At 72.3% G+C, this 55137-nt stretch carries 52 protein-coding genes (2 of these 52 only partly in view); 16 read left to right on the top strand and 36 right to left on the bottom strand.

Translation table 11 applies throughout. The features are described 5' to 3' along the window. Positions 1-1266 carry the 5' portion of an alpha-ketoacid dehydrogenase subunit alpha/beta gene (locus tag ABT070_RS15895; RefSeq protein WP_351760238.1) on the bottom strand. The gene continues 732 nt to the left of window position 1, outside the view, so the window shows 1266 of its 1998 coding nt (coding positions 1-1266); it begins with the start codon at positions 1264-1266; its stop codon lies off the left edge, out of view. A gap of 136 nt (positions 1267-1402) precedes the next feature. On the opposite strand from ABT070_RS15895, the gene ABT070_RS15890 reads away from it, so the two are divergent. Further along, the gene (locus ABT070_RS15890) at positions 1403-2110 is read left to right on the top strand and encodes a TetR/AcrR family transcriptional regulator (protein WP_351760236.1); all 708 of its coding nucleotides are present in this window, start codon (positions 1403-1405) and stop codon (positions 2108-2110) included. Positions 2111-2151: 41 nt separating this feature from the next. Here the strand turns inward: ABT070_RS15890 and ABT070_RS15885 are convergent, their stop codons facing one another. The 3 genes from ABT070_RS15885 to ABT070_RS15875 are packed head-to-tail and all read right to left on the bottom strand — an operon-like array spanning position 2152 to position 5222. Further along, complete coding sequence (locus ABT070_RS15885) at positions 2152-3306, bottom strand: acyl-CoA dehydrogenase family protein (RefSeq protein WP_351760234.1); 1155 nt, start codon at positions 3304-3306, stop codon at positions 2152-2154. 1 nt (position 3307) lies between these two features. Continuing rightward, positions 3308-4366: a 2,3-butanediol dehydrogenase gene (locus ABT070_RS15880; protein WP_351760232.1), complete on the bottom strand. Its 1059-nt coding sequence runs from the start codon at positions 4364-4366 to the stop codon at positions 3308-3310. A gap of 40 nt (positions 4367-4406) precedes the next feature. Then, positions 4407-5222, bottom strand: coding sequence for an enoyl-CoA hydratase/isomerase family protein (locus ABT070_RS15875; protein WP_351760229.1), 816 nt, complete (start codon positions 5220-5222; stop codon positions 4407-4409). 142 nt (positions 5223-5364) lie between these two features. Between ABT070_RS15875 and ABT070_RS15870 the strand changes: the two genes are divergently transcribed. Both ABT070_RS15870 and ABT070_RS15865 read left to right on the top strand, forming a co-directional pair. Continuing rightward, positions 5365-6897, top strand: a complete 1533-nt coding sequence (locus ABT070_RS15870) for an acyl-CoA synthetase (protein WP_351760226.1) — start codon at positions 5365-5367, stop codon at positions 6895-6897. Between the two features lie 3 nt (positions 6898-6900). After that, positions 6901-7671: an SDR family NAD(P)-dependent oxidoreductase gene (locus tag ABT070_RS15865; RefSeq protein ID WP_351760224.1), complete on the top strand. Its 771-nt coding sequence runs from the start codon at positions 6901-6903 to the stop codon at positions 7669-7671. An 87-nt stretch (positions 7672-7758) separates the two neighbouring features. Here the strand turns inward: ABT070_RS15865 and ABT070_RS15860 are convergent, their stop codons facing one another. The 4 genes from ABT070_RS15860 to ABT070_RS15845 form a co-directional block, all read right to left on the bottom strand. Continuing rightward, positions 7759-8517 (bottom strand): IclR family transcriptional regulator, encoded by a 759-nt coding sequence (locus tag ABT070_RS15860; RefSeq protein ID WP_351760221.1) that lies wholly within the window; start codon positions 8515-8517, stop codon positions 7759-7761. 287 nt (positions 8518-8804) lie between these two features. Then, a complete protein-coding gene (gene dmpG, locus ABT070_RS15855) occupies positions 8805-9818 on the bottom strand; it encodes a 4-hydroxy-2-oxovalerate aldolase (RefSeq protein ID WP_351760219.1) in 1014 nt (337 codons plus the stop codon). After that, positions 9815-10786 carry an acetaldehyde dehydrogenase (acetylating) gene (locus tag ABT070_RS15850; RefSeq protein ID WP_351760217.1) on the bottom strand — a complete coding sequence of 324 codons (972 nt, stop codon included), beginning with the start codon at positions 10784-10786 and terminating at the stop codon, positions 9815-9817. The genes dmpG and ABT070_RS15850 overlap by 4 nt, the downstream gene beginning before the upstream one ends. Next, a complete protein-coding gene (locus ABT070_RS15845; protein WP_351760215.1) occupies positions 10783-11640 on the bottom strand; it encodes a 2-keto-4-pentenoate hydratase in 858 nt (285 codons plus the stop codon). Before ABT070_RS15845 ends, ABT070_RS15850 begins: the two co-directional genes overlap by 4 nt. A gap of 274 nt (positions 11641-11914) precedes the next feature. On the opposite strand from ABT070_RS15845, the gene ABT070_RS15840 reads away from it, so the two are divergent. Beyond that, positions 11915-13513: an FAD-binding protein gene (locus ABT070_RS15840; protein ID WP_351760212.1), complete on the top strand. Its 1599-nt coding sequence runs from the start codon at positions 11915-11917 to the stop codon at positions 13511-13513. Positions 13514-13649: 136 nt separating this feature from the next. Here the strand turns inward: ABT070_RS15840 and ABT070_RS15835 are convergent, their stop codons facing one another. Both ABT070_RS15835 and ABT070_RS15830 read right to left on the bottom strand, forming a co-directional pair. Next, entirely contained in the window at positions 13650-14219 is a 570-nt protein-coding gene (locus ABT070_RS15835) for a TetR/AcrR family transcriptional regulator (protein WP_351760210.1), read from the bottom strand. A gap of 81 nt (positions 14220-14300) precedes the next feature. Next, positions 14301-15161 carry an alpha/beta fold hydrolase gene (locus ABT070_RS15830; RefSeq protein WP_351760207.1) on the bottom strand — a complete coding sequence of 287 codons (861 nt, stop codon included), beginning with the start codon at positions 15159-15161 and terminating at the stop codon, positions 14301-14303. Positions 15162-15326: 165 nt separating this feature from the next. Here ABT070_RS15830 and ABT070_RS15825 point away from each other — a divergent pair, with 165 nt between their 5' ends. Further along, a complete protein-coding gene (locus ABT070_RS15825; protein WP_351760204.1) occupies positions 15327-16202 on the top strand; it encodes a VOC family protein in 876 nt (291 codons plus the stop codon). A gap of 56 nt (positions 16203-16258) precedes the next feature. Here the strand turns inward: ABT070_RS15825 and ABT070_RS15820 are convergent, their stop codons facing one another. From ABT070_RS15820 to ABT070_RS15805, 4 genes are read right to left on the bottom strand one after another with little or no spacing between them, the layout of a single operon-like run. Next, complete coding sequence (locus tag ABT070_RS15820) at positions 16259-16447, bottom strand: ferredoxin (RefSeq protein WP_351760201.1); 189 nt, start codon at positions 16445-16447, stop codon at positions 16259-16261. A gap of 15 nt (positions 16448-16462) precedes the next feature. Beyond that, positions 16463-17275 (bottom strand): mycofactocin-coupled SDR family oxidoreductase, encoded by an 813-nt coding sequence (locus ABT070_RS15815; protein WP_351760198.1) that lies wholly within the window; start codon positions 17273-17275, stop codon positions 16463-16465. Positions 17276-17282: 7 nt separating this feature from the next. Next, complete coding sequence (locus tag ABT070_RS15810) at positions 17283-17504, bottom strand: hypothetical protein (protein ID WP_351760195.1); 222 nt, start codon at positions 17502-17504, stop codon at positions 17283-17285. Further along, the gene (locus tag ABT070_RS15805; RefSeq protein WP_351760192.1) at positions 17501-18646 is read right to left on the bottom strand and encodes an amidohydrolase family protein; all 1146 of its coding nucleotides are present in this window, start codon (positions 18644-18646) and stop codon (positions 17501-17503) included. Before ABT070_RS15805 ends, ABT070_RS15810 begins: the two co-directional genes overlap by 4 nt. A 176-nt stretch (positions 18647-18822) precedes the next feature. Here ABT070_RS15805 and ABT070_RS15800 point away from each other — a divergent pair, with 176 nt between their 5' ends. Then, positions 18823-19686 (top strand): mycofactocin-coupled SDR family oxidoreductase, encoded by an 864-nt coding sequence (locus tag ABT070_RS15800; protein ID WP_351760189.1) that lies wholly within the window; start codon positions 18823-18825, stop codon positions 19684-19686. 7 nt (positions 19687-19693) lie between these two features. On the opposite strand, the gene ABT070_RS15795 is transcribed toward ABT070_RS15800, so the two are convergent. From ABT070_RS15795 to ABT070_RS15775, 5 genes are all read right to left on the bottom strand, one after another. Then, complete coding sequence (locus tag ABT070_RS15795; protein ID WP_351760187.1) at positions 19694-20677, bottom strand: NADPH:quinone oxidoreductase family protein; 984 nt, start codon at positions 20675-20677, stop codon at positions 19694-19696. After that, positions 20674-21843: an acyl-CoA dehydrogenase family protein gene (locus tag ABT070_RS15790; RefSeq protein WP_351760184.1), complete on the bottom strand. Its 1170-nt coding sequence runs from the start codon at positions 21841-21843 to the stop codon at positions 20674-20676. Before ABT070_RS15790 ends, ABT070_RS15795 begins: the two co-directional genes overlap by 4 nt. 17 nt (positions 21844-21860) lie before the next feature. After that, positions 21861-22628: an SDR family NAD(P)-dependent oxidoreductase gene (locus tag ABT070_RS15785; protein WP_351760181.1), complete on the bottom strand. Its 768-nt coding sequence runs from the start codon at positions 22626-22628 to the stop codon at positions 21861-21863. A 10-nt stretch (positions 22629-22638) separates the two neighbouring features. Beyond that, the gene (locus ABT070_RS15780; RefSeq protein WP_351760178.1) at positions 22639-23787 is read right to left on the bottom strand and encodes an acyl-CoA dehydrogenase family protein; all 1149 of its coding nucleotides are present in this window, start codon (positions 23785-23787) and stop codon (positions 22639-22641) included. A 117-nt stretch (positions 23788-23904) separates the two neighbouring features. Next, on the bottom strand, positions 23905-25377 hold the full coding sequence (locus ABT070_RS15775) for a FadR/GntR family transcriptional regulator (protein WP_351760176.1): 1473 nt from the start codon (positions 25375-25377) through the stop codon (positions 23905-23907). Positions 25378-25632: 255 nt separating this feature from the next. Between ABT070_RS15775 and ABT070_RS15770 the strand changes: the two genes are divergently transcribed. Both ABT070_RS15770 and ABT070_RS15765 read left to right on the top strand, forming a co-directional pair. Then, positions 25633-26841 (top strand): acyl-CoA dehydrogenase family protein, encoded by a 1209-nt coding sequence (locus ABT070_RS15770; protein WP_351760173.1) that lies wholly within the window; start codon positions 25633-25635, stop codon positions 26839-26841. A gap of 56 nt (positions 26842-26897) precedes the next feature. Next, positions 26898-28139 (top strand): cytochrome P450, encoded by a 1242-nt coding sequence (locus tag ABT070_RS15765; protein WP_351760170.1) that lies wholly within the window; start codon positions 26898-26900, stop codon positions 28137-28139. Between the two features lie 137 nt (positions 28140-28276). Here the strand turns inward: ABT070_RS15765 and ABT070_RS15760 are convergent, their stop codons facing one another. From ABT070_RS15760 to ABT070_RS15715, 10 genes are read right to left on the bottom strand one after another with little or no spacing between them, the layout of a single operon-like run. Beyond that, entirely contained in the window at positions 28277-29938 is a 1662-nt protein-coding gene (locus tag ABT070_RS15760) for a thiolase C-terminal domain-containing protein (protein WP_351760167.1), read from the bottom strand. Next, a complete protein-coding gene (locus ABT070_RS15755) occupies positions 29935-31080 on the bottom strand; it encodes a thiolase family protein (RefSeq protein ID WP_351760164.1) in 1146 nt (381 codons plus the stop codon). Before ABT070_RS15755 ends, ABT070_RS15760 begins: the two co-directional genes overlap by 4 nt. Before the next feature lie 15 nt (positions 31081-31095). Continuing rightward, on the bottom strand, positions 31096-32217 hold the full coding sequence (locus tag ABT070_RS15750; RefSeq protein WP_351760161.1) for a CaiB/BaiF CoA transferase family protein: 1122 nt from the start codon (positions 32215-32217) through the stop codon (positions 31096-31098). A 2-nt stretch (positions 32218-32219) separates the two neighbouring features. Further along, positions 32220-32984, bottom strand: coding sequence for a crotonase/enoyl-CoA hydratase family protein (locus ABT070_RS15745; protein ID WP_351760158.1), 765 nt, complete (start codon positions 32982-32984; stop codon positions 32220-32222). A gap of 2 nt (positions 32985-32986) precedes the next feature. Further along, on the bottom strand, positions 32987-34249 hold the full coding sequence (locus ABT070_RS15740) for an FAS1-like dehydratase domain-containing protein (protein ID WP_351760155.1): 1263 nt from the start codon (positions 34247-34249) through the stop codon (positions 32987-32989). Further along, a complete protein-coding gene (locus tag ABT070_RS15735) occupies positions 34246-35757 on the bottom strand; it encodes a class I adenylate-forming enzyme family protein (protein ID WP_351760152.1) in 1512 nt (503 codons plus the stop codon). Before ABT070_RS15735 ends, ABT070_RS15740 begins: the two co-directional genes overlap by 4 nt. A 4-nt stretch (positions 35758-35761) precedes the next feature. After that, a complete protein-coding gene (locus ABT070_RS15730; protein ID WP_351760149.1) occupies positions 35762-37000 on the bottom strand; it encodes an acyl-CoA dehydrogenase family protein in 1239 nt (412 codons plus the stop codon). A gap of 20 nt (positions 37001-37020) precedes the next feature. Then, a complete protein-coding gene (locus ABT070_RS15725) occupies positions 37021-37488 on the bottom strand; it encodes a VOC family protein (protein WP_351760146.1) in 468 nt (155 codons plus the stop codon). A 10-nt stretch (positions 37489-37498) separates the two neighbouring features. Continuing rightward, positions 37499-38698: a cytochrome P450 gene (locus ABT070_RS15720; RefSeq protein WP_351760143.1), complete on the bottom strand. Its 1200-nt coding sequence runs from the start codon at positions 38696-38698 to the stop codon at positions 37499-37501. 34 nt (positions 38699-38732) lie between these two features. After that, positions 38733-39965, bottom strand: a complete 1233-nt coding sequence (locus ABT070_RS15715) for a CaiB/BaiF CoA transferase family protein (RefSeq protein WP_351760141.1) — start codon at positions 39963-39965, stop codon at positions 38733-38735. 103 nt (positions 39966-40068) lie between these two features. Here ABT070_RS15715 and ABT070_RS15710 point away from each other — a divergent pair, with 103 nt between their 5' ends. After that, a complete protein-coding gene (locus ABT070_RS15710) occupies positions 40069-41388 on the top strand; it encodes an acyl-CoA dehydrogenase family protein (RefSeq protein ID WP_351760139.1) in 1320 nt (439 codons plus the stop codon). Continuing rightward, complete coding sequence (locus ABT070_RS15705) at positions 41385-42152, top strand: SDR family NAD(P)-dependent oxidoreductase (protein ID WP_351760136.1); 768 nt, start codon at positions 41385-41387, stop codon at positions 42150-42152. Before ABT070_RS15710 ends, ABT070_RS15705 begins: the two co-directional genes overlap by 4 nt. Positions 42153-42350: 198 nt before the next feature. Here the strand turns inward: ABT070_RS15705 and ABT070_RS15700 are convergent, their stop codons facing one another. The 3 genes from ABT070_RS15700 to ABT070_RS15690 are packed head-to-tail and all read right to left on the bottom strand — an operon-like array spanning position 42351 to position 45254. Next, positions 42351-43385, bottom strand: a complete 1035-nt coding sequence (locus tag ABT070_RS15700) for a phosphotransferase family protein (protein ID WP_351760133.1) — start codon at positions 43383-43385, stop codon at positions 42351-42353. Continuing rightward, entirely contained in the window at positions 43382-44929 is a 1548-nt protein-coding gene (locus ABT070_RS15695; protein WP_351760131.1) for a class I adenylate-forming enzyme family protein, read from the bottom strand. The genes ABT070_RS15700 and ABT070_RS15695 overlap by 4 nt, the downstream gene beginning before the upstream one ends. 16 nt (positions 44930-44945) lie before the next feature. After that, positions 44946-45254: a hypothetical protein gene (locus ABT070_RS15690; RefSeq protein ID WP_351760128.1), complete on the bottom strand. Its 309-nt coding sequence runs from the start codon at positions 45252-45254 to the stop codon at positions 44946-44948. A gap of 101 nt (positions 45255-45355) precedes the next feature. Between ABT070_RS15690 and ABT070_RS15685 the strand changes: the two genes are divergently transcribed. Then, on the top strand, positions 45356-46129 hold the full coding sequence (locus ABT070_RS15685; protein WP_351760125.1) for an enoyl-CoA hydratase/isomerase family protein: 774 nt from the start codon (positions 45356-45358) through the stop codon (positions 46127-46129). Positions 46130-46210: 81 nt separating this feature from the next. After that, positions 46211-47221: an LLM class flavin-dependent oxidoreductase gene (locus ABT070_RS15680; RefSeq protein ID WP_351760122.1), complete on the top strand. Its 1011-nt coding sequence runs from the start codon at positions 46211-46213 to the stop codon at positions 47219-47221. Positions 47222-47293: 72 nt separating this feature from the next. Here the strand turns inward: ABT070_RS15680 and ABT070_RS15675 are convergent, their stop codons facing one another. Continuing rightward, positions 47294-48550: an amidohydrolase family protein gene (locus ABT070_RS15675; RefSeq protein WP_351760120.1), complete on the bottom strand. Its 1257-nt coding sequence runs from the start codon at positions 48548-48550 to the stop codon at positions 47294-47296. A gap of 261 nt (positions 48551-48811) precedes the next feature. On the opposite strand from ABT070_RS15675, the gene ABT070_RS15670 reads away from it, so the two are divergent. From ABT070_RS15670 to ABT070_RS15655, 4 genes are all read left to right on the top strand, one after another. Next, entirely contained in the window at positions 48812-50290 is a 1479-nt protein-coding gene (locus ABT070_RS15670) for an aldehyde dehydrogenase family protein (RefSeq protein WP_351760118.1), read from the top strand. Between the two features lie 115 nt (positions 50291-50405). Further along, positions 50406-51530, top strand: coding sequence for an acyl-CoA dehydrogenase family protein (locus ABT070_RS15665; RefSeq protein WP_351760115.1), 1125 nt, complete (start codon positions 50406-50408; stop codon positions 51528-51530). Positions 51531-51553: 23 nt separating this feature from the next. After that, complete coding sequence (locus tag ABT070_RS15660) at positions 51554-52324, top strand: SDR family NAD(P)-dependent oxidoreductase (RefSeq protein WP_351760112.1); 771 nt, start codon at positions 51554-51556, stop codon at positions 52322-52324. A gap of 7 nt (positions 52325-52331) precedes the next feature. Then, positions 52332-53111 (top strand): SDR family NAD(P)-dependent oxidoreductase, encoded by a 780-nt coding sequence (locus ABT070_RS15655; protein ID WP_351760109.1) that lies wholly within the window; start codon positions 52332-52334, stop codon positions 53109-53111. Between the two features lie 71 nt (positions 53112-53182). On the opposite strand, the gene ABT070_RS15650 is transcribed toward ABT070_RS15655, so the two are convergent. The 3 genes in view from ABT070_RS15650 to ABT070_RS15640 are tightly spaced (at most 37 nt apart) and all read right to left on the bottom strand, a layout consistent with a single transcriptional unit that may run on beyond the window. Further along, on the bottom strand, positions 53183-53923 hold the full coding sequence (locus tag ABT070_RS15650; protein ID WP_351760107.1) for a hypothetical protein: 741 nt from the start codon (positions 53921-53923) through the stop codon (positions 53183-53185). A 24-nt stretch (positions 53924-53947) separates the two neighbouring features. After that, entirely contained in the window at positions 53948-54514 is a 567-nt protein-coding gene (locus ABT070_RS15645) for a flavin reductase family protein (protein ID WP_351760105.1), read from the bottom strand. 37 nt (positions 54515-54551) lie between these two features. Beyond that, positions 54552-55137, bottom strand: the 3' portion of a protein-coding gene (locus tag ABT070_RS15640; protein WP_351760103.1) for an acyl-CoA dehydrogenase family protein. 596 nt of this gene lie beyond the right edge of the window; only the last 586 of its 1182 coding nucleotides appear in the window; its start codon lies off the right edge, out of view — the gene reads right to left on this strand; the stop codon is at positions 54552-54554.

Here is a 55137-nt window from a genome sequence, read left to right as displayed (position 1 = left end):
CATGATCTCGACGACCGGTTTCATGCCGGCCATGGCCGCCCCCACCGCCGTCCCGAGAATGGCGCTCTCGCTGATCGGCGTGTCACGGACCCGGCCGGGGAACGCCTCGGCCAGCCCCCGGGTCAGCCCGAAGACGTTCCCGCCCGCGCCGACGTCGATACCGGCGACGAACACGGTCGGATCGGCCGTGAGTTCGTGCTCCAGGGCGAGCCGTACGGCGTCCATCGAGCGGAAGATCTCACCCGTGGCCGGGGCGGGCTCGGGCCGGGCGGGACGCGGGGCCGAGACGAAGTCGTGGAGCGACTCGGGGGCCGGCTCGGGCAGGCCCCTGGCCCACTCGACCGCCGCCTCGATCTCCTTGTCGATCTCCTCGTCGACCGCGTCGGCCGCCGCGGCGGGCACTCCCGCCGACGCCAGGTGCCGGCGCGCCACCAGCAGCGGGTCGCGCTCCTTGGCGGCGGCGACCTCCTGCGCGCTGCGGTAGCGCTCGGGGTCGCCCTCGTAGTGGCCGTGCCAGCGGTAGGTCTCGGCCTCCACCAGGACCGGACCGCCGCCGGCCCGCAGCCGTTCCACGACGTCGCCCATCATCCCGGCCACCGCGAGGACGTCGTTGCCGTCGACGTGCGCGTATCCGATGCCGTATCCCGCCGCCCGGGCGGAGAGCGGGGCCCGGTGCTGCTCGGCGGCGGGCGAGAACTCGGAGTAGTGGTTGTTCTCGCAGAGGAAAACGACCGGCAGGTCCCACACGGCGGCCAGGTTCACCGCCTCGTGGAACATGCCCTGCGCGACCGCGCCGTCCCCGAAGAAGGCCACCACCACGTCACCCGCGGCACGCAGCTTGGCCGCGGTCGCCACGCCCGTGGCGATCGGGAGTCCGGCGCCGACGATGCCGTTGGCGCCGTAGATGCCGAGGCCGGGGTCGGCGATGTGCATCGAGCCGCCACGGCCGTGGCACGTGCCCGCCTCCTTGCCCATCAGCTCGGCCATCATGGACGCCGAATCCAGCCCCTTGGCCAGGACATGCCCGTGGCCTCGGTGGGTGGAGGTGATCCCGTCCCGGGGGCCGAGCGGCCAGCAGGCGCCCACGGCGCTGGCCTCCTGACCGATCGAAAGATGCAGAAAGCCGGGGATCTCCGTCGCTTTGTACAGCTCGGACGCCCGTTCCTCGAATCGCCGGATTCGGCGCATCCTGCGATACATCTCCAGGAGTTGATCCGCGTGCGCGGATCCCGATCCGGTCTGCCGCGGTGCCTCGGTCGTCGTCATGCGCGTCCTCGCAATGCTCGCCCGGGCGGCACAAGGCCGCACCGCCTGAGTCCTTCTTTTAATGTACCGTCTGGTCTAGCAAACTACTGGGAGCACAACAGAAAAGATGTCCGCACAGCAGGCGGGGAGTGGAGCAATGCCCAGACCACCGGGCCACGGACCGGGTTTCGAGGTCAGACGCCAGAAGATCATCGACACGGCCGCCGAGCTGTTCGCCCGCCAGGGCTACGCGGCGACCTCCGTCAACGACCTGGGCCGGGCGGTCGGGCTCGCCAAGGGAGCGCTGTACTACTACATCGACTCCAAGGAGAACCTGCTGATCGAGATCCAGTCCCGGGTGATGACCCCGCTGCTCTCCCGGGCCCAGGACATCGCGGCGCTCGACGCGGATCCGCTGGTGCGGCTGCGCCTGCTCTCGGAGTCGCTGCTCACGATCATCTTCCGCAGGCTCGACCACATCTGGGTCTACGAGCACGACTACCGCAGCCTCACCGGCGACTACCTCCAGACCCTGCTCGGCCAGCGCGCCGAGTTCGAGCTCCTGGTCCGGGGGCTGCTCACGAAAGCCATGGAGCGGGGCGCCTTCCGCGCGGTCGACCCGCACGTGGCCACCCTCCAGTTCCTCAACCTGCACAACCACACCTACCAGTGGGTGAAGCCGGACGGCCACTGGGACGCCGCGTACCTGTCCCGCGCGTACTGCGACACCCTGCTGCGCGGGTTCGGCGCGCCCGGTGCCGCCCTGCCGGACGTGGAGGAGGCGGCGGCGGCCTTCAAGCGCGACCGTCCCGATCTGCCCCTCAACCCCGAAGCCGAATGGCGGTCCGCCTCGGTGGCGAGCTGACCGCGGGGGCCCGCGGCACGCGCCGCGGGCCCCCGCGCCGCTCACACCCGCTTCACCAGCGCCCTGGCGATGACATCGCGCTGGATCTCGTTCGTGCCCTCGCCGATCTCGAGGATCTTGGCGTCGGCGTAGAACCGCGAGATCTCCGACTCCCGCACATAGCCGTAACCGCCGTGGATCTGCACCGCCTGGGAGGCGGCCCGGTTGGCGACCTCGGAGGCGTACAGCTTCGCCATGGCGGCCTCGGTGCCGTACGGGCGCCCCTGGTCGGCGAGCCAGGCGGCGCGGTAGACCATCCACCGGGCGGCCTCGAACTCCGTGCCCATATCGGCGATCTTGTGGGCGACGGCCTGGAACGCCGACAGCGGACGGCCGAACTGGTGCCGTTCCGTGGCGTGTTTGAGGGCGAGCGCGAGGGCCGCCCTGGCCAGCGACAGCCCGAGGGCGGCGACGCTGATCCGGCCCTTGTCCAGCACGGAGAGGAACTGACGCAGCCCGCCCCCCTCCTCGCCGATGAGATGGCCGTCGGGGACGAAGCAGTCGCTGAAGACCAGTTCGCGGGTGTCCATGGCGTGCCAGCCGAGCTTTCTCAGCTTGGCCCCGCACGTGTAACCGGGGGTGCCGGTCGGCACGTAGAAGGTGGCGAAGCGCTTCCGCCCGTCCTCGTCGCGGCCGGTGGTGGCCAGCAGGGTGACGCCCTGGCTGATGTCGGTGCCGGCGTTGGTGATGAACATCTTGGTGCCGTTGATCACCCAACCGCCGTCCGCCCGGCGGGCGGTGGTGGTGATGCCGGCCGCGTCGGAACCGGCGCCCGGTTCGGTCAGGCCGAACGCGCCGAGGGCCTCGCCCCGGGCCAGCGGAGCCAGCCAGCGGTGCTTCTGCTCCTCGGTGCCGTAGGCCAGCAGCGGCAGGGTGGCGATGGTGGAGTGCGCGTTCCAGGAGGAGGCCACCGACTGGTCGGCGGCGCCGAGTTCCTCCATGACGGCGACATAGGAGACCATGTCGGACCCCGCGCCCCCGTACTCCTCGGGGACCAGCATGCCCATCAGGCCGAGTTCGCCGAGCTTGGTGAAGACAGGGGTGGGGAACTCCTCGTCCTCCGACCACCGGGCCGCGTTCGGGGCGATCTCCTTGGCCGCGAACTCACGGACCATGTCCTGCAGGTCCCGGGTCTCCTCCGGCAGGTCGAAATCCATGTCACAGTCCCTTCGGGGTCAGCAGAACCTTGAGGTGGCGGGCCCGGTCAGCGGCCAGGTCCGCGAAGACCCCGGCTCCTTCCGAGAGCGGGAAACGTCCGGTGATCAGGGCGGACGCGTCCAGGCGTCCGGTGCTCATCAGGTCGATCACCCGGGGGATGTCGAACTGGTAGCCGAGCGTGCCGACCACCGAACGCTCGTAGAAGACGAGTTGGCCCATGTCGAACTCGACGCTGCCGTGACCGACGCCGGCGAGCACGACCCGGCCGCCGCGCCGGACGGTGGAGACGGCCTGCCCCGCGAGCGCGGGGACGCCGGTCGCGTCGATGACGACGTCCGGGCCGATCCGGCCGGTCCTCAGGAACACCTCGCGGCGGACATCGGTCTCGCGCGGGTCGAACGCCTCGGTGACGCCGAGCCGCAGGAGCGACTCGCGGCGCCCGGCGAGGGGTTCGCTCACATAGAGCCCGGCGGCGCCGGCGATCCGGGCGGCCAGGACGACCGCGACGCCGATCGGGCCGCCGCCGACGACCAGGACGTTGTCGCCCGGCCGGACGCCGGCCCGGGTGACGGCGTGCAGGCCGACCGCGAGGGGTTCGGCGGCGGCCGCCATCTCGTCGCTCACGTTGTCGGGGAGCCGCGTGAGCCCCGCGATCGGCACGGTGACGCGATCGGCGAAGGCGCCGGGCGAGGCCAGGCCCACCGAGCCGCTCCGGGGACAGATGTGGTACTCGCCGCGCGCGCACCAGAAGCAGACGCCGCACCGCCAGACGGGATCGGCGGCGACCCGGTCGCCGACCGCGATCCCGGGCACGTCCGCGCCCAACGCCAGTACGGTGCCGCTCAGTTCGTGCCCGAGGGCGAGCGGCGGACTGGCTCCGGTCAGCGGGTGCGGACCGGAGCGGATCATGTGCGGCCCCTCGAGGAACTCGTGCAGGTCGGTGCCGCACACCCCGCACCAGGAGACCTCGACCACGGCCTCGTGCGGCCCCGGCTCGGGCGGGTCGGGTACCTCCTCCAGCCGCAGGTCGAGCGCGCCGTGCCAGCGCAGTGCCTTCATCTTCTCCACCCCTTTCGTGTCGTACGGTCCCGGCGCGCGGCTAGTCGTCGTCCGCCGGGCCCCCGAAGCGCGCCTTGCCGGGGCCGTGTTCGAGGAACGACCGGATCCCGGTGGCGGCGTCGTCCGTCCCGAAGACCCCCGTGAACAGGGACCGTTCGAGCGCGAGCCCGGCGGACAGGCCGGAGTCGGCGCCGTGGTCCACCGCCTCCTTGATCGCCTCCAGGGCGGCGGCCGGCCCCTCGGCGAGCCGCCGGGCATAGCCCAGCGCCGTGCCGTACACCTCGCCCGCCGGCACGACCTCGTCCACCAGCCCGAGCCGCAGCGCCTCGTCGGCGCCCACCCGGCGGCCGGTCATCAGCAGGTTCTTGGCCCGCGACGGCCCGATCAGCCGGGTCAGCCGCTGGGTGCCGCCCGAGCCCGGCATGATCCCCAACTGCACCTCGGGCTGGCCGAGGACCGCGTCGTCGGCGGCCACCCGGTAGTCGGCGGCGAGGGCCAGTTCGAGGCCGCCGCCGAGCGCGTACCCGGTGATCGCGGCGACGACCGGCACCGGCAGCCGGGCCACCTCGTCGAAGGTCCGCTGCAACGCCCGGTTCCAGCCCCGTACGTCCTGCGGGCTCATCGCGGCCAGGGCCCCGACGTCCGCCCCGGCGGCGAACAGCCGCTCCCCTCCGTACAGCACCACGGCCCGCACCGCGCGGCTGTCGGCGAGTTCGCGCACCCCGGCGGCCAGCTCGCTGCGCTGAGCGGTGTCGAAGGCGTTCATCGGCGGGTGGTCGAGCCGGACCGTGACGACGGGTCCGTCGGTGTCGAGGCGGATGCGTGGCACGGGGGCCTCCTCCGTGGGAAGCGACATCACGCCCGCCTGGATGGTTGTCGACCGGTGCGCTCCGTCGTAAAGTGCGGCAAGAGTTTTATAGACCAAGAGGTACACTAAATCTTGGGAGCGGGCAACCGACCGGTCGGGACAATCCCGGCCGCAGAGCCGGAGAGTCGCCGTGCACAATTTCTCGAGCATCCTCGATCACCATGTGGCCCAGCGGCCGGACGCCGTGGCCGTGACGCAGGAGGACCGCCGCCTGACGGTCCGCGCCCTCCATGAACGGGTCAACCGGCTGGCCGCCGGTCTGACGGAACTGGGCGTCGGGCGCGGCGACGTCGTGGGCCTGCTGCTCTACAACAGGCCGGAGTTCCTGGAGCTGGTGTACGCCGTCAACCGCGTCGGAGCCGTCTTCCTGCCGCTGAACTACCGTCTGTCCGAGGACGAGTGGGCGTACATCCTCGACCACTCCCGGGCGAAGGCGGTCGTCACCGAGCCGGAGTTCCTGCGGGCCGTGGACCGCATCGCCGCAGAACCGAGCGGGCTGGAGCGGCGGATCCTGGTGGACGGCGACGCCCCCTCGGACCGGTGGACCGGTTACGAGGCCCTGCTGGAGCGGCACCCGGGCGCGCGGGTGGAGCCGGTGGACGTCGAGCCGGACGACCTCCAGCGTCTGATGTACACCTCCGGCACCACCTCGCGGCCCAAGGGCGTGCGGATCACGTACGGGAACCTGCACGCCAAGAACGTGGCGCAGATCGTGCAGTTCGGCCTGACCTCGGCGGACACCACTCTGGTGGCGGGGCCGCTGTACCACGTCGGCGGTCTCGACATGCCCGCCCTGCCGGTGCTCTACGCGGGCGGGGGCGTCGTCCTGCAGCGCAGGTTCGACGCCGCCGGCGTGCTGCGGGCCATCCAGGAGCACCGGGTCACCAACGCCTGGCTGGCGCCGGTCATGGTCAACGCGGTGCTGGAGGTCCCGGACCGGGAGTCGTACGACACCACCTCGATGCGGTTCATCGTGGGCGGCGGCGAGAAGACCCCCGAGCCGGTCCTGCGGCGGATCATGAACGCCTTCCCCAACGCCTGGTTCGCCGACGCCTACGGACTGACAGAGACGGTCTCCGGCGACACCTTCCTCGACCGGGAGCACGCGCTGTCCAAGCTCGGTTCGGTCGGGCGTCCCGTGCCGCACACCCGGGTCAGGATCGTCGACGACATGGACCAGGAGGTCCCGGCCGGGGAACTGGGCGAGATCACGCTGCGCGGCCCGAAGGTCTTCGCGGGCTACTGGCGCGACGAGAAGGCCACGGCCGCCGCGCTCAGGAACGGCTGGTTCCACACCGGGGACATCGGGCACGTCGACGAGGACGGCTTCCTCTTCATCGACGACCGGAAGAAGGACATGATCGTCTCCGGCGGGGAGAACATCGCCACACCCGAGGTCGAACGGGTCCTCTACGAGCACCCGGCCGTTCTGGAGGCCGCCGTGGTCGGCCTGACCCACCCCCGCTGGGGCGAGGTCCCCCGGGCCTTCGTGGTGTTCCGCCCGGGCGCGAGCGCCGGGGCGGACGAGCTGCGGGAGTTCTGCCGGGAGCGCCTGGCCAAGTTCAAGGTGCCGGCCCGCATCGACCTCGTCGGCGAACTCCCCCGCACCCCTTCGGGCAAGGTCCTCAAGCGGACCCTGCGCGACATCCCCGTGGAGGGCTGAACAGTGGCCGACGTCAACACCGATCTGCGCCTCGACGGCAGGACCGCCTGGGTGACCGGCGCGGGCAAGGGTCTCGGCCGGGCGGTCGCGGTCGCCCTGTCCCAGGCCGGGGCGGACGTGGCGGTGACCGCCCGGACGGCCGCCGACCTGGAGAGCCTGGAGGCCGAACTCGCCGGGCACGGTGGCAAGGTGCTGGTGCTGCCCGGTTCCGTCGCCGACCCGGAGGCGGTCCGCACGGCGGTCGGGCGGATCACCGGGGCGACCGGACGACTGGACGTCCTCGTCAACTGCGCGGGCATCAGCCCGCACTTCACCCGCAGCGAGTTCGTCACCGACGAGGACTGGCGGCGGGTGCTCGACGTCAACCTCCAGGGCACCTTCACCTGCTGTCGCGAGGCCGGCAAGGTCATGCTGGAACAGGGCTCCGGTTCGATCGTCAACGTGTCGTCGGTGCACGCGAGCACGGGCTTCGAGCGGATCGCCGCGTACGCCGCGAGCAAGGGCGGCGTGGAGGCCCTCACCAGGGCGCTCGCCGTCGAGTGGGCGGACCGCGGGGTGCGCGTCAACGCCCTCGCGCCCGGCTACTTCCGTACGGACCTCAGCTCGGGGCTGCTGGAGAGCCGCTGGGGTGAGCGGATCGTCCGGGGCACTCCGCTCGGCCGGGTGGGCGAGGCCGGGGAACTGGGCGGCGCGGCGGTGTTCCTCGCCTCGGACGCCTCCCGGTTCGTCACGGGTACGACCGTCACCGTGGACGGCGGCTGGACGGCGTGGTGAGCGACGTGGTGAGCGGCGCACGGGCGGCCGGCTGACGCGGCCGGCACCGAGGAGGGCCGCCCCGGGACTCGCCGGGGCGGCCGCGCGCTATCCGAGGACGTCCGACGCGTCCCGCCGGTACGACTCCGGCATGCCGAAGAGCTCCTCGGAGACGGCCCGCACCGCGCCGACCACCAGCGGGGCCACGAGCTCCAGCGAGGAGCGGCCGTCGCCGACCACCGATATCGCCCCGACCGGACCGGCGGGACCGCGCAGCGCGAGGCCGACGCAGCCGAGCTCCGGGAAACACTCGCCCCGGTCGATCGCCAGTCCGCCCCGCCGGCGCACCAGGCCCAGTTCGCGGTGCAGTTGGCCGAGATGGCCGATGCTGTGCGGGGTACGGCGCTCGATCAGCTGCGCGTACCGCGTGTCGATCTCCTCCGGGCTCAGCCAGGCGAGCATGGCCTTGCCGAGCCCGGTGCAGTGAGCGATGGCGCGGCCGCCGACCTTCGACGGGATGTCCACCGCGGCCCGGCCCCCGACCTTGTCGAGGTAGTAGATCTCCGGCCCGTCGAGCACGGCGAGGTGGACGACCATCCTGGTCCGCACGGCCAGGTCCAGGAGGTGGGGTGCGGCGGCGGCCCGCAGCGCGCTGTGCCCGATCTCCCGGCCTCCCAGGCCGAGCGCGCGGGTTCCCAGCGTGTATCCGGCCACCGTGTGGCGCAGCCAGTCCAGCCGGACCAGCTGGTCGAGTATCCGATGCGTGGTCGAGCGGGGCAGATGGGTCCGCCGTGAGACCGATTCGAGCGTCAGATGCGTCTGTGGACGGTCGAACAGGTCCATGATCAGCGTCACACGCTCCATCATCGACGGAGGCGACGCGGACCCGTCGACCTCGGAGGATCGCGAGTTCAGGCGAAGGGCAGACGTCATCGTCGGTGCCTCTCTGATCAAACTGAAATCAATTCTAGTTCGGCGCCGGCGTCAAGGTATCAATGCCCCGGGACGCAGAGAAAGAGTCGTGCACCAATTTATTGGGACGATCGGTCCATTTATTTCGGACGCAAAAACGTACCGCTCCCCGGGAGATCCTTTCCGGGAAGCGGTACGTCCGATGAGCGGTACGTCCGGCGAGCCGTGCGTCCCTGCCGACGTCAGCCGTGGGTGAGGTCGAGGGCGATGTCCACGATCATGTCCTCCTGCCCTCCGACGAGGCCGCGCCTGCCGACCTCCTCCAGGATGGTGCGGGCGTCCAGGCCGTACTGCTGCGCCGCGGCCTCGGCGTGACGCAGAAAGCTGGAGTAGGCGCCGGCGTAGCCCAGCGTGAGGGTCTCCCGGTCGACGCGCACCGGCCGGTCCTGGAGGGGACGGACCAGGTCCTCGGCGGCGTCCTGAAGGGCGTACAGATCGCAGTCGTGCTTCCAGCCCTGGAGGTTGGCGACGGCGACGAACGGTTCGATCGGGCAGTTCCCGGCGCCCGCGCCCTGTCCCGCGAGCGAGGCGTCGACCCGGGTCACCCCCTCCTCGACGGCCACCACGGAGTTCGCCACCGACAGGGAGAGGTTCTCGTGCGCGTGGATGCCGATCTGGGTGTCCGGGTCGAGCACGTCCCGGTAGGCGCGGATGCGGTCGCGTACTCCGTCCATGGTCAGCCGGCCGCCGGAGTCGGTGACGTACACGCAGTGCGCGCCGTAGGACTCCATCAGCCGGGCCTGCCCCGCGAGTTCCTCCGGTGCCGCCATGTGGCTCATCATCAGGAAGCCCGAGACGTCCATGCCGAGCTCCCGGGCGGTGGCGATGTGCTGGGCCGCCACGTCCGCCTCCGTGCAGTGGGTGGCGACGCGCACCGAGCGGACCCCGAGGGCGTGGGCCCGCTTCAGTTCGGCGATGGTGCCGATGCCGGGCAGGAGCAGGGTGGTGAGGACCGCGCGGTCGACGGCGTCCGCCGCCGCCTCGATCCACTCCCAGTCGGTGTTGCTGCCCGGCCCGTAGTTGAGGCTGCCGCCGGCCAGTCCGTCGCCGTGGGCGACCTCGATCGCGTCCACCCCCGCCCGGTCCAGGGCCGCGGAGATCCGGGACACGAACTCGGGCGTGATCCGGTGCCGGACGGCGTGCATCCCGTCCCTGAGGGTGACGTCCTGCACGTAGAGCCTGCGGGTGGCGGTCACTCGGTCACCTCGGTGGTCGCTCGCCGGGCGATGCGCTCGGCGACGCGCAGGGCCGCCGAGGTCATGATGTCGAGATTGCCCGCGTAGCCGGGCAGGTAGTGGGCGGCGCCCTCCACCTCGAGGAACACGGAGACCTTCGTGGTCGCCGCGGAGCGGTCGCCGTCGGGCAGCAGGGTGTGCACCGGGTCCCCGGCGGGCACCGGCGTGAACTGGACCCGCTGCTTGAGCCGGTAGCCCGGCACGTACTCGGCGACCTCGGCCACCATCTCCTCGACGGAGGCCCGGACCGCGTCGTGGTCCGCCTCGCCGATCAGGCAGTACACCGTGTCCCGCATGATCAGCGGCGGCTCCGCCGGGTTCAGGACGATGATCGCCTTGCCCCGGCGGGCGCCGCCCACCTTCTCGATGGCACCGGCCGTGGTCTCGGTGAACTCGTCGATGTTGGCCCGGGTGCCGGGCCCGGCCGACCTGGAGGCGATCGAGGCGACGATCTCGGCGTAGGGCACCGGTGTGACCCGGCTGACCGCGTGGACGATCGGGATGGTCGCCTGGCCGCCGCAGGTGACCATGTTGACGTTGTCGACCGTGGCGCCGGACCGCGCGGCGCCTTCCAGGTGTTCGTCGAGGTTCACCGGTGGCACCACGTACGGGCCGATCGCGGCGGGGGTGAGGTCGACGAGCCGCTTGCCGTACGGGGCGAGCTTCTCGGCGTTCTCGGCATGCGCCTTCGCCGACGTGGCGTCGAAGACGATCTCGATGTCCTCGAAGCCGTCCATACGGATCAGGCCGTCCACTCCCTCGTGCGTGACGGGGACCTTCAGGCGCGCGGCGCGCGCCAGGCCGTCCGAGTCCGGGTCGATGCCGACCATCGCGGCCATCTCCAGGGTGTCGGACAGGCGCAGCACCTTGATCATCAGATCGGTGCCGATGTTGCCGGAGCCGATAACGGCCACCTTGGTCTTCGTCATCCGTGTTCCTCGAGTTCCTCGGGGGCCTTGGCGGCGTCGGGCGTGAAGGTCGCCGTCACCGGACCCAGGCCCGACAGCTCGGCCCGTACGGTGGTGCCCGGCGGGGTGGGGACGAGCGGGCCCAGGGCGCCCGAGAGCACGATCTGTCCGGCGCGCAGCGGGTCGCCGAACTCCCTGGCCGTGCGCGCCAGCCACAGCAGCGCGGCGAGCGGATCGCCCAGACAGGCCGCGCCGTCGCCCTCGGAGGCGAGCTCTCCGTCGGCGTACAGCCGCATGGTCACGTCCCGGGGGGTGAACTCCCCGAGACCGACCCGCTGCCGGCCGAGCACGAACAGGCCGCTGGACGCGTTGTCGGCGACCGTGTCGGTGATCGCGATGTCCCAGTCGGCCACCCGGCTGTCCACGATCTCCAGCGCGGCCACGGCGTGTCCGACCGCCGACCGGACCCGGTCGACGTCGAGGTCGTCGGCGTCCAGGTCGGCGGCGAGCACGAACGCGATCTCCGCCTCGACCCTGGGCTGGAGCAGCCGGTGGCTGGGGACGGCCGGCAGGGCGGTGACGTCCATGTCGTCCAGGAGGACGCCGAAGTCGGGCCGGTCGACCCCTACTTGGCGCTGCACCGACTCGGACGTCAGCCCGATCTTGCGGCCGACGACCCGGGCTCCGGCGGCGATCCGGTCGCCGATGACGCGTTGCTGGACGGCGTAGGCGAGGCCGATGTCGGTCGCGCCGAGCAGTTCCCGTACCGGCGCGCAGGGCTTGTGGTCATGGGCTGCGCGGGTGAGTCGTGCGGCCGCCTCGGTCACCGCGGTCTCACGGTGCCCGACGGCCGTCGGTTCCCGAACGTCTGTCATCGCCATCCTCACCTCGTGCCGGCCTCCAGCCTGGGCCGCCGTGCCGGACGGCGGCCCGGGGCGTTCCGCTCACCGGGACTCGCTCATCGGGCCCCGGGCGTCGGCGACCGGGACCGGGCGGGTCTCGCTGAGCGAGATGGCCTGACGGCGGGCCCGCGCCGCCTCGTTACCGTCGCCGTGGCCTCCCGGGAGTGCGCCCTGCCGACTCCACTAACGCGGCACGCGCCGGGACCCACCCCCCACCAAGAACGTCGGCACTCATGAGGAGGTTCGGATGAGCATCAACGAGGATGCCTACGACGTGATCGTCGTCGGGTCGGGCGGAGGTCTGGTCGGGGCGTACGTGGCGGCTTCGCGCGGCCTGCGCACGCTCGTCGTCGAGAAGACCGACCGGGTCGGCGGCACGGTGGCGTACTCCGGCGCGGGTCTGTGGTTCCCGGGGTCCGCGCCGCTCGGCCGGGCCGGGCTCGGGGACGACGTCGAGGAGGCGCGGACGTATCTGCGCGATGTCGTCGACGACCCGTCCCGGGAGGCGCTCCAGGACGCGTACCTGGCGGCCGGGGTCCGGCTGATCGACGAGCTCGAGCAGAACCCCTGGTTCCGTTCCTTCGTCCACGGGCCGGTTCCGGACTACTACGCGTCGAGCCCGGGGGCGTCGCCCACGGGACACACCGTGTTCCCGCCGCCGCTCGACGTCAGCGAGCTCGGCGGGCGCAGGGCGCTGGTCCGCGACTGCCTTCCCACCGAACGGTTCGGCTTCGACGAGGGCCCGGTCCTGGTCGGCGGCCGGGCGCTGATCGGCCGGGCGCTGTCGGCGTTCCTGGAGACGGGAAACGGCGAACTGCGGCTGAACACCGCGCTGGAGAGCCTGGTCGTGGAGGACGGCCGGGTCACCGGTGTCGAGGTCGTCAGCGACGGCGAACGGGTCCGGATCCGGGCCGGACGGGGCGTGCTGCTCGCGGCCGGCGGCTTCGAGCGCGACCGTGAGCTCCGCGAGAAGCACCAGTCGCCGCTCACCGGAGAGTGGTCCGAGGGCGCACCGGCCAACACGGGGGACGCCCTGCGGGCGGGCATCGCGGTGGGTGCGGACACCGACCTGCTGGACGAGGCCTGGTTCGTGCCGGGGCTCGTCCACCCGGACGGGCTGCCGCTCTTCCACACGGGCACCCGGGGCGGGATCTGGGTCAATGGCGCGGGCGAGCGCTTCGTCAACGAGACACGGCCGTACGACCAGGCCGGGCACGAGATCGTCCGGCTGCACGCCACCACCGGCGTCCGGCACATCCCGGCCCACTGGGTGTTCGACCAGCGGCAGCTGGACCGGGACGGCATCGGCTTCCCGCCCGCCACCCCGGGACCCGAACAGTGGCTGGCGTCGGGCGCGCTGAAGAAGGCCGACACCCTGGAGGAGCTGGCGCGTCTGATCGACGTGCCGTTCGAGGGGCTGAAGCGGACGGTCGAGGAGTTCAACGGGTACGCGCGGACCGGCGTCGACGAAAGGTTCCGGCGCGGGGAGACGCCGTGGGACCGGATGTTCCACCACATCGTCCCCTTCCCGGCCGACCCCCGGCAGAACATCCCCGCGAAGCCGGCGCCGGAGTGGCCGAACCCGCTGCTCCTGCCCCTGGACACGGCGCCGTTCTACGCGGCGACCATCGTGCCGTCCGACATCGGCACGAAGGGCGGCCTGAAGACCGACGCCCACGCGCGGGTGCTGCGGCCCGACGGCCGGCCGGTCGACGGCCTGTACGCCACCGGGAACACCGCGGCCGCGATGTCGGGGCGCGTGTACCCGGGTGCGGGCACCCCGATCGGCTCGAGCCTGGCGTTCGGATACCTGGCGGTACTGGACATGGCCGGGACGACGGACTGACGGAACGGGTGCGCCCGGGAAACGGTGACCGTCCCGGGCGCTCCGCCGTGCGCTCTGTCCTGTGTTCGGCCCTGTGCTCCGCCGCGTGCTCGGTCCTGTGCTCCGCCGTGTGCTCGGTCCTGTGCTCCGTCGCGCGCTACGCCGCGGCGATCAGCCGCGCGGCGAGCCGCAGGTCGTTCTCCCCCTGCTCGGTGGAGATCTCCTCGGTCAGCACGGCCACGAACAGCCCCCACCAGCTGTAGACGAGCAGCCGCACCCTGCCGCGCTCGGTCTCCGCGTCCGCCCCGCCCCCGAGCAGTCGCAGGAGCCGCTGTCCCAGCGCCCTCTCCACGATGTCGATCCGGGCCGGGACGGCGCTCGCGTACTCGGTGAACGACGACAGCGCCACGGCCGAGGCCAGCAGGCGGCTGTCCAGCAGTTTCCCGGTCAGCGCGATGAGCGTCTCCGCCACCTCCGTCGCGGGGTCCGCCGGCTCGTCGGCCGCCGGACCGCCGTCGCGGCCTCCGAGGAACTGTTCGATGTGCCATTCGAGGACCGCGAGGAACAGGTAGGGCTTGGACGGGAAGTAGCGGTACAGCGTGGCGATGGCGACGCCGGATTCCTTGGCCACGTCGTGCATCTGCACCCGGGAGAGCCCCTCGCGCGCCCCGAGTGCGGAGGCGGCGCTCAGGATACGGACCCGCCGGGCGGCCTGGCGGCTCGACATCGGGTCGGCGGGTCGCCGAGCCCGCGCGGGTCGTGGCACGTGGTCGTCCCCCCTGTCGTCGGCTGCTCCCGCCGTCGGCACTCAGCCGGTCTCCGGGCGGGTCAGGAAGGCCACCACCGCGCTCTCCCAGGCCGCTTTCTGCTCGATCATCGCCCAGTGCCCGCAGTCCGGCAGCACGTGCAGTTCGGCCTTGGGGATGGTGCGCAGCGGCAGCAGCGCGTTCTCCAGCGGTGTCACCCGGTCGTCCCGGCCCCAGGTCAGCAGAGTGGGCGCGGTGACCTTGTGGAGCGCGGCCCAGACAGGCTGGTCCGACTGGGCCTGGGCGGCCAGGACGGCGGCCATGGCCTGCCGGCCGTAGATCCGGCGGGACGCCTCCAGGGTCGCCGGATCGGTGGCGCTCGCCCACCGTTCCTCGATCAGTTCCCCGGTGAGCAGGGCCGGGTCGTGGACCATCGCCCGCAGCCACTGCACGAGGTTCTCCCGGGTGGGGTTCTCGGCGAACTCCACCAGCAGGTTCAGCCCTTCGCTGGGCGCCGGCGAGAGGAGGTTGCGGCCCACTCCGCCGATGGTGACGATCCGGCGGAACAGATCCTTGTGGGCGACCGCGAGCCCCACGGCGACGAAACCGCCCATGGAGTTCCCGATGACGTCCACGCGGTCGAGACCGAGGCCGTCGAGGAAGCGCAGGACGGCCTTCGGACCGGCCGCCATCGGGTTCTCGGCGGTCGGGTCGCTGACCCCGAAGCCGGGGAACTCCAGCGCGAGGCAGCGGAAGTGGCGGGCGAGCACGGGAAGGTTGTCCCGGTAGTTGCGCCAGCCGGTGACTCCCGGCCCGGACCCGTGCAGCAGGAGCAGCGGCGGTCCGTCGCCCGCCTCGTGGTAGCGCAGGATGCCGTCGTCGGTGCGCAGTTCGCGCAGGGTGTCCTCGTGGCTGAGTGTCATGGCGGTCACCGTCGCACCCGGGGACGGCCCTTCGCCGTGCGTCTCCCGATCAGTGGGACGCCCGCGGCCACGTCGGCCCAGGGCTGTCTACCGTCGCGGACATACCGATACCGGGGGTGCCCGACGGGCCGCCCGGGACCTGACCACATGTGAGGGGAGGACCTGATGGGTGTTCGCTCACTCGGGTACCTGCGTCTGGAATCCGACGACCTGGGCAGGTGGAAGGCGTTCGGAGCCGACTTCCTCGGCCTGATGCCCGTCGAGGGCGGTGACTCCGCGTCGCTGTCCTTCAGGATGGACGACCACCCGGCCCGGATCGTGGTCTCCGCGGGGGAACAGCCCCGGATGACGGCCCTGGGCTTCGAGGTCCTCGACGAACGGGAGCTGGCGCGTCTGGTCGTGGGCGTCGAGAAGGCCGGGATCCAGGTGACGGCCGGCACCGAGGCCGAGGCCGCGGAGCGGAAGGTCACGGGCTTCGTCAGGTTCGACGACCCGGGCGGCAATCCGGTCGAGCTGTTCTACGGCACGACCCTCGACCATGTGCCGGTCCAGACCCCGCTCGTCTCGAAGTTCGTCACCGGTGACATGGGCTTCGGGCACGCGATCATCTCGGCCCAGGACGCGCGGACCACGTTCGACTTCTATGTCGAGGTCCTCGGCTTCATCGAGCGCAACACCATGCGCTCTCCGGGCGGCACGACCTGGTTCATGGGCTGCAACGCCCGTCACCACACGCTCGGTGTCACGCCGATGCCGGGTCCCGGGCGGCTGCTGCACTTCATGGTCGAGGGCGCGGCCCTGGACGACGTCGGGCGCGCCCTCGACCGGGCCGCCGCGTACAAGGTGCCGATGATGCACTCGCTCGGCAAGCACACCAACGACCACATGGTGTCGTTCTACGTGTGGTCGCCGGAGAACTACGCCGTCGAGTTCGGCTGGAACGGCCTGAAGGTGCCGGAGCCCGTCCCCGTGTACGAGATCACGGACGGCGCGTTCTGGGGCCACCACTTCACGCCGCCGCCGCCGCAGCCGGCCGGCTGAGCGGCGGGCGCCCACGGCCGAGCCCCACGGTCCGAGGACCGTGGGGCTCGGCCGTGTCACTCGACGGTGATCGCCCGTTCCGGGCAGGCCCGTTCTCCGTCACGGGCCGCCTCTTCGAGGGCCCCCGGAACCTCCCGGTCGACGGGCAGCGCGTAGCCGTCGTCGTCGAGCCGGAAGAGCTGCGGCGCCGCCGCCGCGCACCGGGCGTGCCCGGAGCACGAGGACGTGTCGATCGTGATCTTCATGCGACCCACCCCGTTCTACGGCTTGTTGGTCGACCCCGCGTCGACGGTGAACTGCAGGCCCGTGACGTATCGCGCCTCGTCGGAGGCGAGGAAGAGGACCGCGTTCGACACGTCCCGCGGCTCCACGTACGGGGCGAGGGGGTTCATCGCGGCGAGGGCGAACAGCGGCTCCCGCGCGGCGAGTTCCTCCACGGGGACGCCGACGGTGATGCCCGTGTCGCTGACGCCGGTGGGGTGGACGGTGTTCACCCGGACGCGGTGCGGGGCGAGTTCGTTGGACAGCGCCTTCATCAGACCGACCACGCCGTGCTTGGCGGCCACGTAGTGGGCGTACGGCACATGCCCGCGGATACCGGCGGCTGAGCTGATCATGATGATGGAGCCGCCCTGCCCGGCCTCGATCATCCAGGGGATCGCGGCCCGCGCCGTGTTCCAGGCGCCCTTGAGATTGACGTCGACGACGACGTCCCAGACCTCCTCGGACAGCTCCCAGGCGGAGCCCGAACTCATCACGCCGGCGTTGGCGACGACCACGTCGAGCCGCCCGAACCGAGCCCGCGCCGCGTCGACGGCCGCCCGCACCTCGGCGATCGAGCGGACGTCGGCCTGTACGGCGACGCACCGTCGGCCCGTCGCCCTGACCAGCTCCGCCGTCTCCTGGAGCTGTTCCTTCGACGCGAGCGGGTACGGCAGTTCGTCGCTGATGTCGTGGCAGACGTCGGTGACGACGACGTCCGCGCCCTCCTCGGCCAGTCGCACGGCATGGGAGCGGCCCTGCCCCCGCGCCGCTCCCGTGACGAGCGCGACCTTTCCCTCCACACGCCCCATGGCGGCCTCAGTCCTTCTTCGCGTGGTCGGTGAGTTCCCCGGCGGCCTCGCGCAGGGCGCGCAGCCGGGTCCGCAGGAGTGCGCGCTCCGCCTCGTCGGAGTCGCCGAGTCCGGCGAGGCGTACGTCCGTCTCGGCGATCTCGGCGAGCAGCCGGCCGTGCGCCTCCTCGACGGTGAGCAGGTCCAGGTCCGTCCAGTCGGAGCGCTCGGACTCCGGGCGCCGGCTCATGCGGGGAGGTTGTAGAGGCGGCGGGTGTTGAGCTCCACGATCTGGTGCACCTCGTCGTCCGGGACGTCGGCCAGCACCTCCGCCGCGTAGGCGCGGGACTTGGGCCAGTAGGAGTCGGAGTGCGGGTAGTCGCACTCCCAGGTGATCTTGTCGATGCCGACGTGGTGCCGTACCTCGACGCCGAACCGGTCGTCGATGAAGCAGCCGTGGAAGTGCTTGTGGAACAGCTCCGACGGCCGCACGCTCTGGTTGACGTTCTGGTAGAAGCGGTGCCTCTCCCAGGTGCCGTCGCTGCGTTCCAGCAGGTACGGGATCCAGCCGATGCCGCCCTCGGACAGACCGATCTTCAGCTTGGGGTGCTTGTGCAGCACCGGGGAGAACAGCAGGTCGGCGGTGGCGAACATGGCGTTGCAGCCGAACAGGGCGATCGTCACGGCGAACGGGGCCTCCTCGGCCGTCTTCGGCGGCCTGCCGGAGGTGCCGAAGTGCAGGCACAGCGGCATGTCGGTCTCCTCGGCCGCCGAGAACATGGGGTCCCAGTGGTCGGTGTGGAAGGAGGGCAGACCGCGCGGGGCCGGGTTCTCCGGGAAGGAGATCGCCTTCGCCCCCTTGGCCGCGGTCCGGTGGATCTCCGCGACGCAGGCCTGCACGTCCCACATCGGCATGATGACCAGGGGGATGAGCCGCCCCGGCGCGGTGGCGCACCACTCGTCGAGGACGAAGTCGTTCCACGCCTGCACGCACAGCAGCGCCAGTTCACGGTCCTTGCCGTCCAGGAAGACATGGCCGGAGAACCCCGGGAACGACGGGAAGCACAGGGCGCCCCACACCCCGTCCAGATCCATGTCGCGGATCCTGGCCCCGGGGTCGTAACAGCCCGGGATCATCTCGTCGTAGCGGGTCGGTTCGAGGCCGAACTCCTCCGGTTTCTTCCCCGCGACGGCGTTGAGGCCGATGTAGGGGTGGATCCGGTCCTCGTACACCCACACCTCGGCGGGCGCCTGCCCCGCTCCCCGCGGCTGCTCCACGATGCGTGGCCCCGCCTCCCGGAACCTCGCGGGCAGACGGTCCGACCACAGTCGTGGGGGCTCGATCAGATGGTCGTCGGTCGACAGCAACTTCATCCATGGCTGCAACGGCATCCTTGTGCTCCCTCGGTCTCGGGGACTCTCTAGCACTCGGCGGATTGTGTGCACTGAACACGTCCCGCTCAGCGGAAACGATCGACAACAGCGCGTGGATTTCCGAGATCATCAAGAACTGCCCGGCTTCCCGCGCCGGTATTCAGGCTACTCTTTTTTCGAGGGAAGGAGACCCCATGGGTCGAGTGCAGGACAAGGCCGTCTTCATCACGGGGGCCGCGCGCGGCCAGGGCCGGGCGCAGGCGGTCCGGCTCGCCGCGGAGGGAGCCGACATCATCGCCGTGGACCTCTGTGCGGACATCGCCACCAACGGCTATCCGCTGGCCACCGAGGAGGACCTGGACGAGACGGTGCGCAAGGTCGAGAAGCTCGGCCGGCGCATCGTCGCCCGCAAGGCCGACGTACGTGATCCGGCGGCGCTGAAGGCGGCCGTGGCCGACGGGGTGGCCGAGCTGGGGCGGCTCGACGCCGTGGTCGCCCAGGCCGGGATCTGCCCGCTGGGCCCCGGGCAGAGCGCGCAGGCCTTCCTCGACGCCGTCACCGTCGACTTCAACGGGGTCGTGCACGCCGTCGACGCGGCCCTGCCCCATCTGCCCGACGGCGCCTCGATCGTCGCGACCGGATCGATCGCCGGGCTGATCCCCGCGACCACCGACAATCCGGCCAACGGGCCCGGCGGGCTGGGCTATTCGTTCGCCAAGCGCCAGGTGGCCGCGTTCGTGCACGACCTGGCGACCGTGCTCGCGCCGCGGCGGATCCGGGTCAACGCGCTGCATCCCACCAACGTCAACACCGACATGCTCAACAGCGACCTCATGTACCGCTCGTTCCGGCCCGACCTGGAGAACCCCGGCCGCGAGGACGCGCTGCCCTCGTTCCCCGCGACGACCGGCTTCGGCATCCCCTACGTCGAGCCGGAGGACATCGCCGACACCGTCCTCTTCCTCGTCTCCGACGAGTCCCGCTACGTCACCGGCATGCAGATGCGCGTCGACGCCGCCGGCTACGTCCGGCGGCGTCCGCAACTGCCCACGTTCTGAAGGCCCTTCACGGCGGCCCGGTCAGGTCGATGACCACCTTGCCGGTGGTGCGCCGCCGCGCCACGTCGGTCAGGGCGGACGCCACCTCGGCGAGGGGGTGGACACGGGAGACGAGCGGGCGCATCCCATCCCCGACCAGCCGGGCGAGCTCCCGGTCCCCGGCGGCCACCGCGTCGGGGGCGTACCGGCGCAGCATGCGGATCTCGAAGCCCCGTACCACCGCGTCCTTGAGCAGCACCAGGTTCAGCGGGATCCGGGGGATCCTCCCGTCGGCGTAGCCCACGGTCACGAACCGGCCGCCCCGCCGCAGCGCGCGCAGGGCGGCCTCGGCGTGGTCGCCGCCCACCGGGTCGACGACGAGGTGGACGCCGTCGCCGCCGGTCAGCTCACGGATCCGCGTCTTGAGGTCCTCGCGGACGTAGTCGACACCGGCCTGCGCGCCGAGCTTGCGGGCGACCTCCAGCCGCTCCCGGCTCGATGCCGCCGCGACGACGCGGATCCCGAGGCGGGTCGCGATGTCGACGGCCGCGGTGCCGACCCCGCCCGCCGCCCCGAGCACCGCCGCCCACTCCCCCGCCGTGCCCCGGCCGACCGTGACCAGGGAGTGGTAGGCGGTCGCGTACGTCACGTGGAAGGCGGCGGCGTGGACCATGTCGAGCCCGTCGGGGACGGGGCGCAGACCCGCGACGGGCACCACGACCTGCTCGGCGAACGCGCCCGTCAGCACCGCTCCGGCCACCGGCGAGCCCACCGGGGGGCCGGACACCCCCGGCCCCAGCGCCGCCACCACACCGGCGAACTCGCTGCCCGGCGTGAACGGCGTCGGCGCGGACACCTGGTAGCGGTTCGCCACGAGCAGGACGTCCGGGTAGTTGACCGCGGCGGCCTGCACCCGGACCAGCACCTCGCCCGGGCCGGGTTCCGGGTCGTCCAGTTCCACGACCTCGAGACCGCCGGGGGGCCCGTGGTGCGTACAGCGTGCGGCTCTCATCGTGTCCTTCCGGTGGTCGGCGTCGCCGGGTCCCTGGGCAGGCCCAGCACCTGTTCGGCGATGGTGTTGCGCTGGATCTCGGCGGTGCCCGCCCCGATCGTCGAGGCCCGGGTGCGCAGGAAGCCCCACACCCAGCGTCCGCGCTGGACGGCGTGCGGGTCGTGGCGGCCGAGGATCCCGTACGGGCCCAGCAACTCCAGCGCGAACTCGTGCAGTTCCTGCTCGAAGGTCGCGATGAACAGCCGTGACGTCGAGGAGGCCGGTCCCGGCTCGCCCCTGGCCATGATGTCGGCGATGGTCCGCATCCCGGTGAGCCGCATGATCGTCACCCGGATCTCGAAGTCCGCGAGCCGGTCGCGCACCAGGGGGTCGGCGGTCGCCCCGCGTTCGTGCGCGAGCTCGATCAGCTCGTCGAGCACACGCCGGTACAGGGCCGCCTGGTTCATCGCTCCGGCGGCGCGTTCGTGGCCGAGGCTCGTGCGGACCAGCGGCCAGCCGCCGTTCTCGGGGCCGATCCGGTCGGCGACGGGGACGCGTACGTCGTCGAAGAAGATCTCGCAGAAGTGCGCGTCCCCGGTCAGGTCCCGCAGCGGACGCACCTGGACGCCCGGCGCGTGGGCGTCGATCAGCAGGTAGCTGACGCCGTCCTGACGGGAGCCGGGGGGGCCGGTGCGGACGAGCGTGAAGAGGACGTCGGCGATGTCCGCCGCGCTGTTCCACACCTTCTGTCCGTTGACGACGTACTCGTCGCCCTCCCGGCGGGCCGTCGTGCGCAGTGCCGGGAGGTCGGAGCCCGCCTCCGGTTCCGAGTAGCCCTGGGCCCATACGGCGTCCCCGCGCAGCATGGGGCGCAGAAAGCGCTCCTTCTGCTCGGGTGTGCCGTACGTGATCAGGGTGGGGGCCGCGATGCCGAGCCCGGTGCCGAGCGGCCCCGGCACCCGGGCTCGCGCGTACTCCTCCTGGTAGATCACCTGGCGGGCGAAGTCCAGGTCCATCCCGCCGTACTCGCGCGGCCAGCTCGGGCCCGCGTACCCGGCGTCGAACAGCGTGGCCAGCCAGGCCTTCCGCCAGGCCAGCCGGTCGACTGGGTCCTTCGGGCGGCGGCCGGGGTGGTGGTCGGTCAGGAAGGCGCGCAGACCGGCGCGGAAGCCGTCGGCCGAACTCATCGCAGTCTCCCGCCCGTTCAGCGCGGAGCCATGCGCAGGGCGCCGTCGAGCCGGACCGTCTGGCCGTTGAGGTAGGGGTTCTCCAGCATCTCCACGGCGAGGCGGGCGAAGTCGTCGGGGTCGCCGAGGCGCCCGGGGTGCGGCACGGTCGCGGCGAGTCCGTCGCGGATGTCGGCACGCAGCCGGCCGAGCATGGGGGTGTCCATGATGCCCGGCGCGACGGTGTTGACGCGGATCTGCCAGCTCGCCAGGTCACGGGCGGCGACGAGGGTCAGGCCGTGCACGCCCGCCTTGGCGGCGGTGTAGGAGGTCTGGCCGATCTGGCCGTCGAAGGCGGCGACGGAGGCGGTCAGGACGACGGCTCCCCGGTCGCCGTCCACGACGTCGTTGCCGGCGAGGCGGGCGGCGGCCAGACGCAGCACGTTGTAGGTGCCGATCAGGTTGACCCGTACGACCTCGGCGAACGTGGCGAGATCGCCCGGGGTGCGGTCGCGGTCGATGATCCGGGTGCGGTCGCCGCCGCGTCCGGCGCAGTGCACGACGCAGCGCAGCGGGCCGAGGCGCCCGGCGGCGTCGAGGGCGGCGGTGACCGCGTCCTCGTCGGTGACGTCGGCGTGGACGAAGCGGGCGGCGTCGCCGAGGTCGGCGGCCGCCTTGAGGCCCTGCTCCTCGGAGAGGTCGGCCAGGACGACCCGGCCGCCCCGGTCGATGACGCGGCGCGCGGTGGCCAGTCCGAGGCCGGAGGCGCCCCCGGTGACCAGAACCGCTGAACCGTCGATGTTCACTTGGATCTCCTCACAGGCCCAGGGACTTGCTGATGATGGTCTTCAGGACCTCGCTGGTCCCGCCGTAGATGCGGGACACCCGGGCGTCGGCGTACAGCCGGGCGATCGGGGACTCGAGGATGTAGCCGTAGCCGCCGTGCAGTTGCAGACAGCGGTCGACGACGCGGCCCTGTGTCTCGGTGCAGAACAGCTTGGTACGGGCCGCGTCGGCCGGGGCGAGCTCGCCGGCCACCAGCGCCGTGACCGCCGCGTCCAGCAGGGTCTGGGCGGCCTCCAGCTCGGTGGACATGGCGGCGAGTTCGAACTTCGTGTTCTGGAAGTGGGCGACCGGTCTGCCGAACACCGTCCGGTCGCGGACGTGGGCGAGGGTCAGGTCGACCGCGGCGCGGGTCTGCGCGACGGCGCCGACCGCGATGGCCAGCCGCTCCTGGGCCAGGTTGCGGCCGAGGTGGGTGAAGGCGGCGCCCTCCTCGCCCAGCAGGTTGGCGGCGGGGACCCGGACGTCGTCGAAGAACAGCTCCACGGTGTCCTGGACCGGCAGGCCGATCTTCTCCAGCCTGCGCCCGACCGTGAACCCGGGCGTGCCCTTCTCCACCACGAGGAGGGACAGACCGGCGCGCCGGTCGTCCGGGTCGCCTGCGGTGCGGGCCACGACGATCACCAGGTCGGCGTGGTGGCCGCCGGTGATGAAGGTCTTGGCGCCGGTCAGGGTGTAGTGGTCGCCGTCGCGCACCGCCCGGGTCGTGATGCCGGCGAGGTCGGACCCCGCGCCCGGTTCGCTCATCGCGATCGCGGTGTACAGCTCTCCCGAGGCCAGCCCCGGGAACCAGCGGGCCCGCTGCCCGGCGTCGGCGAGGCCCGTGAAGTACGGGACGACCACGTCGAGATGGGTGCGCAGGCCGCCCGGTGTGACGCCGGCGCGTGCGCACTCCTCCTGGATGACGACGTTGAAGCGGTAGTCGTCCCGGCCGCCCCCGCCGTACTCCTCGGGGATGGCCGTGCCGAGGATGCCGAGCTCGCCCATCGAGGTGAACAGCCCACGGGGGACGAGTGCGGCGCGCCGCCAGTCCTCGTACACCGGGAGCACTTCGCGGGCGAGGTAGTCACGGACCAGGAGACGGAAGTCCTCGTGGTCCTGTTCGAACAGGGTCCGGCGCATCGGATCTCCTTCGACCGTCGACCCTATTCAGTATACGTAATTAGCTGTCGCCGGGACAGCAGTACGCCCCATGACCCGAGAAGGGGGCATGGGGCGCAGGTAATAAGTGTCACTAAATCAGTGCCACCAGGGGATCAACGCGTCCAGGTGACGGCGCATCCGGTGACGGGCGACCCCCGCGTCGCCCTGGACGATCGCGTCGAGGATGCGCTGGTGGACGTGCTGGACCTCGTCGGCCGCGGTGTCTCCGGGCAGCGGCCGGTCATGACCCGAGGCATGCCGGCGGAACAGCTCGGTGATGATGGCGAGGAAGAGGGAGAGCACCGGATTGTCGGCCAGGGCCGCCAGTTCGGAGTGGAACAGGTCGGCCTTGCGCGGATCGCCGGCCGGGCCCTCGGTCGCCCACCGGACCGCCTTCGCGAGGCGCTCGGCGACCTCCGGGTCCCCCTCGGCGTGCCGGGCGGTCACCCTTGCCACGATGCCGAGCTCGACGGCGTTGCGGACGATCCGCAGGTCGTCGGCCGTGACGCCCTGGTACTCGAGGAAGAGCGCCATCGTGTCGATGCTGGCCTGCGGCTCGGGCGCGGTCACGACCAGTCCACCGCCGGGCCCGCGGCGCATCCGGGCGACCTGGTGGTACTCCAGCAGCCGCACCGCCTCCCGCAGGACGGCCCGGCTGATCTCGTAGCGGGCCAGCAGGTCCGCCTCCGAGCCGAGGACCATGCCGATCTGCCAGCCCCGCGCGGCGATGTCGTCGTGGATCCGGGCGGCCACCACTTCGGCGAGCTTGGCCCGCGGACCCTCGACCAGTTCGGGCTCGACCACGTTGCCCGAGATCCGCTGCCCGCGCCGTACCCGGTGCTTCTCGATCCAGGCGGCCACCGACTCCAGATGCGCGGTGAGTTCGGTCTGCGCGCGGGCGCCGTCGTCGGCGACGACCGCGTCGACGACGGCGCGGTGCTCACGGTGCGAGGTCTCCTTCGCCGCGTGCATCTCCGCCCTGGAGATCCGCCGGGAGGTGTGCGCGTACCGGGCGGTGAGACGGGTGAGCACGTCGATGAACAGGTGCAGCACCGGGTTTCCCGAGAGCCGGCCGAGCACCGGGTGCAGCGGGTCCTGCGAATGGACCGACGGGTCGTCCCAGTGGCCGCGTTCGGAGTCGAGCGTGGCCCGGAGCGTGGCGATGCCCTCTTCCGTGATGCGGTCGGCGGCGAGCCCGGCGGCGATCGGTTCGAGGAGCTGGCGGGCCCGGAGCAGGTCCGTGACGCTGGTGCCGACGTACTCCAGGTAGATCACCATGGCCCGGGTCGCCGGTCCCGCGTCCGGCGCGCAGACGATCAGGCCGCCGCCCGGGCCGCGCCGCATCCGGGCGACCTGGTGGTGCTCGACCAGCCGCACCGCCTCGCGCAGCACCGCGCGGCTGACCCCGAGCCGCTCCCGCAGGTCCACCTCGGAGCCCAGCGACTCGCCCACGGGCCAGCCCTGGCGGATCACGGTCGCCTCGATGCGCTGCGCGGTCTGCGCGGCCAGCTTGCCGACCGGGATGCCGGCCTCGCCGTCGGCGGGCTCGCGGTCGACGGCAGTCGCCATGGGCCAACTCCTCTGAGGGGACGATTGCGGATCCCCAGTCTATTGGCCACCAGGGCGGAAGACGTGCCGGTCGGACGCTCAGCACCGAGATCGGGGTACTGATTCAGCCGCCCGACCCTGGCAACCGACCCGATGACCCGGTTAGAGTACCCTCATTTCGAGATCGCTTGCATGAGGACCCATGAGTACCCATGAATGCCCATGAGGACCGACGAGGATCCATGGGGATCGACGAGGACCGAGGAGTCGGCGGCGATGCGACTGGAACCCACACCCGAACTCGAGGCGTTCCGCGGGAAGGTGCGCGCCTTCGTGGCGGAGCACGCGCCCGGCGCCAAGCCGCACTCCGGGGTGCGCGCCCCCGAGCCGGCCCTGATGCCGGCGATCCGGGAGTGGACCGCCAAGCTGTACGAGGCGGGCCTCCTCGGCATCGACTGGCCCGCCGAGTACGGCGGCCGGCCCGACGCCCACCCGCTCGAACCGTCCGTCGTCGCCGAGGAGATCGCCCGCGCCCGCACCTGGCCGCCCGTCGGCGCGTCCTCGCTCGCCTCGGCGGCCCTCCTCGACTTCGGCACCGACGCCCAGCGGGCGCGCCTCCTGCCCCGCATCCGCAACTGCGAGGACGTGTGGTGCCAGCTGTTCAGCGAGCCGGAGGCGGGCAGCGACCTGGCGGCGCTGCGCACCCGCGCCCGCCGCGCGGGCGAGGGCGACGACGCGGTGTTCGTCGTCGACGGCCAGAAGGTGTGGACGACCAACGGCCAGTACGCGGACATGGGTTACCTGCTCGCGCGCACCGACGCCGACGCCCCGAAGCACCGGGGCATCACGGCGTTCGCGCTGGACATGCGCAGCCCCGGCGTCGAGGTGCGGCCGTTGCGCGAGATCACCGGGACCACCGACTTCAACGAGGTCTTCCTCGACGGCGTCCGGATCCCGGCCGCCCAGGTGATCGGCCGGGTGAACGACGGCTGGCGGGTGGCGATGAGCAGTCTGGGCCGTGAGCGGTCCGGCGTGGCCGCGCGCGGCGCCGAGCTCTCCGCCGTGCTGGACGACCTGGTGCGGCTGGCACAGGCGACCCGGGCCGGCGGCCGGCCCGCGCTCGACGACCGCGCCACCCGGCAGGCGATCGGGGAGCTCGCCGCGCGGGTGCGGGTGAACGCGGCGATGACCGGCCTCGCGCAGTCGAGGGCGCTGCACGGCACGGAGCGGCCCGAGGACGCCCCGCTGGGCAAGATCTTCTTCAGCGAGCTCCATCACGACCTGGCCGACTTCGGGCTGCGCCTGCAGGGCACGGACGGGCTGCTCACCGGGGACGACCCGGAGGCGGTGGCGGACGGCTGGTGGCAGGACGCGCACCTGTACTCGCGTGCGTACACGATCGCGGGCGGGGCGAACGAGGTGCTGCGCGACCAGGTCGCCGAGCGGGGGCTGGGGCTGCCGCGGGAACCTCGACCCGAGGGTTGATTGTACCGACCGGTCGACATAAAGTCGCGTCCAGTCGACGAGAGGGCGAGACAACCATGACCGACAGCGTGGCCGGCAAGGACGTCGCCGAGGAACTTCCGGAGTTCCCGTCACCCCGGTCGAGCCGGTGCCCGTTCGCACCGCCGCCGGGACTGCTCGAACTGCACGACACGGGGAAGGCCGTCGTCCGCGCCAGGACGTGGGACGGCACCACCCCCTGGGTCGTCACGACCCACGCGGCCCAGCGCCGGCTGATGACCGACCCGCGGCTCAGCGCCGACATCGGCGCGCCCGGATATCCGCACACGACCGAGGCGATGAAGGCGCACGCGGCCGAGATCCGCCCGTCGATCAACAACACCGACGGCGCCGAACACACCCGGTGGCGCCGGATGCTGACGAACTCGTTCACCCGTCACCGGATGGAGAGGATCCGCCCGGAGATCCAGCGGATCACCGACGACCTCATCGACAGGATGCTGGACGGTCCCCGCCCGGTCGACCTGAACGAGGCCCTCTCCCTGCCGCTGCCGTCACTGATGATCTGCGCGCTCCTCGGAGTGCCCTACGAGGACCACGCGTTCTTCCAGGAGCACGCCGGAGTCACCAACGCGCGGTTCAAGACCGCACAGGAGGCGGCCCGGTCCACGGCGGACCTGCGCCGCTACATCTCCGGGCTGATCGAGGCCAAGATCGACGATCCCGGCGAGGACGTCCTCTCCGACCTCGGCGCACGCGTCAAGGAGGGGGCTCTGTCCATGGAGGACGCCGCCCCGCTCGGGCACATCCTGCTCGTCGCCGGCCACGACACCAGCGCCAACATGATCACGCTGGGCACCGCGCTGCTGCTGGAGCACCCGGACCGGCTGGCGGCTCTGCGCGAGCACGCGGACGATCCGAAGTACGTGGCCGGCGCCGTCGAGGAACTGCTGCGCTATCTCACCATCCCGCATCTGCTGGCCCGGCGGGCGGTGGTGGAGGACATCGAGATCGACGGGGAGACCCTCCGCGCGGGCGAGGGCGTCATCGCCTCGCTGCCGGCGGCCAACTGGGATCCGCAGGCGTTCCCCGAGCCGGCGGAACTGGACCTCACCCGCACCGCCGCGCATCACCACGCGTTCGGCTGGGGTCCCCACCAGTGCGTCGGACAGCAGCTGGCCCGTATCGAACTGCACGTCGTGTTCAGCACCCTGTTCCGCCGGGTGCCGACCCTGCGGCTCGCCGTCGACGTCTCGGAACTGAGGTTCAAGGAGGACTCGCAGGCGTACGGCATCTACGAACTGCCCGTCACCTGGTGACCGGCGCCCCGCGCGACCTGGTGCTCCGGCGCCCGCGGCAGGAGTGAGCCCCAAGGCCTCAGAACCCCAGAACCCCAGAACCTCAGGGCCTCAGGGCCTCAGGGCCTCAGGGCCTCAGGGCCTCAGGGCCTCAGGGCCTACTCCGCCTTCCTCAGCAGCATCGCCCCCGACGGCACTCCCCCGCCCGCCGTGACCACCGCCACCCGGGCGCCGTCGACCTGGCGTCCGTGCGCGTCGCCGCGCAGTTGCAGCACGGCCTCGCGGACGAAGCCGTAGCCGTGCAGCCGGCCCGCCGAGAGCTGGCCGCCGTGCGGGTTGAGCGGGAGGTCGCCGCCGGGGGCGATGGTGCTGCCCCCGGCGATGAAGTCCGTCGCCTCGCCCGGCCCGCAGAAGCCGAGGCTCTCGATCCAGGACAGGGCGTTGAAGGTGAACCCGTCGTAGAGCAGGGCGACGTCGACGTCGGCCGGGGTGAGGCCGGTGCGGGTCCACAGATGGGCGGAGGGACCGCCCGACTGCGGCAGGTGCGTCAGGGTGTCCTGGTCCCAGCTGAGCCGCTCCAGCACGGCCGTGCCGACCGACTCGACCAGGACGGGCGGCCGGGGGCGGTCGTACGCCGTCTCGATCGCCGACACGACGACGGCCACCGCGCCGTCACAGGGGACGTCGCAGTCGTAGAGGCCGAACGGGGTCGTGATCATGCGGGCGCCGTAGTAGTCGTCGAGCGTCATCGGCTCGCGGTGCAGCGCCTCCGGATTGCGGGTCGCGTTCGCCCGCGCGGTGACGGCGATGGCGCCGAGGGCCTCGCGGCCGACGCCGTAACGGTGCATGTAGTGCGAGGCGTTGCACCCGATCCACTGGGCCGCGGACATGGCCCCGAACGGCGCCCGGAACTCGAACATGCCCGTGGCGCGGCCGCCGGCGGACCGCCACCGCCCGGACCGCAGCAGCGCGCCGTGCGAGGACTCCCACACCGTGCGGAAGCAGAGCACGTGCCGGCACAGCCCGGCGGCGACGGCCAGCATGCCGGCGGTGATCGAGCCGATCTGGCCCGGCACCTCCCGGGCGCCGTTGACCCAGGTGGGGCGCAGTTGCAGGGCCTCGGTCAGCGCGGTGACGCCACCCTCGCTCATGCCGTCGGGGCTCGGTCCCGGGTAGGTGGAGAGCCCGTCGACGTCCTCGAGGTCCAGGCCCGCGTCGGCGACCGCGGCCAGACACGCGTCGACCGTCAGGGACAGCGGGTCGACCATGAGGCGCCGGCCCACGCGTGACTGTCCCACGCCGGTCAGCGCCACCCGGTCCTCGTACTTCCGGGCCGAGGCCATCGGGCGTACGCGGGCGCGGACGTCGCGGGGCTCGGGCAGCGGACCGGGGCCCTCGGCGGCCTCGGTCCGCGGGTCCGGCTCGAACAGGGGGGCGTACACGTCCTCCTCGAGCCGCTCGAAGCGCACCCGGACCCGCATGCCGACCCGGACCTCGTCCGGGTCGCAGCCCACGATGCCGGTGGTCAGGCGCGCCCGGTCGTCCTCGGCGAGGGCGACCACGGCGACGACGTACGGCGGCGGGAACCCCGGCAGCCAGGTCTGGTGGTTGACGCTGAACCCCACCACCACGGCCCGGCCCGAGACCGGGGCGAGCCCCACGTCACGGCCGCGACAGGACGGGCAGACCGGCAGCGGCGGATGGAAGTACCGTGCGCACGCCCCGCAGTGGGAGACGCGCAGCACCCCGTCGGCTCCCGAACGCCAGAACCCGGCACTGGCGAGGGTGGGCTGGGGCAGCGGCCGTTCGACGGCTGTCATCGCAGCAGCTCGATGACCGTGGCGTTGGCGGTTCCGCCGCCCTCGCACATGGTCTGGAGCCCGTAGCGCAGGTTCTCGTGCCGCATCCGGGCCAGCAGCCGGGTCATCAGGATGGCGCCGGAGCCGCCCAGCGGATGCCCGACCCCGATCGCCCCGCCCAGCGGGTTGAGCCGCCCGGGGTCGGCGCCGGTCTCGGCCAGCCAGGCCAACGGCACCGGTGCGAACGCCTCGTTGACCTCGTACACGCCGATGTCGGCGAGGGACAGTCCGGAGCGGCGCAGCACCTTCTCGGTGGCGGGGATCGGGCCGAGCAGCATGGTGATCGGGTCCGCGCCGCTGACCGCTCCGCTGTGGTAGCGGGCGATGGGGACGAGACCGAGCTCGCGGGCCCGTTCCGCGGTGGTCACGAGCAGGGCGGCCGCGCCGTCGGAGATCTGGGAGGCGTTGCCCGCGTGGATCACGCCGTCCTCCTTGAAGGCCGGCTCTAGCCTCGCCAGCGTCTCGACCGACGTCCCCCGCCGCAGCCCCTCGTCGACGGTGAACTTCGCGCCGTCGACCTCGACCGGCACGATGTGGTCGTCGAAGACGCCCGCGTCGATCGCCGCGGCGGCCTTCGCGTGCGACCCGGCGGCGAACTCGTCGAGCCGGGTGCGGGGCAGACCCCAGCGTTCGGCGATCAGTTCGGCGCCGATGCCCTGGTTGAACTCGACCCCGTCGTAGCGGGCGAGGACGCCGGGCCCGTACGGCTGTCCCGTGGTGCGGTGCGAGCCGAGCGGCACCCGGCTCATCGTCTCCACACCGCCCGCGACCACGAGGTCGTACTGGCCGGACATGACGGCGTGGGCGGCCTGGTCGACCGCCTGCTGGCCGGAGCCGCAGGCCCGGTTGACCGTGACGGCCGGGACGTGTTCGGGCCAGCCGGCGGCGAGCACCGCGGACCGGCCGACGTTGCTGGACTGGTCGCCGATCTGGGTCACACAGCCCCAGACCACGTCGTCCACCGTGCCGGGGTCCACACCGGTGCGCTCGACGAGCGCGTTCAGCACCCGGGCCGACAGATCCGCCGCGTGGACCGGGGCGAGCGAGCCGTTGCGCTTGCCGATCGGGGTGCGTACGGCGTCGACGATGACGGCGTCTCGCATGAGAGCTCCTTCAGGTCAGTCGGAGAACTGCACGGCGGGGTCGACTCCCCAGTCCCGGAACACGGCCCCGGTGTCGGCGCCGACCGCCGGTGCCGCCCGGCCCGCGCTCGACGGGGTCGCCGAGAACCGGGGCGCGGCGGCGGGCTGGACCACGCCGTCGCGGGCGAAGAGGCTGCCCCGCGCGGCGAGATGAGGGTGGGCGGCCGCTTCGGTGAGGCTCAGGACGGGTGCCACGCAGGCGTCGGTGCCCTCGAACAGCTCCGCCCACTCGTCCCGGGTGCGCTCAGCGAAGCGTCGCGTCAGCAGCCGGCGCAGCCGCGGCCAGGTCGACCGGTCGTGCTGCCGGTCCGGGTCCACACCCAGGTCGAGCAGTTCGACCAGGGTTCGGTAGAACTTGCGCTCCAGCGCCCCGACGGCGATGTGGCGGCCGTCCTTCGTCGCGTACACGGCGTAGAAGGGCCAGCCGCCGTCGAACCGGTTGACGCCCCGTTCGTCGCTCCACTCGTCGCGCCCGAGCTTGCCGAAGGTGCTGGCGAGGAGGTGTGCGGTGCCGTCGACGACGGCCGCGTCGACGACCTGGCCGCGGCCGGTGCGGGCGGCTGCGTGCAGGGCGGCCAGTACGCCGATCACGAGGTAGCAGCCGCCGCCCCCGAAGTCGCCGACGAGGTTCAGCGGGATCCGCGGCGGGCCGCCCGCCTCCCCGATGGCGCCGAGCGCGCCGGTCAGCGCGATGTAGGTGATGTCGTGTCCGGCCGACGCGGCGAGCGGTCCTTCCTGCCCCCAGCCGGTCATCCGGCCGTAGACGAGGCGGGGGTTGCGGGCCAGGCAGTCGTGCGGTCCGACGCCCAGGCGTTCCGTGACGCCGGGCCGGAACCCCTCGATCAGCACGTCGGCCCGTTCGACGAGCCGCAGGAGCGCGGCGGTCGCGGCCGGGTCCTTCAGGTCGAGGACGACCGACCGCTTGCCCCGGCCCAGCACGTCCGCCGGGCCGCCCCCGTCCGGTTCGTCCGCCCGCCGGGGCCGGTCCACGCGGACGACCTCCGCCCCGAGGTCGGCGAGGAGCATGCCGGCGAACGGGGCCGGCCCGATGGCGCCGAGTTCGACGACCCGGCAGCCGGCGAGCGGTCCTGCCGTCATGGTCAGCGTCCCTTCCAGACCGGTGCCCGCTTCTCCGCGAACGCCGCCGCCCCTTCGCGGGCGTCCTGCGACCGGAACACCGGCTCGGCGATGTCGAACTGCCTGCCCCAGGCCTCGTCCAGCGTCCAGTCGGCGGTGGAGCGGGCGATCCGCTTGGTCGCCGCGACCGCCAGCGGTCCGTTCGCGGCGATGGCCGCGGCGAGTCGGAGAGCGCCGTCGAGCGCGCCGCCCTCGTCGGTGAGCCGGTTGACGAGGCCGTGCGCGGCGGCTCGTTCGGCGTCGATCGGCGCACCCGTGAGCAGCAGTTCCAGGGCGATCGCGTACGGGATCCGGCGGGGCAGATGGAGAGCGGCGCCCGCCCGCGCGACCAGCGACCGGGTCACCTCGGGCACGCCGAGCCGGGCGGTGCGCGAGGCGACCACCAGGTCGCAGGCCAGCAGCAGTTCGAAGCCGCCGGCCAGGGCCCAGCCCTCCACCGCGGCGATCAGCGGCTTGCGCGGCGGTGTCATGCTGATCCCGCACAGGCCGCGGCCCTCGATCGCGGGCGTCTCGCCCCGCAGCCACGCCTTGAGGTCCATCCCGGCCGAGAACGTGCCGCCCGCCCCCGTGAGCACGCCGACCCGCAGCTCGTCCGACTCGTCGAGTTCGTCCACCGCGGCCGCGACCCCTGCGGCCACCCCGGCGTCCAGCGCGTTCTTCACCGCCGGGCGGTTGATCGTGATGACCTGGACCGCGCCACGGCGCTCCACCAGCACCTCGTCCGACACGTCTACCTCCTCGAATCGTGCAATGGATCGCCGGTGACGGCGAATTCGGCCAGTTCATGGGCGACCATGCCGTCCAGGTCGTCGGCGGGCGGCGCCGGCAGTTCGACGGCGCGGTCGCGGGTCGGCAGCAGGACGACGGCCGTGCCGGGAGTGGTGACCTCGCCCCGCTGGTTCTCGCAGCGCACCTCGATGTGCACCTCGGCCCGGCCGGCCGCCCGCCGCTTGTCGACGACCGTGCCCCGCACCCACGTGGTGTCGCCGAGGTAGTTGAACCTGCGGTGCTCGCAGCGCAGTCTCCACAGCCAGCCGTCGTCGCCGATCCAGTCGGTGAGCAGATGGCACAGCCAGGTCTCGCGCATACCGCCGTAGTCGTAGGAACCCGGCAGCCCCAGCTCCCGCGCCCGCTCCGGCTCCCAGTGCAGGCGCTGCACGGTGTCGGGGACGTTCAGCGGGTTCGGCGGATAGAGGCCGGGCGCCTTGCGCCGGACCTTCGCGGCGATCCCGAACGCCCCGGGCGGGGTGAGCTGCATGCCCCAGCCCAGGTGCCAGACGACCACGTCGGTGGTGGTGAGCGGACCCTTCACCCGGGGCTGGAGCTCCTCGCCGATCTCGACGTCCTCCCAGTGGCGGGGACGGGCGCCGCGCCGGCTCTCGGCCGCGTACGCCGCGTCGATCTCGGCGAGTTGTGCGGCGGTGTAGGGCTCCTGGACGAGCCTCTCCTTGGCCTTCGTCCTCGAGGTGTGCCGTTCGGCGTTGATCCAGGTGCCCCGCCGCAGGGCGTGCATCTCACCGTGCCCGTTGGTGTAGAGGTAGTCGCGGACCACATGTGCGGTGCGCCCGCCGAAGCTGCTGGGCTTGATACGCACGCCCACCTGGGTCTGCAGCACCCGGCACCGGTCGCCGAGCCGGAGGGGACGCCACCATTCGAACTCCATCACCGCCTGGTAGGAGCCGAGTCCGGCGAACGGGTCGCCCTTGAGCAGCGCCCGGGTCCCGGCGTCCGGCGCCGGGGCGGCGTCCTCCCCCATCGTGTACAGGAAGGCGGGCGGTGCGACGAGCGTGCCCCAGCGGGTCGTGGCCGCGTACTCCGGGTCGCCGTAGAGGGGGTTGTCGTCACCGTAGCCGTACGCGAAGTGGCGTACGCCGTCCCGGGTCACCTCGTAGTTGTGCGGGGGGTTGCGCTGGGGCTGGGGAACGCCGAGGCGGCGGCGGGAGCGCTCGACCGCTTCGTCGGTCAGTACGCCGAACTGCTCGGTGGTGGTCATTTCCGGTCCTCCTCGGGGCGGCTGTGCCGGGCCGGCCGACCGCGCACGAGCTCCAGCAGCTCCACGCGGCTGACCTTGCTCGACGGGGTGCGGGGCAGTGCGTCGAGGACGACTATGTGGGCCGGCACCTCGTACGGGGTGAGCAGGCCGCGGCAGTGGGCGACGAGTTCGGCGGCGTCCGGCGCGGGCCGGTCCGGCTCGACCTCGACGGCCGCGACCGGCACCTCGCCCAGTCGCGGGTCCGGCAGCCCGGCCACGGCCGCCTCCCGTACGGCCGGGTGCGACTCCAGTACGCGTCGGACCGTCTCGGGCCGCACCTTGAAGCCGCCGCGGATGATGGCGTCGTCCGCGCGTCCCTCGATCCAGACGAACCGGTCCGCGTCGATCCGGGCGAGATCGCTGGTACGGACCCAGGTCCGGCCGCCCCGGGTGCTCTGCTCGGTCCTGACCTCCAGGCGTCCCGTCCCGCCGGGCGGGAGTTCGGCTCCGTCCTCGCCGGTCACCCGCAGCTCGACCCCGGCCAGGGCGCGCCCCGAGCTGCCCGCCTTGCGCCGCCACCACCGCTGGTGCAGCGGCAGCGTCCAGCCGGCCACCGCTCCGGCGAACTCGGTCGCCCCGTAGGTCATCAGGACGGGGATGCCGTAGGTGCGGAAGAACGCGTCGGCGAGCTCGGCCGGGCAGGGCGCCGTGCCCGAGGTGACGACCTGGAGGCTCGCCAGCCGTTCCTTCGGCACCTGCGCGTCGAGTACCGCGCGCAGGGCGGCCGGCACCAGGCTCGCCGCCCTCAGCGCGTGCCGTTCCACGGCGCTCACCCAGGGTTCGACGGCGAACCTGGGCAGCAGCAGCATGCGGCGCCCGGTCGCGAGAGCGGCGAGCGCCCGCCACAGCCCGCCGATGTGCACGAGCGGGGTGGCCACGAGCGACGCCGACCTCGACAGCAGTCTCTCGGGCTTCGGGGTCTGCCCGCCGGAGACCAGCGCCTGGTCCAGCTGGCCGATGCGCAGCGGGACGCGTTTGGGGGGCCCGGTGGTGCCGGAGGTGAGCATCTCCACGGCGACACCGGGGTGGGCGGGCGCATCGGCGGGCGCCGTACCGCCCACCGGCCGCAGGGTGCCGTCCGTGCCCAGCTCCAGGGCCGCGCCCCGGGCGGTCACCGCCGCCAGGACGCCCTCGCGGGCGAGGGGTTCGGCGCCGGAGACGACCACGGGCAGCTCACAGCGGGCGATGTCGGCGGCGAGCCGCGCGGCGGGCTGGAGCGGGCTCAGCATCACCAGACAGCGCCCGGAGGCGATCACCGCGGCGACCACGGCGACGTGCTCGGGCCGGTTCTCCAGGACGACGCCGACGCGGGCGCCGTCCTGCGCGCCCACCGCGTCGAGTTCCTCGACGAGCCGGCGCGCGGTGCCCTGGACCTGCCCCCAGGTCCACCACAGCCCGTCGTACTCGATCGCCTCGGCGTCGGCGGCGGCCTCGGCCAGCAGCCGGGACAGGCGGTCGCGAATTCCCACGTGATCAGCCTTTCGTCGCCGTGGCCACGGAGATCCCGACCAGGTCCGCCAGCCGAGCGCGGTGCGTCGCCGGGCTTCCGAAGAGCTGCTCGGACGACTTCGCGCGCCTCAGCTGGAGGTGCGCGTCGTGCTCCCACGTGCAGCCGATGCCGCCGTGGATCTGGATGTTCTCCTTGGCCACGTGGGTGAAGGCGTCGGCGCAGTACGCGGCGGCGAGGGCGGCGCAGACGGGCAGTCCGTCCGTGCTCCCCTCCACCGCGGGCGCCGGCGGCCCGCCCGGCGCCCCGGTCGCCACGGCCGCCACGGACATCGCGTGGTACGCCGCCGACCGCGCGGCCTCGACCTTCAGCAGCATGTCGGCGCACTTGTGCTTGACGGCCTGGAACGACCCGATGGGGCGGCCGAACTGCACCCGCGTCCCGGCGTACTCCACCGCCGCGTCCAGACACGCCCGCGCCCCGCCGACCTGCTCGGCGGCCAGTGCCACGGCCGCGAGGTCGAGCACCCGGCGCAGATATCCGGTGGCGTCGCCCGGCGGGCCGACCCGCAGCGCCGGGGCGCCGTCGAGGTCGATGCGCGCGAGCCGCCGGGTCGGGTCGAGCGTCTCCAGCCGGGTGCGGGTCACTCCGGGCGCGGCACCGTCGACGGCGAACAGCGCGGGACCCGTGTCGGCGCGGGCCACGACGAGGACCAGGTCGGCGCTGTGGCCGTCCACGACGAACATCTTCGTGCCGAAGACCCGCCAGGCGCCGTCGCCGTGCACGGCCTCGGCCGTCACGTCCGCGAGGTGCCACGATCCGCTCTCCTCGGCCAGCGCCAGCGTGCCGGTCAGCGAGCCGTCGGCGATCGCGGGCAGCCAGCGCGCCTTCGCCGTGTCGTCGCCGGACGCGGCGAGGGCCTGTCCGGCGAGGGCCACGGTGGCGAAGTACGGCGAGGGCAGCAGGACCCGGCCGAGTTCCTCCAGGACGATCCCCAACTCGACCGGTCCGCCGCCGAAGCCGCCGTGTTCCGGTGGCAACGCGATGGCGTGCAGGCCGAGTTGGCCGGCCATCTGGCGCCAGAGCGCCGGGTCGTGGCCCTGCTCGGACTCCATCGCCCGGCGTACCGCCCCGCTCGGCGCCTTGTCCGCGAGGAAGCGGCGCAGGGTCGAGCGGAGCTCTTCGTGCTCGTCGGTGAAGGTGGAGACGGGGGTCGAGAAGGGGGTGGAGGTGGAGACGGGGGTGGAGGTGAAGGTCGGTGCCACGTCTTTCGCGTCCTCGGTGGTCACTCGGGCGTCTTCGACCGCAGGTAGGCGGAGAAGTCGGGCATCCGGGCACGGTCCACGATCTCGATCCGGAGCCCGGAGGGGGCCAGGTGGTAGGCGAAGACCGACGGTGTCCCGTCGATCACCGCGCAGGCCTCCAGGGCGAAGCCGGACTCCGCCAGCCGGTGCGACGTCGTCGCGAGGTCGTCGCAGAAGTAGCCCAGGTGGTGCGTCGCGGTGTGCGCGGACGCGGTCCACGGCGTCCCGGGGATCTCCTGCACGAGTTCGAGGTGCGGGGCGTCCAGCGAGTACGCGTAGCGGAGGTTCAGCACCCGGTCGCCGTCGGCGAGCCGGACCGGCAGCTCGGCGGACATGGTCCGGGTCCACCGGTAGCCGGCGACCTCGCCCATCCGGGCCTTCCAGGCGTCGATGTCCGGGACGACGATGCCGGTGTGGTAGAGATCCGCCGTGCGGAGGGGATGCGTCATGGCCGGCCCCTCACCACTGCAGCCGCAGCGACGTGATGCCGTACATGTTGCCGTGCTGCCGGAGCTCCTGGCCGGGTGCGACCCGGTAGTCGGGGATGCGCCGGTGCCATTCCTCGACCGCGACGTTGAGTTCGAGGCGGGCGAGATGCGAGCCCAGACAGCGGTGCGGGCCCGAGCCGAACGCGATGTGGTTGGTGGCCCTGCGGTGCAGGTCCACCTCCAGCGGGTGGTCGTACCGCCCGGGATCGCGGTTGGTGACCGCCAGCGGGAGCATCACCATCTCGCCGGCCCTGACCGGACACCCGCCGATCTCGACGTCCCTCGTCGCCTTGCGTGCCGGGACGACGAACGAGTAGACGCGGAGGATCTCCTCCACGGCGGTGGGAACGAGCGAGGGGTCGGCGAGGATCTCGGCCCGCTGCTCCGGATGGGTGGCGAAGTGGTAGAGCGCCCAGCCGATGGAGATCGGGACCGTGTCGAAGCCCGCCTGGAACATCAGGACGCAGAAGGCGTGCATGTCCCGGTCGCCGATCGGATCGCCGTCGATCGTCCAGGTCATGGCGTGGGACAGCAGGTCGTCGCGCGGCGTCCTGCGGCGCAGGGCGATCTGTTCCTCGAAGTACGCGGACACCTCCCGCATGGCGGCCAGTTGCCGTGCGCCGTCCGGGTCCTCGGCGTGGGACAGGTGCAGCAGCGCGTGGGTCCACGCGAGGAAGACGGGCAGGTCCTCCTCCGGCAGGCCCATCAGGCGCATGAAGATCACGGTGGGGAAGCGGCGTGCGAACGCGTCGAGCACGTCGTCGCCGTCGCGTCCCGCCAGGGCGTCGATCATCTCCGCCGCGACCCGGCGGACCTCCGGTTCCCGGGCGGCGACGGCACTCGGGGAGAAGTAGCGGCCGAGCAGGCGCCGCCACACGCTGTGCACGGGCGGGTCCAGCATCTCGGGGATCCACAGGAACTTCGGGTCCGCCTCGAGCGCGGTCACCGACTTGTTGGAGAAGGTCCGCCAGTCCTGGAGTGCCTGCTGCACCTGCGGGCCGTCCGTGACGACCCAGTAGCCGCGGGCGACGGTGCTGCGGAACCCGGAGTGGGCGCCGGCCATCTCGTCCCAGCGCTCCTGATGGCTGAGGACCGGGCCGCCGAGCCGGTTGTCGAAGTGATAGGCGGGCAGACCGTCGTGGGTTCCGTCCGGTTCGGGTGTCGTACGCATCACGGCTCCTTCCGTCGTACCTCGGGTCCGTCCGTCACGTCGCCGCACCGTCGATCTTGAGCGCGATCAGCTCGTCCTCGGTGAGGCCCAGCGAGCGCAGGACCTCGTCGGTGTGCTCGGCGAACTGGGGTGCCCGGGTGAGGCCGGCCGGCGTCTCGTCGAACTGGACCGGGTTCGCGACCAGTTCACGGTCGACTCCGTCGGCGTCCACGACGGGGGCGATCAGTCCGTTGGCGCGCAGGGCGGGATCCTGGCCGACCTCCCAGGCGTTCTGCACGGCCGCCCACTGGCCCTCCCCCCGGGAGAGGATCTCGACCCACTCCGCGAAGGGGCGGGCCGCGACGAGGCCGGCCACGATCCCGGCGGCCTCGGCCGCGTTGGCCATCAGCTTCTCGGTGCTGTCGAAGCGTTCGTCGCCGCACAGTTCCTCGCGTCCGGCCAGCTTGCAGAACTCCGCCCAGTACCGGCCGGGTTGCAGCATCGACAGTTCGATCCAGCGGCCGTCCGCGGTGCGATAGGCCCCGATGAGCGGATTGGTGGCCGAGCCGTGCCGGGGCGGGGTGTTCACCGGGAGCGGGCCGCCGGTCATCAGCGCGAGGTTGACCGTGAACTGCGTCGCCCAGGCGCCGACGCCGACCAACGACACGTCCACCACGGACGGTTCACCGGTCGTGGCACGGGAGTAGAGGGCGGCGGCGATGCCTCCGGCGAGCGCCATGCCGCCCATCGAGTCGCCGTAGGCGCCCGCGGGCATCCGCGTCATCCGGTCCGCGCCGGGCGGGGTGACGCCGGCGGCGCTGCCGCCGCGCGCCCAGAAGGCGGTGCTGTCGTAGCCGCCCTTGCCGGCCTCGTCCCCGCGGGCGCCGAAGCCGCTGCCGCGGACGTAGACGATGTCGGGGTTGACCGCCCGTACGTCCTCCACGTCGATCCGGAGCTTCGCCCGCGCCTCCGGCAGGAAGTTCGTGAGGAACACGTCGCTGGTCCGGATCAGCTCCTCCAGCACGCGGCGCGCGGACGGCTTCTCCAGGGCGAGGCCGACGCTGCGTTTCCCGCGGTTGGGCCCCTCCATGATCGGGAAGAACGACGAACCCTCGCTGGCGGCCTCGTAGCCGAGCACCCGGACCAGCCCGCGCTGTGCGTCGCCGCGTTCGGCGTGCTCGATCTTGATCACGTCGGCGCCCCAGTCCGCGAGCACGGCACCCGCCGCCGGGACGAAGGTGAACTGGGCGACTTCGAGCACCCGCACGCCCTCCATCGGCCTCTGCATCGGACCAACTCCTCTGCGGCTCATCGCTATTGCGCATACCCAATGCGCCAACTCTGCCCCAGAGTATGGACCGAGAGGGGCCAAAAAGTATACTGTTTTCGCCATGCTGGATTTCACGATCGACCCTGAGTTCCAGGCCGGGCTGGACTGGGCCGCGGCCTTCGTACGCGAGGAGGTCGAGCCGCTGGACCTGCTGTTCCCGCACGGCGGCGACCCGTACGACACCCGCAACGAGAAGGCCCGCGCGATTCTGCGGCCGCTGCAGCAGCAGGTCCGGGAGCAGGGGCTGTGGGCCTGTCACCTCGGCCCCGAACTGGACGGCCCCGGCTACGGCCAGGTGAAACTCGCCCTCCTCAACGAGATCCTCGGCCGCTCCTACTGGGCCCCGACGGTGTTCGGCACCGCCGCCCCGGACACCGGCAACGCCGAGATCCTCGCCATGTTCGGCACCGCGGAGCAGAAGGCCCGCTATCTGCGGCCGCTGCTCGACGGCGAGATCGTCTCCACCTTCTCGATGACCGAACCGCAGGCCGGAGCCGACCCCAAGGAGTTCGTCTGCCGCGCCCGGCGGGACGGCGAGGAGTGGGTGATCGACGGGGAGAAGTGGTTCTCCTCCAACGCCCGTTACGCGGCCTTCCTCATCGTCATGGCCGTCACCGACCCGGACGCGCCGCCACACGCCCGCATGTCGATGTTCATCGTGCCGGCCGAGACGCCCGGCATCGAGATCAAGCGCAACGTCGGCACGATGGACGAGCGCGGCTCCCTCGACGAGGGCATCCACGCCTACCTCCGCTACCACCAGGTCCGCGTCCCCCTCGACGCCATGCTCGGCGGCCCGGGCAAGGGCTTCGAGGTCGCCCAGGCCCGCCTCGGCGGCGGCCGTGTGCACCACGCGATGCGCACGGTGGGCAAGTGCACGCGCGCCTTCGACATGATGTGCGAGCGGGCGCTGTCCCGCCGCACCCAGGGGACCCTGCTCGCCGAGAAACAGGCGGTGCAGCAGTTCATCGCGGACTCCTGGGTGGAGCTCCAGCAGTTCCGGCTGCTCGTCCTGCACACCGCCTGGCTCATCGACACCCGGCCGCACGGCGCCGCACGCACCCAGGTCGCCATGTGCAAGGTCCAGACGGCCAAGGTGCTGCACGACATCGTCCAGCGGGCGGTGCACCTGCACGGGTCGCTCGGCACCACCGATGAACTCCCGCTCGCGAAGTGGTGGATGGCCGCGCCGAACCTCGCCCTCGCCGACGGCCCGACCGAGGTGCACCGCACCACCATCGCCAAGCAGCTGCTGAAGAACCACCGGCCGGCCGAGGGGCTGTTCCCCAGCGAGCACATCCCGCCGAAGCGGGAGGCCGCCCGCAAGCGGTACGCGCACATCATCGGCGACGACGCTCTCAGCGGCCGGGTGGACGGATGAACGACGTGGACTCCCCCGGCCCGGCCGGCCTGTTCGACCTGTCCGGCAAGGTCGCGCTCGTCACCGGGGGCAGCCGGGGCCTGGGGCGGGAGATGGTGCGGGCCTTCGCCGCCGCGGGCGCCGACGTGGTGATCGCCAGCCGCAAGCTCGACGCGTGCGAGACGGTCGCGGCCGAGGTCCGCGGCCTCGGCCGGCGCGCGTTGCCGGTCGCCGCGCACGTGGGTCACTGGGACGACCTCGGCCGGCTGGCCGACACCGCGTACGAGGAGTTCGGGAGGGTCGACGTCCTCGTGAACAACGCCGGCATGTCACCGCTGGCGCCCTCCTCGCAGGAGACCGGCGAGGAGCTGTTCGACAAGGTCGTCGGCGTCAACTTCAAGGGCCCGTTCCGGCTCGCCTCGCTGGTCGGGCGGCGGATGTCCGAGGGAGACGGCGGCTCGATCATCAACATCTCCTCCTCGGGAGCGCTGTTCCCCCAGCCGCGGTTCGGCCCCTATGCCGGCGCGAAGGCCGCGCTCAACGCGCTGACCACCGTCTTCGCCCTGGAGTACGGCCCGAAGGTGCGCGTCAACACCATCTCGGCCGGTCCGTTCCTGACCGACATCGCCCAGGCCTGGTCCGAGGAGAAGCGCCGGAGCACACGCAGCGCGGTCGGCCGGCCCGGCAGGCCGGAGGAGATCATCGGCACGGCGCTGTACCTGGCGAGCGACGCCTCCAGCTACACCACGGGGTCACTGATCCGGGTGGACGGCGGGCTGTACTGAGGCTCCGCCGGCTCCGCGGTTAATCGGCCGCGGGCCGGTTGGCTCGTTCGCCGCGGGTCGGTTGGTTCGTCGGCCGCGGGCAGGTGGGGGCCAGTCGCGCCCGCGCGGCGGAGCCGCACTTTTCAGAGGTCCGCGCCCGTCGGAGCCCCGCGTCCCTCGGAGCGCGGCGCCCCTCGGAGCGCGGCGTCCCGGGGCGGCTCAGACCGCTCGGCCGAGCAACCGCGTCGCCTCGGCCAGGAGCACCGGAAGCGCCGGGAGCATGCGCCGGTGCATGTCGGTCAACTGCCCCGCCTTACGGCCGCGCTTGATCAGCAGGGCGGTCGCGGCGGACTCCTTGTACTTGGTCAGCGCCTCGAACCAGGACAGGTGCGGCAACGCCTCGCCCCGCGTCTCCTGATAGGCGTCGATCAGTTCCGCCTTCCCCGGCATCCCGGTCGGCTCCCCCGACGGGGACGCCGGGTGGCGGGCCTCGTCGGTGAAGAAGGTCAGCCAGGTGATGTCGACCCGGGGATCGCCGAGCGCCCAGATCTCCCAGTCGATGACGGCGTTGACCGAGTCCGCGTCGCAGAGCGTGTTGCCGAGCCGGTAGTCGCCGTGGGTGACGACCGGCATCATCGCGGCGGGCATCGTGGCGCGCAGCCTTTCCCCGACGGCCTCGTACCCGGTGCGCAGGTCCTCGGGCACGGTCGTGAACGCCCGGGTCCAGCGGTCGATCTCGGCGCCGAGGGTGACGACGGGTTCCACGGCCAGGGCGGTCCGCTTGGGGTCCACCCGGTGCAGGTGCGCGAGCATCCGGGCCGCGTCGAGGGCGCGGGCCCGTACCTGGCCGGCGGGGACGGTTCCCCGCGGCACGAGCACCGGTTCCACGCACTGACCGGCCACGAGCTCCATCGCCACGAAGGGCTGCCGAGCCGTCGGCGCACCCTGGTCGGAGAACAGCACCTCCGGCACCCGCACCCCCGGCACACCCGCCAGCAGTCGCATCAGCCGGGCCTGGCGCAGTACGTCCCGGTTGCGGACCGGTTCCAGACCGGGCGGGGCCACTTTGAGGACGACGCGCTCGTGTCCGGCGGGGACACCCGACAGCACGGCCACGTAGGTGAGGCTGGACGTGCCGCCGGTGAGCGGCTCGACCGACTCCACGGCGGCCCCGGGAGCCCAGCCGCGGACCGCGACCGCTGTCCGTCGCGTCAACTCCGCCGTCCGGTCGGCACTGTCCGCGACGACGCTCATGTCCTCGTCCCTGTCGGTCCCCGCCGGTCCCCGGCCCGACGGCCGCCGGCGGTCAGCGCCTCGACGATGTCGCGGCGCACGAGCTTGCCGGTCGGGGTACGGGGCAGTTCGGGCCAGCGGGTGATGCGGTCCGGTGTCTTGGAGCCGCGGAGCGTGCCGCGCACCCGCGCGCGCAGGGCGTCCGGGTCGATCGCCACACCGTCGCGCAGGACGACCACCGCCTCGATCCGCTGGCCCCATTCCTCGTCCGGGACGCCGACGACGACCGCGTCGAGCACGTCCGGGTGGCCCAGCAGGATGTCCTCGATCTCGGCGGGCGCGATGTTCTCGGCACCGCGGATGATCGTGTCGTCGGCCCTGCCCTCGATGTGGAGATAGCCGTCCGGGTCGATGCGGCCCCGGTCGCGGGTGTGGAAGAAGCCCCGCTCGTCGAACGCGGAGCCGTGCCCGGCGTACTCGCCCGACACCTGCTCGCCGCGCACCCAGATCTGCCCGGTCCCGCCGGGGGCCGCGACCGCGCCGGACGCGTCACGGACCTCCAGTTCGACACCCGGCACCGGCAGTCCGGCCGAACCGAGCCGGGCCCGTACCGCCGGATCGGCGCTCGCGGCGGCCGTCCGGTGCTCCTGCGGCCCCAGGACCGTGATGGTGGACGAGGTCTCGGTGAGCCCGTAGGCGTTCACGAAGTCCACGTGCGGCCAGACGCGCAGCGCGGTCTCGATGACCCGTACCGGCATCCGGGCCCCGCCGTAGGCGAGTGCGCGCAGCGAGGGCACCGACCGGTCGAGGCCGCCGGTGTCCATGAGGCGGGCGAGCATCGTCGGCACCACCATCGCGTGGGTGATCCGCTGCTCCCGTACCAGGCCGAGCCAGCCGTCCGGTGTGAACTGCTCCAGGGTCAGGGTCCGGCGTCCCGCGTAGAGGTTGGTCAGCACGTTGGACACGGCGGCGATGTGGTAGGGCGGGACGCTCACCAGGGCCGCCGCGTCGGGGTCGGCCGCGGCGAACTCCACCGTGCCGAGCACGTAGGACACCAGGTGGTGGTGGCGCAGGAGCACGCCCTTGGGCGCGGAGGTCGTCCCGCTCGTGTAGATGAGGACGGCGGGCGGTGCGGGCGGCGGCGGATCGTCGGCTGCGGGGCCGGGGCCGGAGCCGGGGTGGCGCGCGGCCCGGGCGAGCCACTCGGCCGGGGTGTGCGCCGTCAGCCCGGCACGGCGCAGGGCCTCGCCGTGCTCCGGATCGGCGATGCCCAGCGCGCGCGGGTGGTTGGCCAGCAGCGCGTCGAGCTGGGCGGCGCCCAGGCGGTAGTTGACGGGCACCAGGGGCACCCCGGCGCGGGCGGCCGCGAACAGCGCGACCGGGAGGGCCGGACCGTTCACGGCGAGGTACACGATCGCGTCGGCGTCGGCCGCGCGCACCAGGTGTGCTCCGCCGGCCGCCAGTTCACGCAGCCGGCGAGCGGTCAGCCCGTCGTCCGTGCGCCCGATGACGACCCGGTCGCCGAAACCCTCGGCGGCCATGTCCGACAGCATCGATATGTTCACGGGGCTCCCCCGCCCCTCAGTCCGAGGCCGGGAGCGGTTTGGCGCTCTTCACCGGCAGCGGAACGCCGTTCAGCGCCAGGGTGCCCGGTCCGGGCTTCGTGCAGAGCAGTTCGACGCCGAGGTCCTCGTCGGCGTACCGCTTGCCGAGCAGCGAACCGCCCATCAGTTCGGGGTCGGGCGCACCGGTGAGGGATCCCGGCGCGGTCCCCTCCACCATGGCGGCCCCGCCGCAGGTGATCTCCAGCTCCTCGTCCGGGCACCGCACGACGATCACCGCCGTCGGGTCGACCGTACTGGCGAGCATCTGCCCCACGCGTGGCCTCATCGCAGTGTCCTCCGCGGCTCTCGTGGTGCCGATCACTGGCACCGAGTAACCAGAGAAAAGTATACTACTTTCCCCGATCGCGTCGAGAACGGAGCTGCCGGATGGAACTCAGGACCGTGCTGTTCGAGGTGACCGGCCACGTCGCCACGATCACCCTCAACCGGCCCGAGGTCATGAACGGCTTCAACCAGGAGATGCTGGAGGACTTCGCCACTCTCTGGCGCACCGTCAAGACCGACGACGACGTGCGGGTCGTCGTGCTGCGCGGCGCCGGCGACCGGGCGTTCTGCACCGGCATGGACGTGAAGGAGGGCATCGACCGCCATCCCAACGTCTGGTCGCAGACCGATCCCGGGGAGTACCTCTCGCCGAAGCTGAACCAGGTGTGGAAACCCCTGGTGTGCGCCGTGCACGGGATGGCCGCCGGCGGCGCCTTCTACTGGCTCAACGAGGCCGACATCCTGATCTGTTCGCAGGACGCCACGTTCTTCGACCCGCATGTCAGCTACGGCCTGACCGCGGCCCTGGAACCGATCGGTCTCGCCCGGCGCATCCCGCTCGGCGAGGCTCTGCGCATCGCCCTGCTCGGCCTGGACGAGCGGGTGTCGGCCGCGCGTGCCCTGCAGATCGGCCTGGTCAGCGAGGTGTTGCCGCGCGAGGAGCTGTGGGACCGGGCCGACCGGATCGCACGCATCATCGCCGCCAAACCGCCCGCCGCCGTCCAGGGCACCGTGCGGGCGATCTGGGAGTCGCTCGACTCGACCCGCACCCAGGCACTGCGCACCGGCCTGTCGTACACCCAGATCGGAAACCCGGTGGGGCAGGCCGGCGTCGACCGCTCCGCGGTGCCCCGGGGGCAGTGGACACTGCGCTGACGCTCCCCTAACCTCTCCTAAATAAGTGTACTTTTTTACGGAGCACGCGGCCCGGCTTCGGGCATTCGACGGGAGGCTCTCATGCGGTTCGGCATGCCCTGGCCCGGCCGGGACGTCGGACGGGAGGCGGAGCAGGCCGGCGTCGGCGCCTTCTGCGCCGGGGAGTTCGCCGGCCACGACGCCTACCTCACCGTGGCCGACATCGTGGCGAACACCGAACGCGCCCTGGCGGGCCCCGCCATCGCCTACGCGTTCGCCCGCACCCCCTACGCGCACGCCACCGCCCTGCGCCAGCTGCACGCCCTGGCACCGGGCCGGCTGTTCGTCGGCCTGGGCAGCGCGGCGTTCCGGATCAACCGGGACTGGCTGGGCGTGCCCGCCGAGCGTCCGGTGGCCCGGATCGCCGAGACCGTGGGCGCCGTGCGGGCCTGGCTGCACGCGGAGAACGGCGACCGGGTCCGCTACGCCGGCGAGTTCTACGCGCTCGACGCCGACGTCCGCGCTCCGGTGCTCGGCAGGCTGGACATCCCCGTCCTGCTCGCCGCGTTCAACACCCGTATGGCCGCCACCGCCGGCCGGGTCGCCGACGGTGTCGTCGGGCACGGGCTGTTCACCGGCTCCTGGTGGAACGAGGTCGTACGCCCCTCGGTCGCAGACGGCGCGAGCGCAGGGGACCGGGCCGGCGCGCGTCCGCTCGAACACGGCTGGATCATCACGGCGGTCGACGACACGGCACCCGAACGCGCCGTCGCCGACGCCCGTCGGATGATCGCCTTCTATCTCACCGTCAGGACGTACGACCCGTACGTCGCCCACCACGGCTGGGAGGAGCCCGTCGCCCGGATCCGGGCGGCGTTCCGGGTCGGTGACACCGACGAGATGGCCCGGGCGGTCACCGACGAGATGCTCACCGGGATCGCCGTCTGCGGGACGACGGCCGACGCCGAGGACGCCCTCGCGCGCCGCGCCGGTTCGCTCCCCCGCGACATCGGCTACTTCGCACCGCCGAGTTTCCTGGTGAGCCCCAGGCGCCGGGCGGCCTACGCCCGGGCCGCCCTGGCCCTGGTCGACGCCGTACCCGACCCGGTCTGACGCCGGGCGGAGCGCCGGTCCCGGGCGGTCACGCCCGGGACCACCCGGGACCGGCGCACGGCCCGGGCGCGGTCAGGCACCCTCGGTGACGGGGGCGAGCTTCTCGCTGGTGTCGAAGTGCACGACGCCGGCGAGGGTGCCGCCCAGGATGGCCGCGCGGTCCTCGTCCGAGACGGAGTCGTCGAAGTTGTCCGCGATGCACTCGGCGCTGCTGCGGAACGTCCCCTCGGCATGGGGGTAGTCGTTGCCCCACATGACCGTCGACACCCCGGTGATGTGGCGGGCCTTGACGGCGGTCGGGTCGTCCGCGAACTGGACGTGGATCTGGCGCCGGATGTACTCGCTGGGCTTGAGGGGGTAGGGCCACTTGCCGTTGATGGTGAACAGCCGCCCCATGGCCGACTGCTCCTTCGGCGAGCGGCTGTCGTCCCAGAAGCCGAGCCACCAGTCCGGGTCCTGGCCGATGCCGGTCCGGAAGGACTTGTCCATGAAGCCCATGTAGGAGACCAGCCAGCCGGCGCTGAACTCGATCAGGTTGAAGTGGAGCGTGGGGAACCGCTCGCAGACGCCGCCGCCGACGAGGTCGGCGATGATGCGCTGCGGGCTGGAGAACCCGGCCGCGGAGTTCTGGAGGCGGCCCGACACCATGTCGTCGGTCAGCTGGCCCTTGCCCATGTTGACGGCCGTCATCATGCTCCGGACGGTGAGCGCCGTCTCCGAGGTGCTCTCCTTCGTCTTCACCCCGCCCGTGGCGACGTGGATGAACACCGGCATCCCGTGCGCCTGGGCGGCCGCCCACAACGGGTCGTAACTCCGCGACGCGTACGGCACGGGCGGGGTCTCCGGGATCAGGATCGCTCCGAGCCCGAGGCGCGCGCACCGCTCGATCTCGGCGACGGCCTCGGGGATGTCCGTGACCGGGATCGCCGCCGTCGGGCGCAGCCGCTTCCTGTACTGCAGGAACCGCTCGGCGATGTAGTCGTTCCACACGCGTGCGTGCGCCATCGACAGTTCGTGGTCGTCGGTGAACAGCACGAACAGCGACAGGTTGGGGAACATCACCGAGGCGTCGACGCCGTCGAGGTCCATGTCCCGGATGATGTGCTGCGGCTCGCCGTCCGGGGTCTGCCCGCCGAACTGCCGGTACTTGGAGATGGTCCAGCCGTCGTAGCCGATGGTGTGCAGCTTCTTGAACTCGGTGTGCCCGCCCTCGACGATCGGCTCGTCGAGCGTGAATTCCTCTTCCCACAGGGCCCGTTCCCTGAGGTGTTCGGGCAGCCGGGTCTTGAAGAGATCGACCGGCTCGATGATGTGCGAATCACCGGACACGACAAATTCCTTGAACACAGGCGGTACCTCTTTCGAACCTCGTCGTTCGTTGCAGAACCCACCCCGCGGATGGTGCCGAAGTTAGCTGTACCGACCGGTCCAGTCAATGATTCAGCATACGGAATCATCGTTCGGCCGAGGCATCGAAAGCTGACAGAGCGCTGACACAAAGCCGCCGATGCCAAGCTCTTCTGCGGCCGCCATAATTCAGTACACTTAAATGGACGCGCATGGCGTCCGTGGGCGATCAGGAGACGGCACATGGCGACGGCTTACTCGTTCTCTTCGCAGCTCTACATCGACGGGCGCCGGACCGACGGCCGTTCGGACACCCCGGTGCCCGTCCGCAATCCGGCGACGGAGGAGACGGTCGCGGAGGTCCCGGACTCGTCGCCCGCGGACGTACGCCAGGCCGTCGAAGCGGCCCGGCGCGCCTTCGACGAGGGACCCTGGCCGCGTATGAGGCCCGCGCAACGGGCCGCCGTCCTGCTGCGCATGGCCGACGAGATGGAGCGCAGGCTGCCCGAACTCGTGGCCGTCAACATGGCCGAGGCGGGCTCGGTCCGCGCACTGGCCGAGACTCTGCAGACCCGGGTCCCGGTGGCGCATCTGCGCGACATGGCCGAGCGGGTGATCCCGGCCTTCGGCTGGGAGCGCCCGATGGACGCGACGATCGCGCCCGGCGTCGGCATCTCCCAAGGCGTGCTGCGCCGCGAGGCGTTCGGCGTCTGCGCCCTGATCTCCGCCTACAACTTCCCTTTCTTCCTCAGCATGATGAAGGTGATCCCGGCGCTCGCGGCGGGCTGCACCGCCGTCCTCAAACCGGCGCCCGCCACTCCCCTGGAGTCCCTGCTGATCGGCGACTTCGCGGACGCCGCGGGGCTGCCGCCGGGCGTGCTGAACATCGTCACCGGTGATGCCGAGGCCGGCCGTGTGCTGACCACTCATCCCATGGTGGACCTCGTCAGCTTCACCGGGTCCGACACCGTCGGACGCATGGTCCACGCCCAGGCCGCCGCCTCCCTGAAGAAGGTCGTCCTCGAACTCGGCGGCAAGTCGGCGAGCCTCGTCCGTGCCGACGGCGACCTCGACGGCGCGGTCCGCTCCGCGTTCTCCGGCATCACCACCCATGCCGGGCAGGGCTGTTCCCTGCTGACCCGCACGCTCGTGCACGAGTCCGTCCACGACGAGTTCGTCGCCCGGCTGACCGCCGCCCTCACCCGGGTCAGGGTCGGCGATCCGGCCGACCCGGCCACCACCATGGGCCCGCTGATCAGCGAAGCGCAGCGGGACAAGGTCGAGAAGCTGATCCGGGTCGGCGAGGAGGAGGGAGCGCGCCTCGTCCACGGCGGCGGGCGTCCGGCCGGCCTCGACCGGGGCCACTTCGTCGAACCGACCCTCTTCGCCGACGTCCACAACGGCATGACCATCGCGCGCACGGAGTTCTTCGGACCGGTCGGCGTCGTCATCCCGTTCGCCACGGACGAGGAGGCGGTGCGGATCGCGAACGACAGCCCCTACGGCCTCGCGGCCGCCGTCTGGAGCGCCGACACCGTGGCCGCGTACGAGCTCGCGTCCCGCATCAGGGCGGGCGGTGTGACGATCAACGGCGGCAGCGCCGGGGTGAATCCGCGAGCCGCGTTCGGCGGCTACAAACAGAGCGGACTCGGCCGGGAGTGGGGCGAGTTCGGCCTGGACGAGTACCTCCAGACCAAGACCGTCAGCTGGGCCGCCCGCTGAGCGACCGACGATCGGCAGAGATTAAGGGCACTTAACTCGAGGAGAGATGGATGGACTACCTGATGAATCGACTGAACAGCTCGACCGCGAGGGCAGTAGAGGATACCTTGTTCTGATGGACTTCGAGTTCAGCGAGGAGCAGGACATGCTGCGCGCGGCCTCGCGCGAGCTGCTGTCGGACCGGGCCCCGATGGAGCACGTCCGGGCCTGGGCGGATCGCGACGAGGACGTCGATCCCGAGGTGTGGCGGCTGACGGCCGGTCTCGGCTGGCCCGGTCTGGGCCTGCCCGAGGAGTACGGCGGCGCCGGCCAGGGCCTGGTGGAACTCGCCCTCGTCGCGAGTGAGACGGGGCGCGCGCTCGGGCGGGGCCCGTTCGCGCCCACCGCGATCGTCGGCCGGGCGCTGGCCGCCGCGGGGCCGCCCGAGCTGCGGGCCGAGGTCCTGCCCGCGCTCGCCGCGGGAGCGGGCTGGGCCACCTGGGCCTTCGCCGAACCGCGTGCCCCCTGGTCCCTCGACGGGGTCCGCGCCACCGCCCGCCCCGACCGGCACGGATACGTCCTCGACGGCGTCAAGACGGCGGTGCAGGACGCGGGCGGCGCCCGCTGGCTCCTCGTCACCGCACGCCAGGACGGGGCCCCTGCGTCGTTCCTGGTCGACCGGGCGGCTCCCGGCGTCGCCGTCCGACGGCAGCGGACCCTGGACCTGACCCGCTCGTTCCACGAGATCCGGCTCGAGGGGGTGCGCGTACCGCACGGACGCCGCCTGACCGGCGGGCCCGAGGAGATGCAGCGGCTGCTCGACGAGGCCTCGGTGCTGCGGTGCGCCGACGCGCTCGGGGTGATGGAGCGGATGCTGGAGCTCACCGTCGAACACACCAGGAGCCGCGTGCAGTTCGGCCGGCCGATCGGATCGTTCCAGGCCGTCAAGCACGCGTGCGCCGACATGGCGCTGTTGGTGCACGGCACCCGCGCCGCCACGTACTGGGCGGCGATGGCCGCCGACGCGGGCGCCGACGACACCGCCCGAGCGGCCTGCGCCGCCGCCTCGTACACCGCCTCCGGGACCGGCGAGGTCGCGGCCCGGGCACTCCAGCTGCACGGCGGCATCGGCTTCACCTGGGAGCACGACCTGCACCTGCACCTGCGCCGCGCCAGGGCCGACAGCGTGCTGTACGGCGACGCCGCCGTGCACCGCGAGCGGCTGTGCGCCCTCCTGGGGCGGTCGCCCGCGTCCGCCTGAGCCGACGATCCGAAAGGTTCCCGATGGAGATCAAGGGCAAGAAGGCCGTGGTGTTCGGCGGCGCGTCCGGCATGGGCCGGGCCACCGCCGAGCTGCTCGCGGCCCGCGGCGCCGACGTCGCCGTGCTCGACCGCCCCGCTTCGGCGGGCGAGGAGGTCGCCGCCGCGCTCGGCGGGAGCTTCCACCCGGTCGACGTGACCGACTTCGAGGCGACCGGGGACGCGCTGGACGCCGCGGTGACGGCCCTCGGCGCACTGCATGTGTCGGTGACCACCGCCGGCGGCGGCAGCGTGCGGCGCACCCTCGGCAAGGACGGTCCGCACGACCTGGAGACCTTCCGCCGGGTGCTCGACCTGAACACCGTCGCCACCTTCAACATCAGCCGGCTGGCCGCCGCGCACATGAGCCGCAACGACCCCGAGGGCCCCGAGACCACCGGCGAACGCGGCGTCATCGTCAACACGTCGTCGATCGCCGCGTTCGAGGGGCAGGTCGGGCAGGTCGCCTACTCGGCCGCCAAGGCGGCGATCGCCGCGATGAGCCTCACCATGGCCCGCGACCTCGGCTCGCTCGGCATCCGCGTCGTCGCCATCGCGCCCAGCCTGTTCGAGACCGGCGCCACCGAGCGGATCCCCGCCGAGACGCGGGCCGCGCTGGTGAAGGACGCCGCTTTCCCCCGCCGCCTGGGCCGCCCCGAGGAGTACGCCAAGCTCGCCCTGGCGATCGTCGACAACCCCATGCTGAACGGCCAGTGCCTGCGTCTGGACGCGGGCCAGCGGTTCGGCCCGAAGTGAGGTTCTGATGCCGGACAACCAGGTTCTGACGCCGCAGGACGCAGTACACCAGGGCAAGGTGGCCCTCGTCACGGGAGGCGGCCGGGGCTTCGGCAAGGCGTTCGGCGAGGCGCTGTCGGCCCTGGGCGCGCAGGTCGTGCTCGCCGACATCGACGGCGCCGCCGCGGCCGGGGCGGCGGCGGAACTCACCGCGCGGGGCGGCCGGGTGACGGGAGTCGCCTGCGACGTGGCCGACGAGGAGCGGGTCGGCGCGGTCGTGCGCGAGATCGCCGAACGCCACGGCGGACTCGACATCCTGGTCAACAACGCCGGCCTGCACGCCGCCTACAACAGGCCGTTCACCGAGCTGGGCCTCGCCAGGGTACGGCGGGTGCTCGACGTCAACGTCATGGGCGTCGTCATCTGCTCACTCGCCGCCCGCGAGGCGATGAAGGGCCGGACCGGCGCCTCCATCGTCAACATCTCGTCGTCGGCGGCCTACGCGAACCGCAGCGTCTACGGCGTGTCCAAACTGGCCGTCCGGGGCCTGACGGTGTCCTTCGCGCGCGAGTTCGCCGCCGACGGCATCAGGGTCAACGCGATCGCGCCGGGCCTCGTCCTCACCGACACGGTGCGGGCCCAGCTGTCCCCCGCCGAGACGGAGCGTGTCATCGGGGAGCAGATCCTCCAACGGGCGGGCCGGGAGGAGGACATCGTCGAGGCGCTGCTCCATCTCGTCTCGTCCAAGGCGTCGTTCGTCACCGGGGAGACGCTGCGCGTGACGGGCGGGTTCGCCCTCTCGGTCTGACGTCGGCACGACGCCCGAGGCCGTGCCCCGCGATGTGGATCGCGGGGCACGGCCTCCGTGCTGCGGCTGTCCTACACGGTCACCGGTTCGGCCTCCGGCTTCCCGGCCGGCTCCTTCTCCTCGGACGTGATCGCCTTCAGCAGCACGTACGGCGTGGCGATCTTCCAGAAGACGTACGCGATCGAGGGGAGCAGGTACGCGAGAAGTCCGTCCCAGGCGAGCGGTCCGGTCCGGTTGAGGAAGACGAAGGCGCCCGGGACGAGCAGCACCCCCAGCGCCATGCTGAGCCAGCCGTACCAGCGCGGGAAGACCGGCTTCTCCCGGGTGTGGTCGATGAACGCGGCGTATCCGATCGACCAGACCTGGAGGACGAAGACGCAGGCGTTGCCCACGAACATGAGCCAGAAGGTGTCGGTCATCGCGGACAGGACGTCGGCGGAGTGGATCTCCGGTCGGTAGGCCGCGGCGGCGAGGATCGCGAGCGGGAAGAAGAACCCGGCCGGGGCCATGATGCCCGTGGTGAGCTGGATCATGGACAGCATCCCCCAGCCGCCCTCGACCCGGCGCAGCTGCATGCTCGTCACGATGACGTACGGGTACTCGAACGGGATGAGCAGAACCATCAGGGAGACACAGGTGAGGATCCCCGTGCGATGGTCCTTGAGGAAGGCGACGATGTCCTCGGGGTTCTCCGTGGGGCTCATGGGCGGGGTGAGACCGCCCACGGCGAACGCGGCGAAGAATCCCACGAAGAGGACGACTCCGCACCACGCCGACACTCTTTGCAGTCTTATGTAGAGGTCCTTCTTCATCTGCGGCTCCTTTTTCGCTCGCTGCTACCGACCGATCTCGTCCCAGCCGACGAGCCTGTCGAGCAGCAGCGCCGCGCTCGACAGGTAGTCGCCGTAACCGCCCCGGAAGAACAGCAGCGGGGTTTTCATCGACTCGACGCGCAGGTCGTGGACCCGCCCGACGACCAACAAGTGATCACCGATCTCGACGACCTGCTCCACCGTGCAGTCGACCCACGCGACGATTCCGTCCAGGACGGGACTGCCCAGCGCCGACGGCCGCCAGCTCGTGTCCTCGAACCGCTGCCGGGCCGGGCCGGCCGCCAGCTTGCGGGACAGCCGTTCCTGGTCGCCCGCGAGCGCGTTGGCGCAGAAGCGGCCCGCGGTCCTGATCGTCCCCAGGGTCGTGGAGGAGCGGTCGACCAGGAAGGACACCAGGGGCGGAGCCAGGGACACGGACGTGAAGGTGCCGACGATCATCCCGTGCGGCCGGCCTTCGGCGTCCGTGGTGGTGATCGCGACCACGCTGGTGGGGAAGTTGCCCAGGACGTCACGGAACCGGCGCCCGTCGATCGCGTCCGTCGTCCGGGGACGCGTCACGCCGTCGCTCATACGGCCTCCTTGCCTGTTCGGTCTCACCGGGGCCGCGTCAGATCAGGATGCGCATCGCCTCGGGCAGCTCGAGTCCCATCTGGGCCAGGGCGTTCGCGTGGTACGCCGAGCCGGGCACATGGATCATGTGCTGGAGCCCGACGTGCGCGTCCCGCCAGAACCGCTGGATCGGGTTGCCCCGCCGGATCGCGTTCCCGCCGGACCGCGCGAAGATCTCGTCCAGGGCGGAGACGGCCCGCCAGGCGCAACGGACCTGGTTGCGCCGTACGTTCGCCCGGTCCTCCAGGGTGATCGGCCGGCCGGCCTCGACCTGGTCGTACAACCGGCTGATGCCGTCGATGAGTTGCACCCGCGAGGCGGCGATCTCCGCCGCGGCCTCCCCGGCGGCGTAGAGGACGTACGGGTCGTCGCGCACCTGGACGCCGGTGACGGCGACCCGTTCGCGCTGCTGGGCCAGGTGGACCGCGAGCGCGCCCTCGCAGATGCCGATGACCGCCGCGGTGATCCCGAGCGGGAACATCGAGCTGAAGGGCAGCTTGTACAGGGTGTCGGTCAGTCCGACCGCCTCGGCGGCGGCCCCGTCCTGGACCGCCTCCTGCCTGATGACGCGGTGTTCGGGAACG

Origin of the sequence: Streptomyces sp. NPDC002884 (genome assembly GCF_040295245.1) — a bacterium.
In the GTDB taxonomy this organism is placed as follows: Bacteria; Actinomycetota; Actinomycetes; order Streptomycetales; family Streptomycetaceae; genus Streptomyces.
Note: the sequence above shows the minus strand (reverse complement) of the source record. Positions and strands in the feature narration are given on the sequence as shown.

Excerpts from the sequence above, each read along its gene's own strand:
- ABT070_RS15890 (WP_351760236.1), top strand. The coding sequence starts at position 1,403 with ATGCCCAGACCACCGGGCCACGGACCGGGTTTCGAGGTCAGACGCCAG.
- ABT070_RS15885 (WP_351760234.1), bottom strand. The coding sequence starts at position 3,306 with ATGGATTTCGACCTGCCGGAGGAGACCCGGGACCTGCAGGACATGGTC.
- ABT070_RS15880 (WP_351760232.1), bottom strand. The coding sequence starts at position 4,366 with ATGAAGGCACTGCGCTGGCACGGCGCGCTCGACCTGCGGCTGGAGGAG.
- ABT070_RS15875 (WP_351760229.1), bottom strand. The coding sequence starts at position 5,222 with ATGTCGCTTCCCACGGAGGAGGCCCCCGTGCCACGCATCCGCCTCGAC.
- ABT070_RS15860 (WP_351760221.1), bottom strand. The coding sequence starts at position 8,517 with ATGATGGAGCGTGTGACGCTGATCATGGACCTGTTCGACCGTCCACAG.
- ABT070_RS15850 (WP_351760217.1), bottom strand. The coding sequence starts at position 10,786 with ATGACGAAGACCAAGGTGGCCGTTATCGGCTCCGGCAACATCGGCACC.
- ABT070_RS15845 (WP_351760215.1), bottom strand. The coding sequence starts at position 11,640 with ATGACAGACGTTCGGGAACCGACGGCCGTCGGGCACCGTGAGACCGCG.
- ABT070_RS15840 (WP_351760212.1), top strand. The coding sequence starts at position 11,915 with ATGAGCATCAACGAGGATGCCTACGACGTGATCGTCGTCGGGTCGGGC.
- ABT070_RS15835 (WP_351760210.1), bottom strand. The coding sequence starts at position 14,219 with ATGTCGAGCCGCCAGGCCGCCCGGCGGGTCCGTATCCTGAGCGCCGCC.
- ABT070_RS15830 (WP_351760207.1), bottom strand. The coding sequence starts at position 15,161 with ATGACACTCAGCCACGAGGACACCCTGCGCGAACTGCGCACCGACGAC.
- ABT070_RS15825 (WP_351760204.1), top strand. The coding sequence starts at position 15,327 with ATGGGTGTTCGCTCACTCGGGTACCTGCGTCTGGAATCCGACGACCTG.
- ABT070_RS15820 (WP_351760201.1), bottom strand. The coding sequence starts at position 16,447 with ATGAAGATCACGATCGACACGTCCTCGTGCTCCGGGCACGCCCGGTGC.
- ABT070_RS15815 (WP_351760198.1), bottom strand. The coding sequence starts at position 17,275 with ATGGGGCGTGTGGAGGGAAAGGTCGCGCTCGTCACGGGAGCGGCGCGG.
- ABT070_RS15810 (WP_351760195.1), bottom strand. The coding sequence starts at position 17,504 with ATGAGCCGGCGCCCGGAGTCCGAGCGCTCCGACTGGACGGACCTGGAC.
- ABT070_RS15805 (WP_351760192.1), bottom strand. The coding sequence starts at position 18,646 with ATGCCGTTGCAGCCATGGATGAAGTTGCTGTCGACCGACGACCATCTG.
- ABT070_RS15800 (WP_351760189.1), top strand. The coding sequence starts at position 18,823 with ATGGGTCGAGTGCAGGACAAGGCCGTCTTCATCACGGGGGCCGCGCGC.
- ABT070_RS15795 (WP_351760187.1), bottom strand. The coding sequence starts at position 20,677 with ATGAGAGCCGCACGCTGTACGCACCACGGGCCCCCCGGCGGTCTCGAG.
- ABT070_RS15790 (WP_351760184.1), bottom strand. The coding sequence starts at position 21,843 with ATGAGTTCGGCCGACGGCTTCCGCGCCGGTCTGCGCGCCTTCCTGACC.
- ABT070_RS15780 (WP_351760178.1), bottom strand. The coding sequence starts at position 23,787 with ATGCGCCGGACCCTGTTCGAACAGGACCACGAGGACTTCCGTCTCCTG.
- ABT070_RS15775 (WP_351760176.1), bottom strand. The coding sequence starts at position 25,377 with ATGGCGACTGCCGTCGACCGCGAGCCCGCCGACGGCGAGGCCGGCATC.
- ABT070_RS15770 (WP_351760173.1), top strand. The coding sequence starts at position 25,633 with ATGCGACTGGAACCCACACCCGAACTCGAGGCGTTCCGCGGGAAGGTG.
- ABT070_RS15765 (WP_351760170.1), top strand. The coding sequence starts at position 26,898 with ATGACCGACAGCGTGGCCGGCAAGGACGTCGCCGAGGAACTTCCGGAG.
- ABT070_RS15760 (WP_351760167.1), bottom strand. The coding sequence starts at position 29,938 with ATGACAGCCGTCGAACGGCCGCTGCCCCAGCCCACCCTCGCCAGTGCC.
- ABT070_RS15755 (WP_351760164.1), bottom strand. The coding sequence starts at position 31,080 with ATGCGAGACGCCGTCATCGTCGACGCCGTACGCACCCCGATCGGCAAG.
- ABT070_RS15750 (WP_351760161.1), bottom strand. The coding sequence starts at position 32,217 with ATGACGGCAGGACCGCTCGCCGGCTGCCGGGTCGTCGAACTCGGCGCC.
- ABT070_RS15740 (WP_351760155.1), bottom strand. The coding sequence starts at position 34,249 with ATGACCACCACCGAGCAGTTCGGCGTACTGACCGACGAAGCGGTCGAG.
- ABT070_RS15725 (WP_351760146.1), bottom strand. The coding sequence starts at position 37,488 with ATGACGCATCCCCTCCGCACGGCGGATCTCTACCACACCGGCATCGTC.
- ABT070_RS15720 (WP_351760143.1), bottom strand. The coding sequence starts at position 38,698 with ATGCGTACGACACCCGAACCGGACGGAACCCACGACGGTCTGCCCGCC.
- ABT070_RS15715 (WP_351760141.1), bottom strand. The coding sequence starts at position 39,965 with ATGCAGAGGCCGATGGAGGGCGTGCGGGTGCTCGAAGTCGCCCAGTTC.
- ABT070_RS15710 (WP_351760139.1), top strand. The coding sequence starts at position 40,069 with ATGCTGGATTTCACGATCGACCCTGAGTTCCAGGCCGGGCTGGACTGG.
- ABT070_RS15705 (WP_351760136.1), top strand. The coding sequence starts at position 41,385 with ATGAACGACGTGGACTCCCCCGGCCCGGCCGGCCTGTTCGACCTGTCC.
- ABT070_RS15700 (WP_351760133.1), bottom strand. The coding sequence starts at position 43,385 with ATGAGCGTCGTCGCGGACAGTGCCGACCGGACGGCGGAGTTGACGCGA.
- ABT070_RS15690 (WP_351760128.1), bottom strand. The coding sequence starts at position 45,254 with ATGAGGCCACGCGTGGGGCAGATGCTCGCCAGTACGGTCGACCCGACG.
- ABT070_RS15685 (WP_351760125.1), top strand. The coding sequence starts at position 45,356 with ATGGAACTCAGGACCGTGCTGTTCGAGGTGACCGGCCACGTCGCCACG.
- ABT070_RS15680 (WP_351760122.1), top strand. The coding sequence starts at position 46,211 with ATGCGGTTCGGCATGCCCTGGCCCGGCCGGGACGTCGGACGGGAGGCG.
- ABT070_RS15670 (WP_351760118.1), top strand. The coding sequence starts at position 48,812 with ATGGCGACGGCTTACTCGTTCTCTTCGCAGCTCTACATCGACGGGCGC.
- ABT070_RS15665 (WP_351760115.1), top strand. The coding sequence starts at position 50,406 with ATGGACTTCGAGTTCAGCGAGGAGCAGGACATGCTGCGCGCGGCCTCG.
- ABT070_RS15660 (WP_351760112.1), top strand. The coding sequence starts at position 51,554 with ATGGAGATCAAGGGCAAGAAGGCCGTGGTGTTCGGCGGCGCGTCCGGC.
- ABT070_RS15655 (WP_351760109.1), top strand. The coding sequence starts at position 52,332 with ATGCCGGACAACCAGGTTCTGACGCCGCAGGACGCAGTACACCAGGGC.
- ABT070_RS15650 (WP_351760107.1), bottom strand. The coding sequence starts at position 53,923 with ATGAAGAAGGACCTCTACATAAGACTGCAAAGAGTGTCGGCGTGGTGC.
- ABT070_RS15645 (WP_351760105.1), bottom strand. The coding sequence starts at position 54,514 with ATGAGCGACGGCGTGACGCGTCCCCGGACGACGGACGCGATCGACGGG.